General features: G+C 71.7%; 47 protein-coding genes and 1 pseudogene (1 of these 48 running past the window's edge). 4 read left to right on the top strand and 44 right to left on the bottom strand.

Features of this window, described 5'->3' with window-relative positions:
- From H7A69_RS07800 to H7A69_RS07780, 5 genes are all read right to left on the bottom strand, one after another.
- A protein-coding gene (locus H7A69_RS07800) for a S26 family signal peptidase (RefSeq protein ID WP_182046539.1) crosses the window boundary here: on the bottom strand, positions 1-818 show its 5' portion. Its footprint begins 115 nt before the window's first position; 818 of the gene's 933 nt are visible here — the first part of the coding sequence; its start codon is at positions 816-818; its stop codon lies beyond the left edge, outside the window.
- Entirely contained in the window at positions 815-1438 is a 624-nt protein-coding gene (locus H7A69_RS07795) for a hypothetical protein (RefSeq protein WP_182046538.1), read from the bottom strand. The genes H7A69_RS07800 and H7A69_RS07795 overlap by 4 nt, the downstream gene beginning before the upstream one ends.
- A 10-nt stretch (positions 1439-1448) precedes the next feature.
- The gene (locus tag H7A69_RS07790) at positions 1449-2072 is read right to left on the bottom strand and encodes a hypothetical protein (RefSeq protein WP_182046537.1); all 624 of its coding nucleotides are present in this window, start codon (positions 2070-2072) and stop codon (positions 1449-1451) included.
- 277 nt (positions 2073-2349) lie between these two features.
- Complete coding sequence (gene lepA / locus H7A69_RS07785; protein ID WP_069711131.1) at positions 2350-4197, bottom strand: translation elongation factor 4; 1848 nt, start codon at positions 4195-4197, stop codon at positions 2350-2352.
- Positions 4198-4351: 154 nt separating this feature from the next.
- Complete coding sequence (locus H7A69_RS07780) at positions 4352-5518, bottom strand: pyridoxal phosphate-dependent aminotransferase (protein ID WP_182046536.1); 1167 nt, start codon at positions 5516-5518, stop codon at positions 4352-4354.
- Positions 5519-5722: 204 nt separating this feature from the next.
- Here H7A69_RS07780 and rpsT point away from each other — a divergent pair, with 204 nt between their 5' ends.
- Positions 5723-5983, top strand: coding sequence for a 30S ribosomal protein S20 (gene rpsT, locus H7A69_RS07775; RefSeq protein ID WP_069711133.1), 261 nt, complete (start codon positions 5723-5725; stop codon positions 5981-5983).
- Positions 5984-6228: 245 nt separating this feature from the next.
- Here rpsT and holA read toward each other — a convergent pair whose 3' ends face one another.
- From holA to H7A69_RS07715, 13 genes and pseudogenes are all read right to left on the bottom strand, one after another.
- Positions 6229-7248, bottom strand: coding sequence for a DNA polymerase III subunit delta (gene holA / locus H7A69_RS17440; RefSeq protein WP_259346138.1), 1020 nt, complete (start codon positions 7246-7248; stop codon positions 6229-6231).
- A 441-nt stretch (positions 7249-7689) separates the two neighbouring features.
- Positions 7690-9084: pseudogene (locus H7A69_RS17435) on the bottom strand (ComEC/Rec2 family competence protein); the annotation flags it as partial.
- 603 nt (positions 9085-9687) lie between these two features.
- Entirely contained in the window at positions 9688-10473 is a 786-nt protein-coding gene (locus H7A69_RS07765) for a helix-hairpin-helix domain-containing protein (protein WP_182046534.1), read from the bottom strand.
- A 96-nt stretch (positions 10474-10569) separates the two neighbouring features.
- Entirely contained in the window at positions 10570-13143 is a 2574-nt protein-coding gene (gene leuS / locus H7A69_RS07760; protein ID WP_182046533.1) for a leucine--tRNA ligase, read from the bottom strand.
- Positions 13144-13211: 68 nt separating this feature from the next.
- The gene (gene cydC, locus H7A69_RS07755) at positions 13212-14900 is read right to left on the bottom strand and encodes a thiol reductant ABC exporter subunit CydC (protein WP_182046532.1); all 1689 of its coding nucleotides are present in this window, start codon (positions 14898-14900) and stop codon (positions 13212-13214) included.
- Complete coding sequence (gene cydD, locus H7A69_RS07750; protein ID WP_182046531.1) at positions 14897-16555, bottom strand: thiol reductant ABC exporter subunit CydD; 1659 nt, start codon at positions 16553-16555, stop codon at positions 14897-14899. The genes cydC and cydD overlap by 4 nt, the downstream gene beginning before the upstream one ends.
- A gap of 9 nt (positions 16556-16564) precedes the next feature.
- Positions 16565-17569, bottom strand: coding sequence for a cytochrome d ubiquinol oxidase subunit II (cydB, locus tag H7A69_RS07745; RefSeq protein WP_182046530.1), 1005 nt, complete (start codon positions 17567-17569; stop codon positions 16565-16567).
- The gene (locus H7A69_RS07740; RefSeq protein WP_182046529.1) at positions 17569-18981 is read right to left on the bottom strand and encodes a cytochrome ubiquinol oxidase subunit I; all 1413 of its coding nucleotides are present in this window, start codon (positions 18979-18981) and stop codon (positions 17569-17571) included. Before H7A69_RS07740 ends, cydB begins: the two co-directional genes overlap by 1 nt.
- 298 nt (positions 18982-19279) lie before the next feature.
- A complete protein-coding gene (locus tag H7A69_RS07735; protein WP_182046528.1) occupies positions 19280-20200 on the bottom strand; it encodes an ABC transporter substrate-binding protein in 921 nt (306 codons plus the stop codon).
- A complete protein-coding gene (locus H7A69_RS07730) occupies positions 20197-20925 on the bottom strand; it encodes an ABC transporter permease (protein ID WP_069711139.1) in 729 nt (242 codons plus the stop codon). The genes H7A69_RS07735 and H7A69_RS07730 overlap by 4 nt, the downstream gene beginning before the upstream one ends.
- On the bottom strand, positions 20922-21638 hold the full coding sequence (locus H7A69_RS07725) for an ABC transporter permease (RefSeq protein ID WP_069711140.1): 717 nt from the start codon (positions 21636-21638) through the stop codon (positions 20922-20924). Before H7A69_RS07725 ends, H7A69_RS07730 begins: the two co-directional genes overlap by 4 nt.
- Positions 21635-22543, bottom strand: a complete 909-nt coding sequence (locus H7A69_RS07720) for an ABC transporter ATP-binding protein (RefSeq protein ID WP_069711141.1) — start codon at positions 22541-22543, stop codon at positions 21635-21637. The genes H7A69_RS07725 and H7A69_RS07720 overlap by 4 nt, the downstream gene beginning before the upstream one ends.
- Positions 22544-22771: 228 nt before the next feature.
- Positions 22772-23419 carry a TetR/AcrR family transcriptional regulator gene (locus H7A69_RS07715; RefSeq protein WP_182046527.1) on the bottom strand — a complete coding sequence of 216 codons (648 nt, stop codon included), beginning with the start codon at positions 23417-23419 and terminating at the stop codon, positions 22772-22774.
- A 150-nt stretch (positions 23420-23569) separates the two neighbouring features.
- Between H7A69_RS07715 and H7A69_RS07710 the strand changes: the two genes are divergently transcribed.
- The gene (locus H7A69_RS07710; protein ID WP_182046526.1) at positions 23570-24634 is read left to right on the top strand and encodes an App1 family protein; all 1065 of its coding nucleotides are present in this window, start codon (positions 23570-23572) and stop codon (positions 24632-24634) included.
- Positions 24635-24751: 117 nt separating this feature from the next.
- Positions 24752-26638: a glycoside hydrolase family 15 protein gene (locus H7A69_RS07705; RefSeq protein ID WP_182046525.1), complete on the top strand. Its 1887-nt coding sequence runs from the start codon at positions 24752-24754 to the stop codon at positions 26636-26638.
- A gap of 91 nt (positions 26639-26729) precedes the next feature.
- Here H7A69_RS07705 and H7A69_RS07700 read toward each other — a convergent pair whose 3' ends face one another.
- The 6 genes from H7A69_RS07700 to H7A69_RS07675 all read right to left on the bottom strand — a co-directional run bounded on the left by H7A69_RS07700 (position 26730) and on the right by H7A69_RS07675 (position 33681).
- Entirely contained in the window at positions 26730-28103 is a 1374-nt protein-coding gene (locus H7A69_RS07700) for a glucose-6-phosphate dehydrogenase (RefSeq protein WP_182046524.1), read from the bottom strand.
- 192 nt (positions 28104-28295) lie between these two features.
- Positions 28296-28712 carry a cytochrome c oxidase subunit 4 gene (locus H7A69_RS07695; protein WP_182046523.1) on the bottom strand — a complete coding sequence of 139 codons (417 nt, stop codon included), beginning with the start codon at positions 28710-28712 and terminating at the stop codon, positions 28296-28298.
- Between the two features lie 4 nt (positions 28713-28716).
- Positions 28717-30453, bottom strand: a complete 1737-nt coding sequence (gene ctaD, locus H7A69_RS07690; protein ID WP_069711147.1) for a cytochrome c oxidase subunit I — start codon at positions 30451-30453, stop codon at positions 28717-28719.
- A gap of 11 nt (positions 30454-30464) precedes the next feature.
- The gene (gene coxB, locus H7A69_RS07685; RefSeq protein ID WP_182046522.1) at positions 30465-31367 is read right to left on the bottom strand and encodes a cytochrome c oxidase subunit II; all 903 of its coding nucleotides are present in this window, start codon (positions 31365-31367) and stop codon (positions 30465-30467) included.
- 292 nt (positions 31368-31659) lie between these two features.
- Positions 31660-32034: a HesB/IscA family protein gene (locus H7A69_RS07680; RefSeq protein ID WP_069711149.1), complete on the bottom strand. Its 375-nt coding sequence runs from the start codon at positions 32032-32034 to the stop codon at positions 31660-31662.
- Positions 32035-32217: 183 nt separating this feature from the next.
- A complete protein-coding gene (locus H7A69_RS07675) occupies positions 32218-33681 on the bottom strand; it encodes a dipeptidase (RefSeq protein ID WP_182046521.1) in 1464 nt (487 codons plus the stop codon).
- A 51-nt stretch (positions 33682-33732) separates the two neighbouring features.
- Between H7A69_RS07675 and H7A69_RS07670 the strand changes: the two genes are divergently transcribed.
- Positions 33733-34308 (top strand): DUF3043 domain-containing protein, encoded by a 576-nt coding sequence (locus H7A69_RS07670; protein ID WP_069711151.1) that lies wholly within the window; start codon positions 33733-33735, stop codon positions 34306-34308.
- A gap of 212 nt (positions 34309-34520) precedes the next feature.
- Here the strand turns inward: H7A69_RS07670 and H7A69_RS07665 are convergent, their stop codons facing one another.
- The 20 genes from H7A69_RS07665 to H7A69_RS07570 form a co-directional block, all read right to left on the bottom strand.
- On the bottom strand, positions 34521-35606 hold the full coding sequence (locus H7A69_RS07665; RefSeq protein WP_182046520.1) for a quinone-dependent dihydroorotate dehydrogenase: 1086 nt from the start codon (positions 35604-35606) through the stop codon (positions 34521-34523).
- Positions 35603-36091, bottom strand: a complete 489-nt coding sequence (gene nrdR / locus H7A69_RS07660) for a transcriptional regulator NrdR (protein ID WP_182046519.1) — start codon at positions 36089-36091, stop codon at positions 35603-35605. The genes H7A69_RS07665 and nrdR overlap by 4 nt, the downstream gene beginning before the upstream one ends.
- A gap of 63 nt (positions 36092-36154) precedes the next feature.
- Positions 36155-37465 (bottom strand): histidinol dehydrogenase, encoded by a 1311-nt coding sequence (gene hisD / locus H7A69_RS07655; RefSeq protein ID WP_182046518.1) that lies wholly within the window; start codon positions 37463-37465, stop codon positions 36155-36157.
- Between the two features lie 121 nt (positions 37466-37586).
- On the bottom strand, positions 37587-38339 hold the full coding sequence (locus H7A69_RS07650) for an aminoglycoside phosphotransferase family protein (protein ID WP_259346135.1): 753 nt from the start codon (positions 38337-38339) through the stop codon (positions 37587-37589).
- Between the two features lie 32 nt (positions 38340-38371).
- The gene (gene dnaE / locus H7A69_RS07645; RefSeq protein WP_182046516.1) at positions 38372-41905 is read right to left on the bottom strand and encodes a DNA polymerase III subunit alpha; all 3534 of its coding nucleotides are present in this window, start codon (positions 41903-41905) and stop codon (positions 38372-38374) included.
- A 452-nt stretch (positions 41906-42357) separates the two neighbouring features.
- Positions 42358-43287, bottom strand: a complete 930-nt coding sequence (locus H7A69_RS07640; RefSeq protein WP_069711155.1) for an RluA family pseudouridine synthase — start codon at positions 43285-43287, stop codon at positions 42358-42360.
- Positions 43284-43970, bottom strand: a complete 687-nt coding sequence (gene lspA / locus H7A69_RS07635; RefSeq protein ID WP_259346134.1) for a signal peptidase II — start codon at positions 43968-43970, stop codon at positions 43284-43286. The genes H7A69_RS07640 and lspA overlap by 4 nt, the downstream gene beginning before the upstream one ends.
- Positions 43971-43972: 2 nt before the next feature.
- Complete coding sequence (locus H7A69_RS07630) at positions 43973-44692, bottom strand: DivIVA domain-containing protein (protein WP_182046515.1); 720 nt, start codon at positions 44690-44692, stop codon at positions 43973-43975.
- Between the two features lie 183 nt (positions 44693-44875).
- On the bottom strand, positions 44876-45172 hold the full coding sequence (locus H7A69_RS07625) for a YggT family protein (RefSeq protein ID WP_220456212.1): 297 nt from the start codon (positions 45170-45172) through the stop codon (positions 44876-44878).
- Positions 45173-45246: 74 nt separating this feature from the next.
- Positions 45247-45816 carry a cell division protein SepF gene (locus H7A69_RS07620; RefSeq protein ID WP_182046514.1) on the bottom strand — a complete coding sequence of 190 codons (570 nt, stop codon included), beginning with the start codon at positions 45814-45816 and terminating at the stop codon, positions 45247-45249.
- A gap of 42 nt (positions 45817-45858) precedes the next feature.
- Positions 45859-46578 carry a YggS family pyridoxal phosphate-dependent enzyme gene (locus tag H7A69_RS07615; protein WP_182046513.1) on the bottom strand — a complete coding sequence of 240 codons (720 nt, stop codon included), beginning with the start codon at positions 46576-46578 and terminating at the stop codon, positions 45859-45861.
- A gap of 7 nt (positions 46579-46585) precedes the next feature.
- Positions 46586-47752, bottom strand: a complete 1167-nt coding sequence (gene ftsZ / locus H7A69_RS07610) for a cell division protein FtsZ (RefSeq protein ID WP_069711161.1) — start codon at positions 47750-47752, stop codon at positions 46586-46588.
- 183 nt (positions 47753-47935) lie between these two features.
- Positions 47936-49258 carry an FtsQ-type POTRA domain-containing protein gene (locus tag H7A69_RS07605; protein WP_182046512.1) on the bottom strand — a complete coding sequence of 441 codons (1323 nt, stop codon included), beginning with the start codon at positions 49256-49258 and terminating at the stop codon, positions 47936-47938.
- Entirely contained in the window at positions 49255-50673 is a 1419-nt protein-coding gene (gene murC / locus H7A69_RS07600) for a UDP-N-acetylmuramate--L-alanine ligase (protein WP_182046511.1), read from the bottom strand. The genes H7A69_RS07605 and murC overlap by 4 nt, the downstream gene beginning before the upstream one ends.
- Positions 50670-51878 carry a UDP-N-acetylglucosamine--N-acetylmuramyl-(pentapeptide) pyrophosphoryl-undecaprenol N-acetylglucosamine transferase gene (locus tag H7A69_RS07595; RefSeq protein WP_182046510.1) on the bottom strand — a complete coding sequence of 403 codons (1209 nt, stop codon included), beginning with the start codon at positions 51876-51878 and terminating at the stop codon, positions 50670-50672. Before H7A69_RS07595 ends, murC begins: the two co-directional genes overlap by 4 nt.
- Positions 51875-53149: a putative lipid II flippase FtsW gene (ftsW, locus tag H7A69_RS07590; RefSeq protein ID WP_182046509.1), complete on the bottom strand. Its 1275-nt coding sequence runs from the start codon at positions 53147-53149 to the stop codon at positions 51875-51877. The genes H7A69_RS07595 and ftsW overlap by 4 nt, the downstream gene beginning before the upstream one ends.
- Positions 53118-54662 (bottom strand): UDP-N-acetylmuramoyl-L-alanine--D-glutamate ligase, encoded by a 1545-nt coding sequence (gene murD / locus H7A69_RS07585; protein ID WP_182046508.1) that lies wholly within the window; start codon positions 54660-54662, stop codon positions 53118-53120. Before murD ends, ftsW begins: the two co-directional genes overlap by 32 nt.
- Positions 54652-55755 (bottom strand): phospho-N-acetylmuramoyl-pentapeptide-transferase, encoded by a 1104-nt coding sequence (gene mraY, locus H7A69_RS07580; protein WP_182046507.1) that lies wholly within the window; start codon positions 55753-55755, stop codon positions 54652-54654. The genes murD and mraY overlap by 11 nt, the downstream gene beginning before the upstream one ends.
- Positions 55752-57263, bottom strand: a complete 1512-nt coding sequence (locus H7A69_RS07575; RefSeq protein WP_182046506.1) for a UDP-N-acetylmuramoyl-tripeptide--D-alanyl-D-alanine ligase — start codon at positions 57261-57263, stop codon at positions 55752-55754. The genes mraY and H7A69_RS07575 overlap by 4 nt, the downstream gene beginning before the upstream one ends.
- The coding region (locus H7A69_RS07570) for a glutamate ligase domain-containing protein (protein WP_310648882.1) at positions 57260-57671 on the bottom strand (412 nt) is incomplete at its 5' end. The genes H7A69_RS07570 and H7A69_RS07575, both read right to left, overlap by 4 nt.

Raw genomic sequence — 57671 nt, 5'->3', positions numbered from 1 at the left:
ACGAGGGCCACCCACCCGGCGGGGGTCAGGTCGAGCCGCGCCGCGATCGCCACCGCCCCGTCGGTCCCGGGCGGCAGGGGCACCTGCCCGACCGCCCCGCTGACGAGCCGCTCGGACGCGCCGGCCGGTCCGACGGCGCGGACCGGCAGCAGCCCCGTGGACACGACGTCCGCGACCGGTCGGGCACCCGCCTCGACCCCGGTCACCACGAGCGCGACGAAGGGGCGGAAGACCGCGACCACGACGGCGAGGACGACGCTCACGCCGACGAGCCGGGCGGCGGTGCGACCGGCGCGACCGGGGAGGAACCCGGTGAGGAGCCAGACGACGCCGACGCCTCCGACCGCCCAGGGCAGCATCCGGAGCACCCAGCCCGCACCCGGCAGCACCGCGACGACCCGGCCGACGACGTCGCCGCGGGTGATGGTCCAGGCGTCCGCCGCGCCGTTCGCGTCGCCCTTGGTCGTGATCGCGCCGTCCGCGACCGCGGTGATGCGGTGCGTGTAGGGCAGCCGCGCCGCCGTGCCCCCGCCCGCCGCGACCGGCGGCACGAAGGTGACGACGTCGCCGACGGCCAGACGGTGCTGTCCCGGCGGCACCGTCACGACGAGCGAACCCACGGGCGCCGTGCGGCCCATCGACGGCGTCCGGACGTCGAAGGTGCGGACGCCGGCGGCCATCGCGGCGCCGACGACGAGCAGCACGAGCAGGACCGCGCCGACCGTGACGACGACCCGGACCGGCACCGCCCGACCCGGGGCACGCCGGCGACGGGGCACCGCGGTGCCGCCGACACCGGCCACGAGTCCGCCGGTCATGCGGTGAACGTCCACACGAGGGACTGGTTCATGGTCTGCGCCTGCGAGTCGTTCGGCGCCGCGGGGTCGAGAGCGACCGTCACGGTCGCCGTCCCGCCCTGGCCGGCAGCCGGAGCGGGGCTGATGGCGAAGCTCTTGCCGCCGATCGCGCCCGCGTTCTGCTTGGAGATGACGGTCGTCGTCCCCGACGGCGTCGTCCACGTCACGGTGACGAGCAGCCAGTAGCAGATGCTGTTCGAGGTCGAGACGGTGCCGTTGCAGACCCCGGGAGCGAGGGAGAACGCCGACGCTGCGACCCCGCCGGTGTTCTTGATCACCGTCGAGGTGCCGCGCGTGGTGTCCCCCGGCCGGAGGTTCGTGCCGGCGTACAGGTCGGTCGAGCACGTCGTGGTGCCCGTGGCGGTGCTCCGGCACGCCACGGTCGACGCGTCCGGACCCTGCGTCATCTCGATCGAGACGGTGTTCGCCGTGTTCGTGGTGTTCGAGATCGATGCCGTGTACGCCGACATCGTGCCGGTCGTCGTCAGCGCGAGGGCGACCGAGGCGACGAGTCCCGCCGCCGCGATGAACCAGCCCGTGCGCACCGGGGTGCGGCGGACGACCGTCGAGTGCCTGCCCACGACGGCACCGTCAGGCGGAGAAGGTGAAGGTGAGGGCCTGGGAGAGGGTCACGCCGGACGTCGGCGCGGTGGCGTTCTGCGGCAGCGAGACCTGCACGGTGAGCGGGATGCGCTCGTTCGCCGCGGGCGGGTTCGGCAGCGTGATCGCGTTGGCCGCCAGGTACGCGGGCGTCGTGGAGGCGGGCAGCACGTCCGCACCACGCCACGTCATCTTCACGACGAGCTGGTTGCAGAGGTCCGAGCCGCTCGCGGGCGAGGTGGCGCAGGGGCCGCCCGTGAGTCGGAACCCGGTGGGCGTCGCCGTCCCGGTGTTCGCGAAGTAGATCGTCTGGGTGGTCGAGGAGTCCCCGGGACGCAGCGACTCCCCGCCGTAGAGGTTCGGGTCGGTGCAGCTCGCCGTGCCGTCGGAACCGGTGGTGCAGGCTCCGGGCGACCCGTCGGCAGTGGTCTCCGCGATCCGGATCGTGGAGGTGGACACCGTGTTGGTGCCGTGCAGGAAGGCCTGCGTGAAGACGGACAGCGTGCCGCTGAAGGTCAGCGCGAGCACCACCGCGGCGGCGAGGCCGGCGGCGATGACGGCGAGGTTGAGACGCTGCCGCTGTGCGCGGCTGACAGGTGTTGCATGACGGGACATCGGGTTCGCACCTCCGTGTGCACCCGGGTCGGGAACGATCGCCGCGCAGGGTCGCGCGCGATCGCAGCGGCCGGGTCCGCTGAACTGAGTGGTGTTCACCACCACACGGTCACATGCGACTGTATAGACCTGCAGCCGTTCTGGGTCCCCCAAAGTACGGGCAGACAGAACGGTCCGCCCTGTTCGGGAGCGTGTCAGCGCGTCGGACGGCGCCTCGACCGGTGCGCCGTCCTGCGGGAAGCGGATGACCGGGGCGGACCTGGGGAGGGTCCCGCCCCTACTTCTTCTTCTCTTCGACGTCCCCGGAGAGCGCCGCGATGAAGGCTTCCTGCGGCACCTCGACGCGACCCACCATCTTCATGCGCTTCTTGCCCTCCTTCTGCTTCTCGAGGAGCTTGCGCTTGCGGGTGATGTCACCGCCGTAGCACTTCGCGAGGACGTCCTTGCGCATCGCCCGGATGCTCTCGCGGGCGATGATCCGGGCGCCGATCGCAGCCTGGATCGGGACCTCGAACTGCTGGCGCGGGATGAGCTTGCGGAGCCGCTCGGTCATGAGTGTGCCGTAGGCGTAGGCCTTGTCGCGGTGCACGATCGCGCTGAAGGCGTCGACCTGTTCGCCCTGCAGCAGGATGTCGACCTTGACGAGGTCGGCTGCCTGATCGCCGGTCGGCTCGTAGTCGAGCGAGGCGTAGCCCTGCGTCTTGCTCTTCAGCTGGTCGAAGAAGTCGAAGACGATCTCGCCGAGGGGCATCTCGTACCGGATCTCGACGCGGTCCTCGCCGAGGTACTCCATGCCGAGCAGGGAGCCGCGGCGCGACTGGCACAGTTCCATGATCGCGCCGACGTAGTCCTTCGGCGCGAGGATCGCGGCGCGGACCATGGGCTCGCGGACCTCGACGATGCGACCGCCCGGGAACTCGGACGGGTTCGTGACCTCGGTCACGGTCGTGTCCTCGTTCGTGACCTCGTAGATCACGCTCGGGGCCGTCGTGATGAGGTCGAGGCCGAACTCACGCGAGAGGCGCTCGGTGATGATCTCGAGGTGCAACAGGCCGAGGAAGCCGCAGCGGAAGCCGAAGCCGAGCGCCACGGAGGTCTCCGGCTCGTACACGAGCGCCGCGTCCGAGAGCTTGAGCTTGTCGAGGGCCTCGCGCAGGTCGGGGTAGTCGGAGCCGTCGATCGGGTACAGCCCCGAGAACACCATCGGCTTCGGGTCCGTGTAGCCCGGCAGGGCCTCGGTCGCGGGCTTCTGCGCCGTCGTGACCGTGTCGCCGACCTTCGACTGCCGGACGTCCTTCACTCCGGTGATCAGGTAACCGACCTCACCGACCGAGAGCCCCTTCGTGGGCTTCGGCTCGGGCGACGACACACCGATCTCGAGGATCTCGTGCGTCGACCTGGTCGACATCATCTGGACCTTCTCGCGCGGGTGGATCGTGCCATCGATCATCCGGACGTAGGTCACCACACCGCGGTAGCTGTCGTAGACCGAGTCGAAGATCATCGCGCGGGGTGCCGCCTCGACGTCGCCGACGGGGGCCGGCACGGTGCGGACCACGCGGTCGAGGAGCTCGGCGACACCGACACCGGTCTTGCCCGAGACGCGGAGGACGTCCTCCGGCTTGCCGCCGATGAGCTGCGCGAGCTCGGCGGCGTACTTGTCCGGGTCGGCGGCGGGCAGGTCGATCTTGTTGAGCACCGGGATGATCTCGAGGTCGTTCTCGAGCGCCAGGTAGAGGTTGGCCAGCGTCTGTGCCTCGATGCCCTGCGCGGCGTCGACGAGCAGGATCGCGCCCTCGCACGCGGCGAGCGAGCGGGAGACCTCGTACGAGAAGTCGACGTGCCCCGGCGTGTCGATCATGTTCAGCGCGAAGGTCTCGCCGTCGAGCTCCCACGGCATGCGCACGGCCTGCGACTTGATCGTGATGCCGCGTTCGCGCTCGATGTCCATCCGGTCGAGGTACTGCGCACGCATCGCGCGGTCCTCGACGATGCCGGTGATCTGCAGCATGCGGTCGGCCAGCGTGGACTTGCCGTGGTCGATGTGCGCGATGATGCAGAAGTTGCGGATCGCCTCGGCCGGGGTCGCGGCGGGCTCGAGCGGCGCGGATGCTTGTGGGCTCACGGTTCCTCAGGGGTCGGTGCGGTCGGACGATTGTCCCACGGTTGTGCGCGCGCAGCGCGCATCCGGTGCTGCCCTGTGGGAACCGGGCGCGACGCCACGACTGTGCAGGACGGACGGGAGGCGCGCGGCGGGGCCGGCGCGGGCCTCCCGTCCGTCAGGCGGTCACCGTGGCGGGCGTCGGCAGTGCGCCCAGGCCGCGGCGCAGGTCCTCCGGGGTGGCCGCGAGGCACACGCGGACCCAGCCCTCGCCGGACCGGCCGAAGGCGCTGCCGGGCGCGACCGCGACGTGCTCGCGGTGCAGGAGCGCCAGCGCCCACTCGGCGACGTCGCCTCCGGAGGCGTGCGAGACGTCGATCCACAGGTAGAAGGCCCCGCGGGGGTCGAGGTAGCGGATGCCGCCGGCGTCGAGGACCTCCTTCGCCACCGCCAGGTTGGCGCGGTAGTGCTCGCGGGCGTCCTGCACGGCCTGGTGGTCGCCGACGATCGCCGCGAGCGCGGCCCACTGGTCGGGCTCGGCGACGCAGCTGATCATCGCCTCCTGCGTCGTGCGCATGGTCGGCCCGAGTCCCTTCGGCGTCACGAGGTACCCGACGCGGACGCCGGTCATGGCGTAGGTCTTGCTCAGCGAGAACGCCGTGAAGACCCGGTCGTCCGCGTCGAGCGCGGCGATGCTCACGTGGCGCGTGCCGTGGGTGAAGTACTCGTAGACCTCGTCGCTGATCACCCACAGGTCGTGCCGCTTCGCCAGGGCGAGCAGCGCGCGGAGGGTCTCCTCGCCGAACACCGAGCCGAGGGGGTTCGACGGGGAGTTCACCACGATCGCCCGGGTGTGCTCGGTGATGCTCGCCTCGAGCGCCTCGAGGTCGGGCTCGAAGTCGTGCTGCGGTTCGAGCCGGTACGGCACCGGGGTCGCGCCGATGATGTGCGCGTTCATCGTGAAGGTCGTGTAGCCCGGGTCCGGCACGAGGACCTCGTCACCCGGGCTCAGCACGAGCGTCATCGCCTGGAACAGCGCCTGCGTCGCGCCGATCGTCAACCAGACCTGCTCCGGGTCGACGTCGATGCGGTTCTCGCGGCGGAGCTTGTCGCGGATCGCCGCCCGGAGGGGTGCGATGCCGCCGTTCGGCGTGTAGTCGGTGCGGTCCTCGGACCACGCGCGACGGGCGGCCTCGCCGATGTGCGGGGCGACGGCGACGTCCGGCTCGCCGATGACGAGCATCGCGACGTCGGTGCCGTCGGCCTGCAGCAGGGCGGCCTGCTCGTAGACGCGGCGGATGCCGGATGCGGGCACGGTCTCGATCCTGGGGGCGAGGGAGGGCACGTCGACACGGTAGCCGCTCGCGTGTTGCGGCCGCGTTTCGTCGGCGACGCGCGCGCGTCCGGTCCTTTGGCGCCAGCCCGTCCTGCTGGTAGTGTTGGTGGCTGGCTTCCGCGTTCCCCGCCCACGGGTGGAACGCGATGCGACCAAGGGCCCCTCTACCCAGCGGTCGCGACCACCCGTAGAGACGATCAAGGAGCAACACGCATGGCGAACATCAAGTCGCAGATGAAGCGCATCAAGACCAACCTGAAGGCCCAGGAGCGCAACAAGGCCTACCGCTCGGAGCTCAAGACGGTCATCCGTCACACGAACGAGGCCGTCGCCTCGGGCGACAAGGACAAGGCCGCTGCGGCGCTGGTCCTCGCCTCGAAGAAGCTCGACAAGGCCGTGAGCAAGGGCGTCATCCACAAGAACCAGGCGGCGAACCGCAAGTCGGCCATCGCCAAGAAGGTCTCGGCGCTCTGAGTCGCTGATCCTCGGGACGGTCCCTGACCGTCCTGCCGAGAGCCCCGCACCGGTGGTGCGGGGCTCTCGTCGTTCGCGGGTGGTGCGGGAGTGGCGGCGCGGCGACGTCTCTCATGGTGTCGAACCACGGTTGCGACGTCGAACCAGCGCGCACGGCTGGTTCGACGTCGCTTCCGTGGTTCGGAGCGGCGGCCGGCACAACCGGGAGCACGACGTGCGCAGCCGGCCGGGAGGCCCGGGTCGCCTCAGCGGTCCTCGCCGCGTCGGGCGATGGTGCGGACCATCACCTCGAGTGCGTAGTGCGCGTCGCGCGAACCACCCTTCACCGCGGTGTCCGCCGCAGCGATGCTCGTGATCGCGTTCGCCAGCCCGGCCTCGCTCCACCCCGCCACGTCACGCTGTGCGCGCTGGACCTGCCACGGCGCCATGCCGAGCGCGGACGCCGCCTGGCTGCTCGGGCCGCGGAAGGCGCTGACCTTCGCCATCGTGCGGATCTTGCTCGCGAACGCCGCGACGATCGGCACCGGGGCCTCCCCCGTCGCCAGCGCGTGCCGGAGCTCGACGATCGCCGGAGCCGACCGGCCCGCGAGCGCGATGTCGGCGACCTTGAACGCGTTCGTCTCGACGCGGCCACCGTAGTACTTGTCGACGACGCGGTCGGTGATCTCCTCGGCCTCGTCGGCGAGCAGCTGCCGGCACGCGGCGGCGAGCTCGGCCAGGTCGTCGGCGAAGGCCGCGACGAGCGTCCGCACCGCCGAGGGCGCGATCCGGCGTCGGGCCGCCCGGAACTCCGCGTTCACGAAGTCCGCCTTGTCGGTGTCGCGCTTGAGCTCGTCGCACTGCACCTCGACGCCGCCGCCGACACCGCTGCGGATGGTGTCGAGGAGCTTCTTCCCGCGCACACCGCCGCCGTGCCGCAGCACCAGGGTGACGTCGTCGGCCGGTGCCTGCAGGTAGCTGATCGTCTCGGTGATGAAGGCGTCGGTGCACTTCTCGACGTTGGTGACGCGCACGAGCCGGGGTTCGCCGAAGAGCGACGGGCTCGCCAGCGTCGCGAGGAGGCCGGGGGCGTACTGGTCCGCTTCGAGGTCGTGCACCTCGAGCGCCGGGTCCTCGCCCAGGAGCAGGTCACGGAGGACGCTGCTCGCACGCTCCGCCAGGAACTGCTCGGGTCCGGTGACGAGCACGACCGGTGCCGGGCGGACGCCCGACCACGGTACCTGGTCGATCTTCGCCGCGGCGCGCGCGGGCTTCTTGGCGGGCATGCGTTCCTTCCGTCGGCGCCGGGTCGAGCGGGTCCGGGCCTGCGTCGATCCTACGGGCCACCGGGGACGCTCCGCCGCCTGCCCCACGGCGTGCGGCGCTGCCGTGGGGTCCGCCGGTGGGCCGTCGTCCGCGGCACGCTCCGTCCAGACACGGAGCGCGCCTCCGCCGTCCCGTGACACGACGATCGTGCCCTGGCGGTCGGTCCGGAACGCGGTGGTCCCGGCCGCCCGGAGCGCGTCGAGTGCGGTCCGGGTCGGGTGTCCGTACGTGTTGTCCGCCCCGACGCCGATGAGCCCGACGGGTGCCGCGAGCTGCCGGTAGAGCGCGGGGTCCTGGTCGGACGACCCGTGGTGCGCGACCTTCACGACGTCCGGCCGGGTCTCGACGAGGGGCCGGAGCCGGCGCTGGGCGCGCTCCCCGAGGTCCCCGAGGAACACGCCGGAGACGCAGTGGTCGCACCCCGGTCCGGCGGCGGTCTCGAGGACCAGACTCGCGTCGTTGCCCGACGCCGCCGCCCCCGCCGGTGGCCACACCAGCCGCCAGCGGAGCCGTCCGAGGGTGCCCGCCGTGCCGTCGTCGCCGGTGCGGAGGTCGACCCCGGCGTCCTCGAGCACGTGGAGCACCCGGTCGTCCTCGGGCCTGCCCACCGGACCGACCAGCGCTCGGTCGGTCCGGTCCGCGACGGCCCCGACCGCGCCGACGTGGTCGCGGTCGAAGTGCGTGAGCACGAGCAGGTCGACCCGCCCGACCCCGAGCAGGTCGAGGCACCGGCGGAGCGCCGGCTCGTCGTCGCCGGTGTCGACGAGCGCCACCGGACCCCTGCCGTCGCGCACCAGCACGGCGTCGCCCTGCCCGACGTCGCAGGCGACGACCGACCAGTCCCCCGGCACGGTCCCCTGGACGACGAGCCGCGGCACGGCGACGACCCCGACACCGAGGACGACGACCGCTGCGGCGGCGACGAGCAGCCGTGCCCGCGTCCGCCCCCGTGCGAGCACGGCCGCGGCGACCGCCAGGCTGACCAGGCCCGCGGTGGCGGTCCCCGTGACGCCGACGGGCCAGTCGAGCTCGGCCGCCGGCAGCCCGGCGGTCGTCGTGGCGACGACCCCGATGCAGGCCGCGGGCACCCACGCGACGTGTGCCGTCACCGCCGCTCCCCACGGCCAGACCGGCGCGAGCAGGCACGCGAGGAGCCCCGTCACCGTGACCACCGGCGCGAGCGGTTCGGTCAGCAGGTTCGCCGGGACCGCGAAGGTCGGCAGCGTCGGGGACAGGACGACGGTGACCGGCCAGCACGCGACCTGCGCGGCGACGGGCACCGACAGGGCCGCCGCGAACGGGGTCCAGAGCCGTCGGGACAGCAGCGCGGTGAGCGGCGGGGCGAGGACGACGATCCCCGCGGTCGCCAGGACGGAGAGGGCGAAGGCGACCGAGCGGGCGTACCAGGGGTCCACGACGAGCATGCCGAGCACCGCGAGGGCGAGGAGCGGGACACCGCGCACCGGTCGCCCGGACAGTCGGACACCGAGGACCACCACCGCCATCACCGCGGCCCGGACGATCGAGGGGTCGGGGCGGACGAGCACCACGAACGCGACGAGGAACCCGCCCGCGAGGGCGGCGCGGCACGGCCGCGGGAGTCCGACGCCACGCCCCACGGCGACGACGAGCGCGACGACGACCGCGCAGTTCGACCCGGAGACGGCGGTGAGGTGGGTGAGCGCCGCGGTCTCCATGGCGGACTCGGTGCCGGGGTCGAGCCCGCTCCGGTCGCCGATCGCCAGACCGCGGAGCAGCGCGCCGCCCGGTTCCGGCAGGCCGTCGGTGACCCGCACGAACGCCTGCCGCACCCGGTCGGTCGCGGCGAGCACACCCGTCGGCGGGTCGACCGCCGGCGCCCCGCGGAGGAACACCACCGCCGCCTCGGGCCCGCCGCCGTCGTCCGACTCCACCGAGGCGCGCCCCGTGAGCACCGCTCCGGCGGGCGCTCGGGTCGGCACGGCCGGCACGATCCGGACCGGCACGTCCAGGCCCCCGGTCCCGCCGAGGCGCCGGAGCGTGCCGGTCGTCGACCGATCGGCGTCGCCGAGGTCGCGCGTGAGCACGACCTCGACCTCCGTCGTCCGTCCTGCGGCCTCGGCGAGCACCGCGGGCGACCGTTCCGGGTGCCCGACGCCGACCGCGACGCCGACGAGCGTGCAGCACGCCGCCGTGGTCGCGAGGAGGGCGAGCACCGGCGGCAGTGCCCGGACGCCGCTCCCGGTCCGCAGCACGAGCAGCGTGAGGACGACCACGCCGACCGCCCCCGTCGCGCCCACCGTCCACCACGCCGCTCCAGGCCGGCCGACGAGCAGTGCCGCGGTCACCCACGCCAGGGCGACCGGACCGCCGAGTCGCAGGTCGGCGGGGTACGGTGCCGGGTCCACTCGCCCGACCCCTCAGACCCGGACCCGGTCGCGCAGGTCGTCGAGGCGCGCCTGCCCGATGCCGCTGACGTCGAGCAGGTCGTCGACCGACGAGAACCCGCCGTGCTCCTCGCGCCACGCGATGATCCGCCCGGCGAGTGCCGGTCCGATGCCCGGGAGGGTCTCGAGCGTCGCCTGGTCCGCCGTGTTCAGGTCGACGACCGCGTCCGGCCCGCCGGCGGCGCTGCCCACCCCGCCGCCCCCCCCGCTGCCCGCCCCGCCGCCCACCCCGCCGCTGCCGCCCGTGACGTCCGGACCGAGCGCCTCGGGGACCGACGTCTCGCCCACCCGCGGCACGTAGAGCCGTTCGCCGTCGACGACCGCCCGGGCGAGGTTCAGCCGCGCGAGGTCCGCATCCGCCGCCGCTCCCCCGGCACGCTCCAGCACGGCGTCCACGCGGGTCCCGACGGGGACCTCGACGACCCCCGCGTGCCGGACGGCACCGAGCACGTACACCGCGGCGACTGCCGCGGACGCGGACGGCGCGACGCTCCCGACCGCGGCGGGACCGCTCGGGACCGGACCCCCGCCGGACGGCGACGGGACCGTCGGAGCCGGCTGCGAGCCTCCCGTCACGGTCACCTCGCCCGACGACCGCCCGCGCAGCGTCCCGACCGCCACGACCACGAGGGCGACGACGACCACCACCGCGGCGAGCACCAGTGCCGCCCGCGGGCTCAGCGTGCACCGCTCCCACCACCGCGCCCCGGTCGACGCGGAGCCGGACGAGGGCGACGTGACGGGCGGGTCGTGGGACATGACCGGCACGCTAGGGCGCACCCGCACACGAGGACGGCCCGGCGACTCCGCACTGTGGAGGAGGCCGCCGGGCCGGTCGACTGGGGAGGAGTGGTGTCAGCCCTTGATGGCGATGTTCACGAGCTTCGGTGCCCGGACGATCACCTTCACGATCTCCCGGTCGCCGATGTACCGCTGGACGTTCGCCGACGACCGTGCGAGCTGCTCGAGCTCGTCGGCCTCGATCGACTTCGACACCTCGAACGAGTCGCGCACCTTGCCGTTGACCTGCACGACCGCGGTCAGCGTGTCCTGCACGAGCAGCGTCGGGTCGGCCTTCCGCCAGCCGTGGGTGGCGACGGTGGCCTCGTGTCCCAGCTTCTCCCACATCTCCTCGCCGGTGTACGGCGCGAAGACGCTCAGGGCGAGCGCGACGGTCTCGACGGCCTCGCGGACGGCGGGGTCGCCCGCGCCGGGGCCGCTGTCGATCGCCTTGCGGGTGACGTTGACCAGGTCCATGAGCCGCGCGATGACGACGTTGAACTTGAACGCCTCCATGAGCCCGGGGGCGTCGGCGAGGAACCGGTGCGTGACCTGCCGGAGCGCCCGGTCGCCGTCCGCCCAGACCGCGTCACGGGACGATGTGACGTCGAGCGCCAGGCGGTACGCGCGGGCCAGGAAGCGCGCGGACGCCGACGGCGACACGTCCTCCCAGTTGATGTCGTCCTCCGGCGGTCCGGCGAAGCCCATCACGAGACGGATCGCGTCGACGCCGTTCGCGTCGAGCTCGTCGCCGAGCGAGACGCCGCCCTTCGACTTCGACATCTTCGAGCCGCCCGACAGCACCATGCCCTGGTTGAGCAGCGCCGAGAACGGCTCGGTGAAGTCGAGGTACCCGAGGTCGAACAGGACCTTCGTCACGAAGCGCGCGTACAGCAGGTGCAGGATCGCGTGCTCGATGCCGCCGATGTACTGGTCGACCGGCGCCCACTTCCGCGCGGCCGACGGGTCGAACGCCTGCGTGTCGTCCTGCGCGGACAGGAAGCGCAGGAAGTACCACGACGAGTCGACGAAGGTGTCCATCGTGTCGGTGTCCCGCAGCGCGGGCGTCCCGTCGACGGGGTTCGGCACGTTCACCCAGTCGGTCGCCCCGCCGAGCGGCGAGGTGCCCTTCGGCTTGAGGTCGAGGCCCTCGGTCGACGGCAGGCGCACCGGCAGCTGGTCCATCGGGACCGGGTGCTCGGTGCCGTCGGCGCCGTGGATGATCGGGATCGGGGTCCCCCAGAAGCGCTGGCGCGAGATGAGCCAGTCGCGCAGGCGGTACGTCTTGGCGGCACGGCCGGTACCGCGCTCCTCGAGCAGCGAGATCGCGGCGGTGATCGCGTGCTGCTTCGACATCCCGTCGAGCGGGCCGGAGTTGATCATCCGCCCCTGGCCGGTGAGGGCCTCGCCGGTCGACGCCGGGTCGAGCGCGGGCAGGTCCTCGAGCGTCGCGCCCTCGGGGATGACCGGGATCGCACCGGTGACGGGCTGGTTCGTGTCGACGACGACCTTGACGGGCAGGTCGAAGGCCCGTGCGAAGTCGAGGTCGCGCTGGTCGTGCGCGGGCACGGCCATGACCGCGCCGTGGCCGTAGTCGGCGAGCACGTAGTCCGCGGCCCAGATCGGCAGGCGCTCCCCCGTGAGCGGGTGGATCGCCGAGCGGCCGAGCGGCACACCGGTCTTCGGGCGGTCGGCGTTCTGCCGGTCGATCTCCGAGGTCTTCTGCGTCGCGGTCAGGTACGCGTCGAAGCCGGCACGCACGTCGCCAGGAGCAGCGGAGACCAGCTCCGCCGCCAGGTCGGAGTCCGGCGCCACCACGAGGAACGTCACCCCGTGGATGGTGTCCGGTCGCGTGGTGAACACGGTGACGGGCTCGTCGCGCCCCTCGATGACGAAGTCGACGTCCGCACCGACCGAGCGACCGATCCAGTTGCGCTGCTGCGCGATGACCTTCGCCGGCCACCGTCCCTCGAGCTGGTTGAGGTCGTCGAGCAGTCGGTCGGCGTACTTCGTGATCGCGAAGTACCACTGCGTCAGCTTCTTCTTGACGACGACGGCACCCGACCGGTCGGACGTGCCGTCCGGCAGGACCTGCTCGTTCGCGAGCACGGTCTGGTCCACCGGGTCCCAGTTGACCCAGCTGTCCTTCCGGTACGCCAGGCCCTTCTCGTACATCTTGAGGAACAGCCACTGGTTCCACTTGTAGTACTCGGGGTCCGAGGTGTGGATCTCGGTCGTCCAGTCGAACGAGGGCGCGTACCGCTTGAACGAGGCCTTCTGCTGCTCGATGTTCGCGTAGGTCCACTCCTTCGGGTCGACCCCCCGCTTGATCGCCGCGTTCTCGGCCGGCAGACCGAAGGAGTCCCAGCCGATGGGGTGCAGCACGTTGAACCCCTGCTGCCGCCAGTACCGCGCCACGAAGTCACCGAGCGCCCAGTTCTCGGCGTGCCCCATGTGCAGGTCGCCGGACGGGTACGGGAACATCTCGAGGATGTACTTCCGGGGGCGGGTGTCGTCGAGGTCCGTCGTGAAGAGCCCGAGTTCCTCCCAGCGGGGCTGCCACTTCTCCTGGATGCGGCGGAAGTCGTACGCGTCGGGGTCGACGGCTGCGTGCTCGGTGGAGTGTGCAGTGGGGTGCTCGGTGGTCACGATCACCTAGGGTACAAGGCCTGGAGGCCCGGCCGTCGCCCGTCCCGGACGGCCCGTCCCACGGGTGGTCACCCCGCGACGAGCCGCCCGTCCCGCATCCGCAGGGTGCGGTCCACCAGGTCCGTCGGCACGGGCACGTGCGACACCACGACGACCGTGCGACCGGCCAGCCGAGCGGCACCGACCAGGTCGCGGAGCACGGCGTCGCCGAGGTCGGGGTCGACGTCCGCGGTCGGCTCGTCGAGCACGAGCACGGGGAACGCGTGCAGCAGCGCCCGGGCGAGCGCGAGCCGGTGCGCCTGCCCGCCCGACACGAGCACCCCGCGCTCCCCCACGCGGGCGTCCAGACCGCCGCGTCGCGCCACCCACTCGCCGAGTCCGACCCGGTCGAGCACGTCGGTCAGGTCGGCGTCGGTGGCGGTGTCCCGGGCGAACAGCAGGTTCTGCCGCACGGTCTGGTCGAACACGAACGGGTCCTGTTCGACGAGCCCGACGCGCGCCCGGACGGCGTCCGGGTGCACGGTCCGCGCCTCGACGCCGTCGAGCGTGTAGGACCCCTCGTGGTCGACGAACCGCACCAGGGCGTCGACCAGGGTGGACTTGCCCGCGCCGCTCGGACCCTCGAGCACGACGACCTCGCCCGGCAGCAGGTCGAGCGACACCCGGTCGACGGCCGGGTCCGCGGCTCCGGGCCACCGCACGGTCAGGTCGCGGAGCGCCACCGTCACCGGACCGTCGACGGCGAGGTCCCGCGGGTCGGCGGGGTCGTCCGGTTCGGGCACGATGCCGGACGGCACGACGGCCGGGACGACCCGCTCCACCCGCTCCGCCGCGGCCCGGACCCGGCGCAGGGTGAGCACGGCCAGCGGCACACCGCCGACGACCTCGAAGAGCGCGAGCGGCACGAAGACGGCGAGCGCCCAGAGCGGCCCGTCGAGCGCACCCGACACCACCGCCGGCGCCCCGACCGCGAGGGTCCCGACCACGGCCCCGCCACCGACCAGCGCGACGAGCGCACCGACGAGGGACTCGACCCGCGCGCGGCGGCGCACGGCCCGGGTCACCCGGGCGTCGAGCGCGGCGATCCGGGCGAGGCGGTCGGGCAGGGTGCCGTAGGCCGCGAAGACGTCGAGCGTCCGGACCGTGTCGAGCACGAGGTCGGCGACGCGGCCCCGGTCGGCCGCGGTCTCCCGGTCCGAGCGCCGTGCGACGGACAGCGTCGTGACGGTGCCGAGCAGCGCGGCGACGGCGAGGGCGGCGACCAGCACGAGGGCGGCCGGCCACCACACCAGGGCGACCGCGACGACGGACAGCACGGCCACGACGCCCGCCGAGACCAGCGGTCCGACGACGCGGATCGGCAGGTCCTGCAGCCGGTCGGTGTCGGTGACGAGCCGGGTGAGCAGGTCGCCGCGACCCGTGGAGCCCAGCCCGGCCGGCGCCACCGACGCCAGTCGCCGGTACATCTCGGTCCGGACGACCGCGAGCTGCCGGAAGGACGCGTCGTGCCCGGCGAGGCGGTCGACGTACCGCAGCGCCGCGCGGCCGAGCGCGAACGCGCGGACCCCGACCATCACGAGCGTCAGGTAGAGGATCGGCGGCTGCTCGGCGGCGCGCGTGATGAGGTAGCCGCTCGCCGCGAGCAGCGCCACGGCGCACACCGCACTCAGCGTGCCGGCGGCGACCGCCTTCGCCCAGCCGGCCCCGTGCGGCAGGGCGAGCCGGAGGACGCTCGTGCCGCGCGCCTCCCGGCTCATGCCCGGACCCCCTGCCGGGTGGTGACCGTCACCGCGCCGCCCGGGAGCACGTCCACGCGGACGTCGGCCGCGGCGAGCACCGCGGGCCGGTGGCTCGCCACCACGACGACGGACCCGTCGTCGGCGAGGGCCCGCACGGCGCGGACGACGGTCCGCTCGGCCTCGGCGTCGAGCGCCGACGTCGGCTCGTCGAGCAGGACGAGCGGCGTCCGGACGACGCGCGCTCGGTACAGCGCACGGGCGACGGCGACCCGCTGGGCCTGACCACCCGACAGACCGGCTCCGTCCGACCCGACCGGGAGGCCCGGCTCGACCCCCAGCCCCGCCTCGCGCAGCGCGCGGCGCACGTCTGCGTCGTCGGGTCCCGCGTGCATCGCGACGTTCTCGGCGACCGTGCCGCGGACGAGCCGCGGTCGCTGGTCGGCCCACGTGGTGCGCTCGGCGCGGGACGCGTCCGCCGGACCGGGCACCACGACGGTGCCGTCGTGCTCGAGGACACCGCGGATCGCGGCGATGAGGCTCGACTTGCCCGACCCGCTCGGGCCGGCGAGCGCGACGACGGTGCCCGGGGCCGCCCGGAGGTCGAGCGGCCCGATGACGAGGTCGGGGCGACGGACCGTCAGTCCGTCGAGCACCAGCTCCGCGGCGGCGGGGGCCGGTACCGCGTCGGGGCGGGCCGTCGCGACGGCGGTGCGGTCCTCGAGGACGTCGAGGACCGCGCCCGAGGCCTCGACCCCGTCCTGCGCGGCGTGGAAGTCGGCGCCGACCTGCCGGATCGGTGCGAAGGCCTCCGGTGCGAGGACGAGGACGAACATCGCCGCGCCGAGCCCCATGGAGCCGTCGACGAGCCGTACACCGATCGAGACGGCGACGAGGGCGACGGACAGGCTCGCCGCGAGCTCGAGGGCGAAGCCGCTGACGAACGACAGGCGGAGGACCCCGATCGTCCCCCGGCGGTACTCGTCGGTGACGCTGCCGATGCGGCCGACCTGCCGACGCGCGCGACCGAAGGTCTTCAGCGTCGCCAGGCCCTCGACCGCCTCGGTGAAGGCGCCGCCGAGCCGGGCGAGGGCGTCCGCCTGCTTCCGCTGGAGTGCCTGCGTGGCGAGTCCGATCAGCACCATGAACACCGGGATGACGGGCATGGCGAGCACGATGACCAGCGCGCTCGTCAGGTCGGCGGAACCGATCGCGACGAGGAGGACCGGCGTCGCCACGGCCGTGAGGGCCAGCTGCGGGACGTAGCGGCCGAAGTAGGCGTCGAGCGCGTCCAGCCCGGGACCGAGCGTCGTGGCGAAGCCGGCGCTGGAGCGGGCGGCGAGCCAGGACGGGCCGCGTTCCGCCGCGCGCGCCAGCACCGTCGCCCGGAGCTCGCTCTTCACCGTAGCCCCGGCGCGGGCCGCCAGGTCGTCCGTGGCCCAGGCGGCGACCGCGCGGACGACGAACGCGGCGGCGAGGAGCGCGAGCGTCGGGGACATCGCCGCGGGGAGGCGGCCGTCGCGCACCGCGTCGACCCCGAGGGTGACGGCGGTGGCGATCCCCCACGCGATGCCGATCGTCGCGAGCGTCCGCACCAGGCCGGTCGCCGCCGAGGCGACGACCGACCCGCGGGCGGTGCGCGAGAGCCGGAGCAGGCGCGGATCGAGGGGCTTCATCGCCGGGCCCTAGTGCGCGGCCCGGGCGATCTGCGCCCGCGACACACGCTTGCGGAACACCCAGTAGGTCCACGCCTGGTAGGCGAACACGAGCGGGAGGAACACCAGGGCCACCCAGCTCATCACCGTCAGCGTGTAGTCGCTGCTCGAGGCGTTGGCGACGGTCAGGCTGTTCGCCGGGTCGTTCGACGCGGGCATGACGTCCGGGAAGATCGCCGTGAACATCGCCACGACCACCGCGGCGATCGTGACGGCCATCAGGGTGAAGGCGCGGCCCTCCCGGCCCCAGGCGTTGCAGAGCACGGCGAGGACGAGCGCGAGCGCGGCGACGACCGAGAGCACGAGGCTGGCCGGGGTCGCGCGGACGAACGCCATCGACACGAGGAAGGCGGCAGCGACGACGATCGTCAGCACGCCCGCCCGGGTCGCGAGCCGCTTGGCACGCTCGCGGATCTCGCCCTCGGTCTTGAGCGCCACGAAGACCACGCCGTGCGTGAAGAACACGAGCAGGGTCGTGAGCCCGGTCAGCAGGGCGAAGGGGTTGAGCAGGTCGAACACCGTCCCGGTGAAGTCGTGCCCGGCGTCCATCGGGATGCCCCGGACGACGTTGCCGAACGCGACGCCCCAGAGGAAGGACGGCACCGCGCTGCCGACGACGATCATCAGGTCGAAGCGGCGCTTCCACTCCGGGTGCTTCCGCTGGTGGCGGTACTCGAACGACACCCCGCGGGCGATGAGCGCCGCGAGGATGAGCAGCAGGGCCAGGTAGAAGCCGGAGAACATCGTGGCGTACCACTCCGGGAACGCCGCGAAGAGGAGCGCGCCGGCGACGATGACCCAGGTCTCGTTGAGGTCCCAGACCGGGCCGATGGTGTTGATGAGGACCCGGCGGTCGGTGTCGTCCCTGCCGAGGAACGGCAGGGACATGCCGACGCCGAAGTCGAACCCGTCGAGGACGAAGTACCCGACGAAGAAGAGTCCGACGATCGCGAACCAGACAACGGGGAGATCCACTAGTACACCGTCACTTCGTGCTCGACCTCGCCGGTGACCTCGTCGACCTCCGCAGGAGCGGCGGGGCCCTCCTGCGCGACCTTCTTGATGAGCCCGAACTCCACGACCGCCAGCGCGCCGTAGATGAGCGTGAACACGACCAGCGAGATGAGGACCTCGACCCCGGTGACGTTCGGCGAGACGCCGTCCGCGGTGCGGAGCAGGCCGAAGACCAGCCACGGCTGGCGACCCATCTCGGTGAAGACCCAGCCCATGATCATCGCGGCCATCGGCAGCGGGACGGACCAGGTGGCCACACGCCACACCCAGCGCTGCGTCGGGAAGCGGCCCTTCCGGGTGAGCCAGAGCCCGGCCAGCGAGACGAGGACCGCACCGACGCCCAGGGCGATCATCCAGCGGAACGACCAGTAGGTCACCCAGATGATCGGCTTGTAGTCACCCGGGCCGTACACCTGCGTGTACTGCGCCTGCAGGTCGTTGATGCCCTCGACCGTGCCGGTGAAGGTGTGCGTCGACAGGAACGAGAGCAGGTACGGGATGCGGATCGAGAACAGCTCGTGCACGCCGTCCGGGGTCCCGAGCGTGAAGACCGAGAACGAGGCGTCCTTGCCCGTCGACGTGTTGTAGAGCGCCTCGGCCGCAGCCATCTTCATCGGCTGGGTGTCGACCATCGTCAGGCCGAGCTGGTCGCCGGAGAGCACGGTCAGTGCCCCGGAGGCGGGCATCGTCCACATGCCGAACTTCAGCGCCGGCATCATCGTCTCGAGGTTCTGGTTGCGGGCCAGGTGCCACGCGGCGACCGCGACGATGACCGAGGCGGCCACCATGAACGCGCCGAACAGGGTGTGCGGGAACGCGGCGAGGGCGACCTTGTTCGTCAGGACGGCCCAGATGTCGGTGAGCTCGGCGCGGCCCTTGGCCTCGTTGATCGCGAAGCCGACGGGGTGCTGCATGAAGGCGTTGGCCGCCAGGATGAAGTACGCCGACATCATGGTGCCGACACTCACGCACCAGATGCTCGCGAGGTGCAGGGCCCGCGGCAGCCGGTCCCACCCGAAGATCCAGATGCCGATGAACGCGGCCTCGAAGAAGAACGCGAGGATGCCCTCGAGCGCGAGCGGAGCACCGAAGACGTCACCGACGAAGCGCGAGTAGTTCGACCAGTTCATGCCGAACTGGAACTCCTGCACGATCCCGGTGACGACGCCCATCGCGAAGTTGATGAGGAAGATCCGGCCGAAGAAGCGCGTCAGCTGCAGGTAGTGCGCCCGACCGGTCCGCACCCACGCCGACTGGAAGACCGCCACGACGAGGGCCATGCCGATCGTGAGCGGGACGAAGAGGAAGTGGTAGATCGTCGTGAGCCCGAACTGCCACCGCGACAGGACGAGCGGATCGAGGAGGTCGTTCATGCGGCGTGTCCGAGCCGGGTCGCCGCGCGCTGTTCGTGCACGTTGGTTGCTTCCTACGGGAGGTGGGACTTCAGGTTCGTCACGCCGTCGGGACACCTCCACGCTACCGGCCGGACACCTGGCTCGACAAGTTGTAGAGGCCGTCTCTGCACGAACGTGCAGCGGCTGTGATCGGCACAACCGTGCGGAACATCGGTGCTGCGGACCCACCCCGCAGAACGACGACAGGTGCCGGGCCGAAGCCCGACACCTATCGTCTGTTGTCTGTCGTCTGGCGTTCAGCGCGCGGGGCGCCGGGTCAGAGCAGACCCTCCTCGGTGAGGAAGTCCTTCGCGATCTCCGACGCCTTCTCCTTGTCGGTGACGCTCTTCTGGTTGAGCTCGATGAGCTTCTCCGTGGTCAGCTTCTCGTTCACCCCGTCGATGGCGTCGGCGGCCTTCTCGTCGACCTTGTCGGACACGACCGGGATGACGTTCTGCGGGAGGATGAGGTTCTCCGGGTCCTTCAGCGAGACGAAGTCGTTCGCCTTGATGCTCGGGTCCGCGCTGTAGATGTCGGCGAGCTGGACGGTGCCGTCCTTGAGCGCCTTGACGGTCAGCGCGCCGCCGGAGTCCTCGACCGCCTTGAAGTCGACGTCGACGCCGTAGACCGACTTCAGACCGTCCGGGCCGTACGGGCGGGTCTGGAACTCGGAGTTCGCACCGACGGTGAGCTTCTCCTTGACGTTCTTCAGGTCGGCCAGGCTCGTGACGTCGTTCTCCTCGGAGAACTGCTTCGTCACGGTGTAGCTGTCCTGGTCCGTGGCGTCGGCCTCGTCGAGGACGCGCAGGCCCTTCGGCAGCGCCTTCTCGAGGCCCTCGTCGATCTGGTCGGCGGTCTTGGCCGTCGACGACTTGTCGAAGTACTGCAGCAGGTTGCCGCTGTACTCCGGCATGACGTCGATCGCGCCCTTCTCGAGCTGCGGGATGTAGACCTCGCGCTGCCCGATGTTGAAGTTGCGCTCGACGGTGAAGCCGTCCTTCTCGAGGACCTGCGCGTAGAGCTCGGCGATGATCTCGTTCGAGTAGTACTGCTGCGAGCCGATGACGATGGTCTTCGAGTCCGAGGAGGCGCTCGAGCCGCTGCTGAGCGGGTCGCTCGAGGCGCAGCCGGTGAGGGCTGCTGCGACGCCGAGTGCCGTTGCGGCGGCGAGGGCGACGCGGATCCGTGCTGTGATCACGATGGGTTTCCTTCCGGGATGGGATTGCGGGCTCGCTCGCGCGATCCCTGGCGCTGCCGCGCGGACGGGTCGGCGGTGCCCTTCGGCACCGCCGCCCGCTGCAGCGCGGCGAACACGATCTCGAACGCGATCGCGAGTGCGATCACGAGGATGGAGGCGCCGAGCATCTCGGCGTAGTCCTGGGTCTTGAGGCCGAGGAAGAAGTAGCCGCCGAGGCCACCGGCGCCGACGTACGCGGCGAGCGTGGCGGTCGCGACGACCTGCAGGACGGCGGCGCGCACGCCACCGATGAGCAGCGGGAGCCCGAGCGGGATCTCCACCTTCCAGAGCACCTGCCAGCCGGTCATCCCCTGCGCCTTCGCGGCGTCGACCGTGACGGGGTCGACCGACTCGATGCCCGCGTAGGCACCGGCGAGCACGGACGGGACGGCGAGGATCACGAGGGCGAGCAACGGCGCCTGGAGGCCGATGCCGAGCATGAGCCCGAAGAGCGACAGCACGCCGAGGGTCGGCAGGGCGCGGATGCCGCCGGACAGCGCGATCGCGAGGCCGCGGGCCCGACCGGTGTGCCCGATCGCGTACCCGATCGGGATCGCGATGACCGAGGCGATGACCACCGCGAGGAGCGTGATCCACACGTGCTCCCAGAGCCGGGCCGGGATCGCGTTGAAGCCGGTGTAGTTCGCCGGGTCGAACACCCAGCCGAAGGCCTGACCGATGATCACGAGACCACCTCCGCACGCTGGAGCACGCGACGTGCGGCCCGTCGGCTCCGTGGCGCGCGTCGCGTCCACGGCATGACGACCCGACCGAGCAGGACGAGCAGACCGTCGAGGGCGAAGGCGAGCACGAGCACCATGACGATGCCGGAGATGATCTCCTCGAAGATGCCGCGGGCGAGACCGTCCGTGAACAGCGACCCGAGGCTCTGGATCCCGAGCACCGCGCCGACGGTCGTCAGCGAGATGGTGGAGACCGCGACCACGCGGAGCCCCGCGAGGAGGACCGGCCCGGCCAGCGGGAGCTCGACGCGGAAGAACCGCTGCACGCCCGAGTAGCCCATCGCCGTCGACGCGGCCTTGGTGCCGGCGTCCACCGAGGTCAGCCCGTCCACCGTCGACCGGACCATGAGCGCCAGGCCGTAGATCGTCAGGCTGATGATGACGTTGACCGGGCTCTGCAGGCTCGTGCCGATGATGCTCGGCAGCGCGACGAACAGGGCGAGCGACGGGATCGCGTAGAGCAGTCCCGCGAACGTCACGATGCCGCTGCCGAGGCCGGCCGCGAAGCGGGAGCCGCCGGGCCGCTGCAGCCGGACGACGAGCCACCCGATCGGGATCGACAGCAGGAAGGCGATGATGATCGGCGGGATCGCGATCGCGAGGTGCGAGGCCGTGTCCTCCCCGATCGTGTCGAGGTTGGACAGCACCCACTTCACCGCGGACTCCCACCCTGCGCCGCAGCACCCGGGGCGCCGGTGGGCGCCTCGGCCTCGGAGCGGACAGCGGCAGCGGCGTCGACGACACCGACGGGGCCGGTGAGCACACCGGCGGCTCGGCCGTCCCCGTCGACGACGATCGGCCCGGTCGGGGTCTGCTCGACCCGCAGGGCACGACGGCCGCGACCGGCGCCGATGAAGTTCGCGACGAAGTCGTCCGCCGGCGCGGCCAGGATCTCGGCGGGCGTGCCGAGCTGGGCGATCTCGCCGCCCTTCTTGAGGATGACGACCTGGTCGCCGAGCTTGAACGCCTCGTCGATGTCGTGCGTGACGAACACCACGGTCTTGCCGAGTTCGCGCTGCAGCCGGATGAGCTCGTCCTGCAGGTCGGTGCGCACGAGCGGGTCGACCGCACCGAAGGGCTCGTCCATGAGGAGCACGTTCGGGTCGACCGCGAGGCCGCGGGCCACGCCGACACGCTGCTGCTGGCCGCCGGAGAGCTGCGACGGGTACCGGTCCGCGAAGGCCCGGTCCAGCCCGACGGTGTCCATGAGCTCGAGGGCCCGCGCGCGGGCCTCGCCCTTCGACACCCCCGTCAGCAGCGGCACCGTGGCGATGTTGTCCACGACCCTCCGGTGCGGGAGCAGACCGGCGTTCTGCATCACGTAGCCGATCCGGCGACGGAGCTGGACGGGGTCGACACCGGCGACGTCCTCTCCGTCGATCGACACCGTACCGGCCGACGGGTCGACCATCCGGTTGATCATGCGGAGCAGGGTGGTCTTGCCGCAGCCGCTCGACCCGACGAAGACCGTGGTGGTCCGCGAGGGGATGACGAGGCTGAAGTCGTCGACCGCGTTGGTGCCGTCCGGGTACGTCTTGCGCACCGAGCGGAACTCGATCATGTGGGTGCCCTTCTGTTCGGAGGTAGCCCGACTCCGGATGAGCGTACCCGTGTGGTCCGCCGACGGTTCCGTTGCGACCCACCATGACGGAACGCGGACAACGGACAAGCCGTGGACGCGCCCAGCGAGCGCTCCGAGGGACGCCGCACAGCGCACGACGCCCGCGCTCCGGGAGCGGAGCGCGGGCGTCGTGGTGTCCCGGCGACGGTTCGGTCCGTCCCCGCGGCGTCAGGAGGCGGCGACCACCGCTTCGAGGTGTGCGCGGCTCATCGTGCGGTACTCCTCGATGAGCGCGGTGTCGGGTGCGGACCGGTCGCGCATCGCACGGGCGATGACGGCGTGCGCGGACTCGGCGAGCACGACCCAGGTGCGCGCCACCCGTTCCCCGCCCGGGAACCCGAACCGGTCGTGCAGGACCTGCGACACGGCCGCCCCCAGCGCGGCCATGCGGTCCTCGGCGTCACGGGAACCGGTGTCGGCAGCGTCCCCGAAGCGGATGGCCCGGAAGCCGGGCTCGGTCCGGTACATCTCGACGGTCGCGTCGATGAGCGCGTCGCAGGCCTCCTGCCAGGAGCCCGCCTCGCTCTCGTCGAGTGCCGACAGGAAGCGCTCGGCGAGCCGCTGGGTGCTCCTGATGGCGAGCGCCTCGACGACGGCGATGCGGTCCGGGAAGTACCGGTAGACCGTGCCGATCGACGCCCCCGCGCGCTCGGCCACCATGGCCGTGGTCAGTCGCTCGAACCCGATCTCGTCGATCACCGCGGCGGCGGCGTCCAGGAGTCCCGCGAGGCGCGCCGAACTGCGGGCTTGGACCGGCTCGTTCCTGAGCAGTGATGATCCCCCCGGCAGTGCGTTCGATACCTCGGTGACGAGCACGTGTTCTCCTCTTGCACTCCGTCCGGAGCGCGGTCATGTGGGAAGTGACGGAGGCAACTCTCGCAGAGACCGGCTGGGTCGTGGCTGCGACTCACAGGCCGAGCGCACCGGGATCCGCCCTCCCGAGCCGCCTCGTGGAAGGATGGGGCCATGCCCGCCCCGACGCCCCACGAGCCGTCGCTGGCCGCACCGATCCTCCACCGAGCCGCCCGCATCGAGGACGCCGTGCAGGAGTTCCGGGAGCACCGCGCACGTCGGCACGGGCTCGTCCCGACGGTCGTGCCGTACACCGGGTACGGCGCTCCGGGCTGGATCCGCGTGCTCTGCCGCGTCCTGCTCACCCGCCGCGGCCTGGCGTCGGACGTCTCCTTCGCCGGCGTCCGCGGCTGGCGGAGCTTCACGAGCGTCGCGGTCGACGACGCCGAGGTGACCGTGACCGCCGGCGGCACGACCCACGTGGTGCAGTCCGACCGCGGCGGCGTGGTCGACGTGAAGATCCCGATCGACCTCGAACCGGGGTGGCAGACCGTGCGCCTTTCGGCCGGTGGGATGCGGGACGTGGAGGCCGACGTGTTCATCGTGGACCCGTCGACGCGCTTCGGACTGCTCTCCGACATCGACGACACCGTCATGGTGACCTCGCTCCCCCGTCCGATGCTGGCCGCCTGGAACTCCTTCGTGCTCACCGAGCACGCACGGCGTCCGGTGCCGGGGATGTCGGTGCTCTACGAGCGCGTCCTCGCGCAGCACCCCGGTGCGCCGACCGTGTACCTGTCGACCGGCGCCTGGAACGTGGCGCCGACCCTGCAGCGGTTCCTGACCCGCAACATGTACCCGTCCGGCACCCTGCTGCTCACCGACTGGGGTCCCACCCACGACCGCTTCTTCCGGAGCGGGCAGCTCCACAAGCAGGAGAACCTGCGGCGCCTCGCCGAGGACTTCCCCGACGTCCAGTGGCTGCTCGTCGGCGACGACGGACAGCACGACGAGGCCCTCTACGGTGTGTTCGCGCAGGAGCACCCCGAGAACGTCGCCGGCGTCGCGATCCGCCAGCTGTCCACGAGCGAGGCGGTCCTGGCCGGTGGTCGCTCGCGCGCACAGGAACGGACCCGCGACACGTCGGCCCCCTGGGTCTACGCCCCGGACGGTGCAGGCCTGTGGTCGGAGCTCGCCCGGGTCGGTCTCGCCGACGCCGACCCCGCGACCCCGCTCTGACCGGGGCCGACTCCTCCTCCGCCGTGCCGGGCGACCGCTCGGGGGCGACCCCCGACGACCGCTGAGCAGACCTTCAGCGCCGACCGTCGCCCGGCGACCCGGTGGTTGGATCGGCGCATGAGCACCGGAACCCCGCCGAACCGCATCGAGGACCACGCCCTCATCGGCGACACCGACACCGCCGCCCTGGTCGGACGGGACGGCACGATCGACTGGGCGTGCCTGCCCCGGTTCGACAGCCCGTCCACGTTCGCCTCGCTGCTCGGCACCGAGGACCACGGACACTGGTCGCTCCGTCCCACCGACCCGGCCGCCACGAGCACCCGACGCCACCACCCGGACACCCTCGTGCTCGCCACCGTGTGGACGACGCCGACCGGCACCGTCGAGGTCACCGACCTCATGCCCGTCGGTGCACACCGCGCCGCGATCATCCGGCGCGTCCGGGGTCTGCAGGGCACGGTCGAGATCGAGCAGACGCTGCGCATCCGCTTCGACTACGCCCGCGCGCTCCCCTGGGTCCGCCAGATCGGCGGCGACGACGACCCGGCCCTGCTGGCGACCGCAGGACCGGGCTCCGTGATCGTGCGCGGGGTCCGCTTCCACGCCGACGACCACCGCCACACGAGCACCGTGACCGTGCACGACGGCGACGTCGTCGACACGGTGCTCACCTGGTACCCGTCGCACCGGGAGCCGCCGGAGCCGCTCGACGTCGACGCGGCGCTCGAGCACACCGAGCGGTGGTGGCGCGACTGGATGGCGACCGCGCACACCGAGGGCCCGTACGCGGAGGCGAGCCGACGCTCCCTGCTGATCCTGCGTGCGATGACCCACGGCGAGACCGGCGGCGTCGTGGCGGCCGCGACCACGAGCCTCCCGGAGGACCCCGGCGGGGAGCGCAACTGGGACTACCGCTACGTCTGGCTCCGCGACGCCTCCCTCGCCCTGGCCTCCCTGATCGCGCACGGCTACCGCGACGAGGCGACCCACTGGCGCGGCTGGCTGCTCCGCGCGATCGCCGGCGATCCCGCCGACGTGCAGATCATGTACGGCATCGCCGGCGAACGGGAGCTCCCGGAACGCTCGATCGACGAGCTGCCCGGGTACCTCGGGTCGCGGCCCGTGCGCGTCGGCAACGGTGCGTCTACCCAGTACCAGGGGGACGTGTTCGGCGAGGTCCTGGCCGCGCTGCACGACGCCCGCGAGCTCGGCGTCGAGGAGAACGCGGACTCGTGGGCGCTGCAGCGTGCGCTGCTCGGCTACGTCGAGGAGCACTGGCAGCAGCCCGACAACGGGATCTGGGAGATGCGCGGCCCGCGACGGCACTTCACGCACTCACGGGCGATGATCTGGGCGGCGCTGGACCGCGGCGTCGCAGCCGTCGAGGAGTTCGGCCTCGAGGGGCCGGTGGACCGCTGGCGGACCCTCCGCGACCAGGTGCGTGCCGAGATCGAGGAGCACGGCTGGAACGCCGAACGGGGCAGCTACCGCCAGCACTACGACACCGACGAGGTGGACGCGAGCCTGCTCGTGCTGCCGCAGATCGGCTTCGTGCGCGCCGACGACCCGCGCATGACCGGCACCGTCGCCGCCATCGAGCAGGACCTGCGCGTCGGGGAGCACGGCCTCGTGCTGCGCTACCGGACGACGTCGGGCTTCGACGGGCTGTCCGGCAGCGAGCACCCGTTCCTGGCGTGCTCGTTCTGGTTGGTCGAGCAGTACGCGGCGTCGGGACGCGTCGACGACGCCGAGCGGCTGATGGACGTGCTCGTCGGCTACGCCAACGACGTCGGCATGCTGTCCGAGGAGATCGACGTCGCCACCGGGCACCACATCGGCAACACGCCGCAGGTGCTGTCGCACCTGACCCTCGTGTCCGCGGCGGACGCCATCGCCCGGGCTCGCGGTACGGCGTCCGGGCACCGGACGCGACTGGCCGTGCACGACGGCGGGACCCGGTCCTCGACCGGCAGGGGGACGCGCGCCGGCTCCGCGTCCTGACGGGGCCCGCAGACGGACGGGAGGCGCGGTGCCAGCCGGCACCGCGCCTCCCGTCCGCCATGTGGGGGCGTCCGTCAGCTGGGGACGTCCGTCAGGACGACGACTCCCAGTCCGCCGGGCCGCGCGAGCCCGCGCGGTACTCCTCGAGCGGGACCTCGCCCGACTTCCAGGCGTTCACGACCGGCTCGACGATCTCCCAGCAGCGCTCAGCGACGTCGCCGCGGATCGACAGCAGCGGGTCGTCGTGGAAGATGCCGTTCAGGACCTCGCCGTACGGGGTGAGTTCACCGTCGTCGAAGGTCGACGACAGGGTGACCTGGCCCATCTCGAAGGGGTTGCCGCCGCCGTTCGCGGAGACCGACAGCTCGATCTCGTCCGGGTTGAGGACGATCCGGAGGGTGTCCGCCTTCGGGCGACCGGACAGGCCGGAGGGCAGGCGCGTCACGGGCTTGAAGGTGATGAGCACCTCCTTGCGGCTGGCGCCGAGCGCCTTGCCGGAGCGGAGCGTGAAGGGGACGCCCTTCCAGCGCGCGGTGTCGACCTCGACGGAGATCTCGGCGAGCGTCTCGGTCTCGCGCGACTTGTCGACGCCGTCCTCGTCCTGGTACGACGGCAGCTCCTTGCCGTCGATGGTGCCGGCCGTGTAGACCGCACGGCGCGAGGCGACCTTCGGGTCGCCGCCCTTGAGCTCGGTGGACCGGAGCACCCGGGCGAGCGAGGAGCGGAACTCGACCGCGTCGATGTCCGCCGGGGCGTCCATCGTGACGATGCCGAGGATCTGCAGCAGGTGCGACTGGATCATGTCGACCATCGCGCCGGCCTCGTCGTAGTACTGGGCGCGGTTCTCGAGACCGAGGGTCTCGTCGTAGAAGATGTCGACCTTCTCGATGTTGTCGGCGTTCCAGATCGGCTCGAACAGGCGGTTCGCGAACCGCAGGCCGATGATGTTCAGGACCGTGGTGCGACCGAGGAAGTGGTCGGTGCGGTGGACGCGCTCCTCGGGGACGAGCTCGAGGACGGTCTTGTTGAGGGCCTGGGCGCTCGCGACGTCGGTGCCGAACGGCTTCTCGAACGCCAGGGTCGTGCCCTCGGGCAGCTCGACGTCCTGCAGTGCCTCGCAGATGTCGGAGGCGATCTGCGGCGGGAGCGCGAAGTAGAGGATCGGCTCGGCCTCGGCGGCGTCGAGCAGCGCCTTCAGGTGCGCGGGGTCGGTCGGGTCGCCCTGGATGAACTGCGTCGACTCGATGGTCGCGTCGACCTCCGGGCCCTTGACGTCCTGCGACGCGAAGGACTTCGTCACGACGTCCTTCCACTGCTCCTCGCTGCGGGCGCTGCGGCCCGTACCGATCAGCTGGACGGGGACCGCTCGACCGCTCTGCAGGAACGTGCCGAGGCCCGGGAGCAGGAGGCGGGAGGCGAGGTCGCCCGTCGCGCCGAAGATGATGAGGGTGCGCTTGTCGGTCACCGGAGGTGAGTCCTTTCGCTGTCGTTACGAGGTCCGCACGGGTCAAGCCGCGGGCGGGCCGGTTGATTCCCTGCGAGGTCCGGCGTACCCGCTCGGCGCCGAGAGCTCGGTCCGTGGTGGGGTACGGGTCCCGGACACACATCGGGCGGCACCGGATGTGGTGCCGCCCGAGGTGTCAGGTGGGGATCGGGATCAGTGCCCGAAGTTGCCGCGGTAGTACTCGTAGACCCATCCCACGAGCGTCACGGTCACGAGCGCCAGCCCGATCGGGACGATCCAGAGACCGGCCGCGAGACCGAGGAAGCACACTGCCGTCGAGCCCGCGAGCAGGATCGGCCACCACGACCACGGGCTGAAGTGCCCGAGCTCGGCGTCGCCGTCCTCGATGTTGGCGTCCGGACGGTCCTCGGGCAGCACGCCGCCCTGCGAGGACATGACCTTGCCGAGGTAGAAGGCGATGAACGCCGACATGATCCCGGTGAGGCCGATCGCCACGGTGCCGACCCACTCGGGCCGCCCGTAGTAGATGAGCGCCCAGATGGTGTACGCCGCATCCGCGAGGACGAAGAAGACGAACAGGATCCAGAACAGGTTGGTGTTGGCGCGCATGGCGTTACTTCACCTCGCCCTTCGCGGCGTCGTAGGTCGGGGCGTCCGGGGCGTCCTTCGCCGGACCCACACCGATCGGCACACCGGCCTCGGGGTGGTTCAGGTCGAACGCCGGGGACTCGGAACGGATCCGCGGGATCGACGTGAAGTTGTGGCGCGGCGGCGGGCAGCTGGTCGCCCACTCGAGCGAGCGGCCGTAGCCCCACGGGTCGTTCACGGCGACCTTCGGCGCGTTCCGTGCGGTCACGTAGACGTTGAAGATGAACGGCAGGAACGAGATCGCGAGGATCATCGAGCCGATCGTCGACAGCTGGTTCATCCACGTGAAGCCGTCGTTCGGCAGGTACGTCGCGTAGCGACGCGGCATGCCGATGACGCCCAGCCAGTGCTGGATGAGGAACGTCGTGTGGAAGCCGATGAACAGGAGCCAGAAGTGGATCTTGCCGAGGCGCTCGTTGAGCATGCGGCCCGTCCACTTCGGCCACCAGAAGTAGAAGCCGGAGAACATCGCGAACACGACGGTGCCGAAGACCACGTAGTGGAAGTGCGCGACGACGAAGTACGAGTCGGACACGTGGAAGTCGAGCGGCGGCGACGCCAGGATCACGCCGGTGAGACCACCGAAGGTGAACGTGATGAGGAAGCCGACGGCCCAGAGCAGCGGGGTCTCGAACGTGACCGAGCCACGCCACATCGTGCCGACCCAGTTGAAGATCTTCACGCCGGTCGGGACCGCGATGAGCATCGTCATGAGCGAGAACCACGGGAGCAGGACGCCACCGGTGACGTACATGTGGTGCGCCCACACCGTGACCGACAGGGCCGCGATGGAGATGGTCGCGTAGACGAGCGTCTTGTAGCCGAAGATCGGCTTGCGGCTGAACACCGGGAAGACCTCGGACACGATGCCGAAGAACGGCAGCGCGATGATGTACACCTCGGGGTGACCGAAGAACCAGAACAGGTGCTGCCAGAGCAGGGCACCGCCGTTGGCCGGGTTGTAGATCTGGGCGTCGAACACGCGGTCGAGGCCGAGGCCGAACAGCGCGGCGGCGAGGACCGGGAAGGCCATCAGGACGAGCAGCGACGTCACGAGCGTGTTCCACGTGAAGATCGACATGCGGAACATGGTCATGCCCGGGGCACGCATCGTGATGATCGTCGTGATGAAGTTCACCGCGCCGAGGATCGTCGAGAAGCCGGTCATGCCGAGGCCGAACACCCAGAGCGTCCCACCGAGACCCGGCGTGAACGTCGTGTCACTCAGTGGCGCGTAGGCGAACCAGCCGAACGACGCCGCACCCTGCGGGGTGAGGAAGCCGCCGACGGCGATGAGCGAGCCGAAGAGGTAGAGCCAGAAGGCGAACCCGTTCAGACGCGGGAAGGCGACGTCCGGCGCACCGATCTGGAGCGGCATGATCGCGTTCGCGAAGCCCGAGAAGAGCGGCGTCGCGAACATCAGCAGCATGATCGTGCCGTGCATCGTGAAGAGCTGGTTGTACTGCTCCTTCGTCGCGACCACCTGCAGGCCGGGCTCGAAGAGCTGGGCACGGATGACCAGCGCCATGATGCCGGCGAGCAGGAAGAAGACGAACGAGGCGATCAGGTACATGTACCCGATGGTCTTGTGGTCGGTGGAGGTGATCCACCGGACGATGATGTTGCCCTTCCGCCCGACCTTCGACGCCTGGAAGTCCGGCGTCGAGGGCCTGGTCGGCTGGCCGACGAGTGACGTTGTCATCTGACGAGCCCCTACTTGTTCTCGCTCGACGCCTCGACCGGCGCCTGGTTGTTCGGTTCGTTCGTGTTGGTGTCGTACTCGTTGCCGAGCAGACCGACCTTGCCCTGCTCGCGCAGGGTGTCGAGGTACTGCTGGTACTCGGAGTCGGACACGACCTTGACCTGGAAGAGCATCAGGGAGTGGTACTCACCGCAGAGCTCGGCACACTTGCCCTGGTACGTGCCCTCCTTCTGCGGGATGAAGTACTCGTAGTTGGTCTTGCCCGGGAGCATGTCCTTCTTGTAGAGGAAGTCGATGACCCAGAAGGAGTGGTCGACGTCGCGCGAGGAGAGCTCGATCTCGACCTTCTTGCCGACCGGCAGGTAGAGCGTCGGCAGCTGCGACTCGTCGATCGCGCCGGACCCGTTCTCCTCTTCCTGGGCCTGGATGCCCTGGTAGTAGACGCTGTCCTGCGGGTTGTCCTTGTCGATGTAGTTGAAGTCCCACGCCCAGCGCTTGCCGTACACGTGGATCGTCGCGTCGGGGTCGTCGAACGGCTTCTCGATCGCCGACTGGTCCTTCGCGGTGAAGGCGAAGAAGCCGAGCACCAGGATGAGCGGCACGATCGTGTAGAAGATCTCGAGCGGCATGTTGTAGCGCATCTGCACCGGCAGGCCGGTCTGGCCCTTGCGACGGCGGTAGACGATCGCGGCCCAGATGATCAGGCCCCACACGATGAGGCCGACGGCGAGGAGCACGATCCAGCTCGTCGTCCACAGGCCGACGACGCGACTCGTGTGGTTCGTGACGTCCTTGGTCTCCTCGGTGCCCGGGAGCCACCCGTTCATCTGCTGCTGCGTGCAGCCGGCCAGTGCGATGACCAGACCGACGGCCACCGGGACGGCCGCCCAACGTATACGGCGATTCGAACGCACTGTTACCTCTCGGAGTACATGGCACGGGAGCCGGTGGTGGAGGTGCTGTCAGCACGGAGGCCACGCATTGCTCGCTCCCAGCTTGGTTGGAACACTCCTAGCTTACTCGCAGCCGGCGACAGCTCGCGCACGCCCGACACGCTCCGAGCCCCGGAACGACAGCTACCCGGGCGGTTTTCCCCCGGTCCTGCCGCACGTGCACGCCTCCGCGGACGACGAGCGGGGAGCGACCAGATCGGTCGCTCCCCGCTCGCGTGTCGGTTCGGTCGGCGGACAGTGGTCCGCCGGAGCCTCAGTGGAAGCTGTCGCCGCAGGCGCAGCTGCCCTGCGCGTTGGGGTTGTCGATGGTGAAGCCCTGCTTCTGGATCGTGTCCTCGAAGTCGACCGTCGCACCGTCGAGGTACGGGACGCTCATCTTGTCGACGACGACCTCAACCCCGCTGCCGAACTCGACCGTGGCGTCACCGTCGAGCAGGCGCTCGTCGAAGTAGAGCTGGTAGATCAGGCCCGAGCAGCCACCGGGCTGGACGGCCAGGCGCAGACGGAGGTCGTCGCGGCCCTCCTGCTCGAGCAGGCTCGCCACCTTCGCCGCCGCCGCGTCGCTGAGCCCGACGCCGTGTGCGCGTGCGTCCGTCGCCGGTGCGTTGTCGATGATGGTGTCGCTCATCCGCGCGTCTCCCTCCGGGCGGTGTCGGTCACCGCGCCTGGGGTCGATTGTAAGCACGGGAGCCGACAGGGCGGCGCATCCGTCCACAGGTCGTCCCGGGAGACGGACTGGAGGCCCGTGGCGGCGTCGCCACGGGCCTCCAGTCCGTCTCGTCTCCCCCGGATGGGACCCGGAGGTCGCGCCTCAGGCGCGCGTCGCGAGCCGCGCCAGCAGGATCGTCTCGGACGTGATGGCCCGGTGCAGCACGCCGAGGTGCTGCGACTCGTTCGGGCTGTGCGCGCGGGTGTCGGGGTCCTCGACGCCGGTCACCAGGATCTGCGCCTCCGGGAACTCCGCCGCCAGGTCGGACACGAACGGGATCGACCCGCCGATGCCCTGCTCGACCGCGGCGTTGCCCCAGCCCTCGTGCATGGCGGTGCGGGCCTCCTGCACGGCCCAGCCCGCGGTGTCGACGAGGAAGCCGTCACCGGTGTCGACCTCGGTGATCTCGAGCCGCGCGCCGAAGGGGACGTGGGCGCGCAGGTGCCGCTCGACCGCGGCGTACGCGTCCGTCGCCGCCTGGCCGGGCGCGATCCGGACGGACACGCGGGCGGAGACCGTCGGCAGCAGCGTGTTCGAGGCGTTCGCCACGCTCGGGACGTCCATGCCGGTGACGGTGATGGACGGCTGGAACCACATGCGCGACAGGACCGGGCCGGTGCCGACGGGGCGGACCCCCTCGACGAGGGCGGCGTCGGCGGCGAGCTCGGCGTCGCTGCGCTCCGGGACGTCCGCCTCGTACGCCGTGAGGCCCTCGACCGCGACAGAGCCGGCGTCGTCGTGGAGCGAGGCGAGCAGGCGCGCCATCGGGATCATCGCGTCCGGGGCCGCCCCGCCGAACATGCCGCTGTGGCTCGCGTGCTCGAGCGTGGTGAGGGTCAGCCGGAAGGTGACGTTGCCGCGGAGCGACACCGTGATCGAGGGCACGTCGACCGACCAGTTGTCGCTGTCCGCCACGACGATGACGTCGGCGGACAGGTGCTCCTTCTGCTCGCGGAGGAAGGTGCGGAACGAGCGCGACCCGAACTCCTCCTCGCCCTCCACGAAGAGCACCACACCGAGGTCGAGGTCGTCGCCGAACTGCGCGTGCAGCGCGCGGAGCGACGCGACGTGCGTCATGACGCCCGCCTTGTCGTCCGAGGCACCCCGGCCGTACAGGCGGTCGCCGCGCAGGGTCGGTTCGAACGGCGGCGTCTCCCAGAGGGCGTCGTCGCCCTGCGGCTGCACGTCGTGGTGCGCGTAGAGCATCACCGTGGGCCGACCGTTGCGGGCCGGTCGGACCGCGAGGACGGCGGGCTGGCCGAGCTCGACCCCGGCGTGCTCGTCGACCGACCCGTCGGCACCGGTCGGGGTCTCCCCCTCGACCGCGGAGCGGACGATCCGGACCGCGTCGTCGGCGAAGACCCCGGTGGAGCGGGCGAGGTCCGCGACGGCCTCGGCGCTCGCCCGGACGTTGGCCGGGTCGAACGCCGACCACGACACCGACGGCAGCCGGACCAGCGCGGAGAGGTCCGCGACGGTGGTCGGCAGGGCCCCGTGCACGTGTTCGCGCAGGGCGTCGAGGAGTGCGGGGTCGGTCGCGGAGCTGTGCTGGTCGGTGTCGGTCATGTCCCGTAATCTAGAGGAGATCCAGCACGCAACCGCAGTCAGGAACGCACCGTGGCGAAGGCAGCCCCCAAGACCAACACGACCGTCAACCCGCCGGAGGAAGAACTCCTCGGGTCCGGCAAGGGTCGCCCGACGCCGTCCCGTCGCGAGCGCGAGGCCGCCAACCGTCGTCCCCTCGTCGGCAACAGCCCGGAGGACAAGAAGGCGGCGCGGGCGCGACTCAACTCCGAGCGCGAGAAGGCCCGCGTCGGCATGGCGAACGGCGAGGAGCGCTACCTCCCCGCGAAGGACCGCGGCGAGCAGCGGAGGTTCGTGCGCGACTGGATCGACGCCCGCTGGAACGTCGGCGAGGTCATGATGCCCGTCCTCGTGCTGTTCCTCGTCGTCGGGTTCGCCGCCGCGCGGACCGCGCTGGCGTCGTACTCGCTCCTGCTCGTGTGGGCGTTCGTGGCGCTGTTCGTGCTCGACTGCATCGTCCTCTGGCTGTCGCTCCGCAAGAAGCTCACCGCACGCTTCGGAGAGATGCAGCGCGGGACGTTCCTCTACATCCTGACGCGGGCGTGGCAGCTGCGCTTCCTGCGCCTGCCGAAGCCGCAGGTGCGTCGCGGGCAGTACCCGACCCTCTAGCGCGGTCCCGTCGAGCGCCGTCCGGCTGAGCCGGGCGGCGCTCCGTCGTTCCCGGGCTCCCGGGCGAGATGCCGGTCGCACCCGGGGTCCCGGCAGCTGGCTCCGAGCGTGCGGGATCCCCCACGTCCGGGCTCCGACGGCGACGGGATCCAGCCACTCGTCGAACGCGAGCGGCACGTCCTGCCCGCTCGATCACGCGGCCCCGCGGGCGGTCAGCGCCCCGCGCGCTCCTCGCGCCGCAGACGCCGGCGCCGCAGCCGGTTGATGCGCGTCGCCCACGTCGGACCCTCGTAGAGGAACGCCGTGTAGCCCTGCACGAGGGTCGCCCCCGCGTCGATGCGGTCCTGTACGTCCTGCTCGCTCGTCACGCCACCGACCGCGATCACGCAGAAGTCGGACGGCACCGCGGCGCGCACCCGGCGCAGGACCTCGAGCGACCGGGCGGCGACCGGTGCCCCGGAGAGGCCACCCGCCCCCATCGCCTCGACCTCGGCGGCCGGCGTGACGAGGCCCGTCCGGGCGATCGTCGTGTTGTTCGCGATGACGCCCGCGAGACCGAGGTCGACCGCGAGTCCGGCGATGGCGTCGATCTGCTCGTCGGTCAGGTCCGGCGCGATCTTGACGAGCACCGGGGTGTTCCCGGCGGCGTCGCGGACGGCGGAGAGCAGCGGTCGGAGCTGGTCGAGCTCCTGCAGACCGCGCAGCCCCGGGGTGTTCGGCGAGCTGACGTTGACGGCGAGGTAGTCGGCGAAGGGGGCGAGCAGCCGCGTCGACTCGAGGTAGTCGTCGACGGCGTCCTCGACCGCCACCACGCGGCTCTTGCCGATGTTGACCCCGATGACCGGACGTCCGGGGTTGCGGCGCGCCCGCTCGAGCCGTCGAGCCGCGCGCGCAGCACCGTGGTTGTTGAAGCCCATCCGGTTGACGAGTGCCCGGTCGGCGATGAGCCGGAAGAGTCGCGGCTTCTCGTTGCCCGGCTGCGGCTTCGCGGTGATCGTGCCGACCTCGACGTGCCCGAACCCGAGCAGCCCGAGCCCGGCGATCCCCCGCGCGTCCTTGTCGAACCCGGCAGCCAGCCCGAAGCGCGAGGGGAAGTGGATCCCCATCGTCGTGACGCCGTCGGCGGCGGAGGGCCGCGAGTACCGCTCGACGACCCCGGCCAGGAACGGCACCGCCGGCAGCGCCCGGATCACCGCGAACGCGATGTGGTGCGCCCGCTCCGGGTCCATGTTCGCGAACACCGACCGGAAGACCACGGCGTAGCCGTTGCGCACGGCCTGCTCGGCGAGACCGCTCATGCGCTGTTGCCCGCTCCGCTGCCGGTCTGCGTCGCCGCGTGGTGGTCGAGCCGGAGCTGCCCGATCGCCTCCTCGAAGTCCTCGAGCGTGTCGAACGCCTGGTACACGCTCGCGAAGCGGAGGAACGCGACCTCGTCGAGTTCGCGGAGCGGTGCGAGGATCGCGAGACCGATGTCGTTCGCGTCGATCTGGCTCGACCCCGACGCCCGGACGGTCTCCTCGACGCGCTGCGCGAGCACGGCCAGGTCCCCGTCGGTCACCGGGCGGCCCTGGCACGCCTTGCGGACTCCGGAGACGATCTTGTCGCGGCTGAACGGCTCGGTCACGCCGTTCCGCTTCACGACGTTGAGCGAGGCGGTCTCGGTGGTCGAGAACCGGCGTCCGCAGTTCGGGCACTGGCGGCGTCGACGGATCGAGGTGCCGTCGTCGCTCGTGCGGGAGTCGACGACGCGGGAGTCCGGGTGGCGGCAGAAGGGGCAGAACATGTCGCTGCCCAGGCTATCGGCTCGGCGGCCGCACCAGGGGCGCGACGACGGACCGGTGGACGATCAGGCCCTGCCGGTCCGCTCCGTGACGGCCGCACCGTGGCCGGGCAGCTGCTCCTCGGACGACAGCGCGACGATGTGCGGAGCGACCTCGGCCAGCGCCGCTGCCGTGTAGCGGATGACCTGCTGCGGCCGCAGGAACGTCGACGCGGACAGGCCCGAGCCGAACCGCGCCTGGCCGCCGGTCGGCAGCACGTGGTTCGACCCGGCGAGGTAGTCCCCCAGGCTCACGGGCGTACTCGGCCCGACGAACACGGCACCCGCCGCGTCGATGTCGGCCAGCACGGCGTCGTCGTCCGCGGTCTGGATCTCCAGGTGCTCCGGTCCGTAGGCGTTGCTCACCGTCGCAGCGTCGGCGAGCGAGTCCACCAGCACCACGGCCGACTGCGGACCGTCGAGTGCGGTCTGGAGGCGCGCTGCCGTCCCGAGCGCCGCCACCCGTTCCGGGATCGCCGCCTCCACCGCGTCGGCGAACGTCGCCGACGTCGTTACCAGCACGCTGCCGGCCTGCTCGTCGTGCTCCGCCTGGCTGACGAGGTCGGCGGCGACGTAGCCGGGGTCCGCGGAGTCGTCGGCGATCACGAGGATCTCCGTCGCCCCGGCCTCGGAGTCGATGCCGACCACGCCGCGCACCAGGCGCTTCGCGGCGGCGACGAAGTTGTTGCCCGGCCCGGTCACGAGGTCGACTGGTTCGAGGCCGATCTCGGCGACGCCGTACGCCAGGGCTCCGACCGCGCCGGCACCGCCCATCGCGTACACCTCGTCGATGCCGAGGAGCCCCGCCGCGGCGAGGATCGTCGGGTGCACCCGCCCGCCGTGCGCACGCTGCGGCGGCGACACGAGGGCGATCGAGCCGACCCCGGCGACCTGCGCGGGCACGACGTTCATGACGACGCTCGACGGGTAGACGGCCTTGCCGCCGGGCACGTACAGGCCGACGCGGCGCATGGGCTGCCAGCGCTGGTGCACCTCGGCGCCGTCCGCGAGCGTGGTGACGGAGCCGGCGGGCACCTGCGCGGCACTCGCCGCACGGACGCGGCGGATGGCCTCGTCGAGGGCCTCGCGGAGTGCCGGGGCGAGCCCGGCCACGGCGGCGGCGATCTCGGCGGCGGGCACGCGGACGTGCTCGGGCGCTCCCCCGTCGAACCGCTCGGCCTGCTCGCGCAGCGCCGACGCCCCGTGGTGTCGGACCGCGTCCACGAGCTCGCGCGCCGCGTCGACGGCGTGGGAGACGTCGCCGACGGCGCGCGGCATGAGGCGGAGGAGGTCGGCACGGGCGGGCAGTCCGCCGCGGAGGTCGATTCGCTGCATCATCAGACCGCCAAGCCTACCGACGCGGGACGGGAGACCACGGTGCCCGACCCTCGGGGTGCCGCGGCCGGCCCGCAGACGGACGAGGCGCCGACAGGAGGACCGGACCCGTGCCTCCCGGCCGTCAGGTGAGTGCGTCGACGACGGGTCGGTGTCGCCGGATCGCAGCGTCGTCCCACGCACCGAGCAGGTGGAGCGTCGCGATGCGGAACGCGAGGGCGCGCACGAGCAGTTGCCGCCAGTCGGCGGTCCCGACACCGAGTGCGTCGACCCTGTCGACCGGCAGGCCGTGCCAGCAGACGGCGTCCGTCACCGCGATGGCGGCGGCGTAGCCGGGGGCTCGCCAGTAGGGCGCCCAGTCGATGACGACGGGGGCAGCGCCCGGACCGCTGAACAGGACGTTGCCGAGCAGGTCGCCGTGCACCAGCTGCTCCGGTGCGCTCACCGGGCGGAACGCGGCGGCGAGTCGGGCGAGCGTGCGCCCCGGTGGCAACGCCGCCTCGCCCCAGGCCGCTCGGTCGGCGCGGCTCCAAGCGTCGTCCTTGCGGTCGAGGAAACCGGGCCGATCGAGGTGGGCAACCGCCCGGTGGAACGCCGCTCCCGCGCGGAGGACGTCCTCGACACGGCGCTCGTCCGCGTGGCCGGGTACCCACTCCCAGGCTTCCCAGTCGCCGGACCGCCACCCTCCGTCCGCGGTCGCGACCGGACGCGGGGTGCGGAAGTCGTCGTGGTGGTGCAGCGCTGCGAGGACGTCGGCGCGCCAGTCCGTCTCGGCGGCGCCGTCGTGCGGACGGAGCACCACGTGGCCCGCCCGGTACGTGCGGCCGCGACCACCGGCGAGCCGTCCCACCGGTTCCACGGCTCCGAACGCCCGCACGACCGCGGGGTCCGGAGCACGCGTGTCCGGCGTCACACCAGGCAGCGCGGACCGAGCAGGCTCTTCAGCTCGCCGAACAGGTCCGGCGTCAGGTTCACCGGGAACGGCAGCTCGAAGGTGCGCGCGACGGAGTCCTTGAGCAGCCGGAGCCGCACCTCGGTCTCCCCCGTGTGCCGGCCGAGCACCGCCGCGAGCTCGGTGACGATCTCGGTCGTCGCCTGCCGCTCGGGCACGGACAGCGTGAGCGGGCCGGAGCCCATCGCGTCGCCGACGTTCGGCTGGAACATGCTCACGGCGTGCAGGGCCTTGCCGTCGTCGCGCACGTTGACGCGACCGCGGAGCACCACGATCGAGTCGGCGACGAGCGACGGACCGAACTCCTGGTACGTCTTGCCGAGGAACATGACACCGATCTCGCCGCCGAAGTCCTCGATCTGGACGATCCCGTACGGGTTGCCGCTCGACTTCGCGACGCGGTGCTGCACGCTCGTCAGCAGCCCGGCGACGGTGACCGTCTCGCCCTCGATGCCGTCGTCGGCCGCGATGACGTCCGCGATGGTGATCGACTGGTGCTTCGCGAGCTCGATCTCGAGCCCCGCCAGGGGATGGTCGGACACGTAGAGGCCGAGCATGTCGCGCTCGAACGCGAGCTTGTCGCGCTTGGCCCACTCGGGACGCTCCGGCACCTGCGACACGGGGGCCGCCGCGGGCTGTTCCTCGGCGACCTCGGCGAACAGCGAGTCGAAGTCGAAGCCGACGTTGCCGTGGGCTTCGTCACGCTTCACCTTGACCGCGCTCTCGACCGCCCCCTCGTGGATCTCCACGAGTGCGCGACGCGAGTCGCCGAACTCGTCGAAGGCGCCCGCCTTGATGAGCGACTCGACGGTCCGCTTGTTCGCGGACGAGATCGGGATCTTCCGGAGGAAGTCGTGGAAGGACTCGAACGCGCCCTTCTCCGTCCGCGCCTGCACGATGTCGTCGACGACGTTGAAGCCGACGTTGCGGATCGCACCCATGCCGAAGCGGATGTCGTCGCCGACGGCGGCGAAGAAGCCGATCGACTCGTTGACGTCCGGCGGCATGACCCGGATCCCCATGCGGCGGCACTCGTTGAGGTACAGCGCGAGCTTGTCGCGCGCGTCGCCGACGCTCGTGAGCAGTGCCGCCATGTACTCGGCCGGGTAGTGCGCCTTGAGGTACGCCGTCCAGAACGACACCACGCCGTACGCCGCCGAGTGCGCCTTGTTGAACGCGTAGTCGGAGAACGGCAGCAGGATGTCCCACAGCGTCTTGATGGCAGCGGCCGAGTAGCCGTTGTCCTGCATGCCCTTCTCGAAGCCGGCGTACTGCTTGTCCAGCTCGGACTTCTTCTTCTTGCCCATCGCGCGACGGAGGATGTCCGCCTGGCCGAGGGAGAACCCGGCGACCTTCTGCGCGATGGCCATGACCTGCTCCTGGTAGATGATCAGGCCGTAGGTCGTGCCGATGATGTCCTGGAGCGGTTCCTCGAGCTCCGGGTGGATCGGGGTGATCGGCTGCTCGCCGTTCTTGCGGAGCGCGTAGTTCGTGTGCGAGTTCGCACCCATCGGCCCCGGGCGGTACAGGGCGATGAGCGCGGAGATGTCCTCGAAGTTGTCCGGCTTCATGAGCCGGAGCAGCCCGCGCATCGGACCGCCGTCGAGCTGGAACACCCCGAGGGTGTCACCGCGCTGCAGCAGCTGGTAGGCCGCCTCGTCCTCGAGCCCCATGGTCTCGAGGTCGAGGTCGATCCCCCGGTTCGTCTTGATGTTGTCGAGGGCGTCACTGATGATCGTGAGGTTCCGGAGCCCCAGGAAGTCCATCTTGATCAGGCCGAGCGACTCCGCAGCCGGGTAGTCGAACTGCGTGACGATCTGACCGTCCTGCTCACGCTTCATCACCGGGATGATGTCGATGAGCGGCTCGCTCGACATGATGACGCCAGCGGCGTGGACGCCCCACTGACGCTTCAGGCCCTCGAGTCCGAGGGCGGTGTCGAAGACGGTCTTCGCCTCCGGGTCGGTCTCGACGACCGTCCGGACGTCGACCGCCTCCTTGTACCGGGGGTGGTCCTTGTCGAAGATCCCGGTCAGCGGGATGTCCTTGCCCATCACGGGCGGCGGCATCGCCTTCGTGAGCTTCTCGCCCATGCCGAACGGGAAGCCGAGCACGCGGGACGAGTCCTTCAGCGCCTGCTTGGCCTTGATGGTGCCGTACGTGACGATCTGCGCGACGCGCTCCGACCCGTACTTCTCGGTGACGTACTTGATCGCCTCACCGCGGCGCCGGTCGTCGAAGTCGACGTCGAAGTCGGGCATCGAGACGCGGTCCGGGTTGAGGAACCGCTCGAAGATGAGGCCGTGCCGGATCGGGTCGAGGTCGGTGATGCGCATCGCGTACGCCACCATCGAGCCGGCGCCGGAACCACGGCCCGGACCGACCCGGATGCCGTTGTTCTTCGACCAGTTGATGAAGTCCGCGACCACCAGGAAGTAGCCCGGGAAGCCCATCTGGTTGATGATCCCGACCTCGTAGTCGGCGCGGTCCTGGACCTCCTTCGAGATGCCGCCCGGGTACCGGTACTCGAGCCCCTTCGCCACCTCCTTCTCGAACCAGGAGTGCTCGGTCTCGCCCGCGGGGACGGGGAACTTCGGCATGTAGTTGGCGGCGGTGTCGAACTCGACGTCGCACCGCTCGGCGATGAGCAGCGTGTTGTCGCACGCCTCGGGGTGGTCACGGAAGACGTGCCGCATCTGCTGCGGGGTCTTGAGGTAGAACTCGTCGGCGTCGAACTTGAACCGGTTCGGGTCGTTCAGCGTCGAGCCGGACTGCACGCAGAGCAGTGCCGCGTGCGACTTCGCGTCGTGCGAGTGCGTGTAGTGCAGGTCGTTCGTGCCGACGAGCGGGATGCCGAGGTCCTTCGAGATGCGCACGACGTCCTCGATGACACGGCGTTCGATCTCGAGGCCGTGGTCCATGATCTCGGCGAAGTAGTTGTCCTTGCCGAAGATGTCGCGGTAGTCGGCGGCCGCCTTGAGCGCCTCGTCGTACTGCCCGAGGCGCAGGCGCGTCTGGATCTCGCCGGACGGGCAGCCCGTCGTCGCGATGATGCCCTCGTGGTACTGGTCGAGGAGCTCGATGTCCATGCGGGGCTTGAAGTAGTACCCCTCGATCGACGCGCGGCTCGACAGCCGGAACAGGTTGTGCATGCCCGTCGTGTTCTCGGCGAACATCGTCATGTGCGTGTACGCGCCGGACCCCGAGACGTCGTCGCCGCCGCCGTCCCCCCAGCGCACGCGCGTCTTGTCCGAGCGGTGCGTGCGGGGCGTGATGTACGCCTCCGTGCCGATGATCGGCTTCACGCCGCCGGCCTTCGCGGCCTTCCAGAACTCGAACGCCCCGAACATGTTGCCGTGGTCGGTGACCGCGACGGCGGGCATGCCCTGCGCGGCGGTCTCGGCGACGAGGTCACTCAACCGCGCCGCACCGTCGAGCATCGAGTACTCGCTGTGCACGTGCAGGTGGACGAAGGAGTCGGATTCCGACACGGGACCTCCGGTTTCGACGGGGACTGCTGCGGGGCGGGACAACTCTAACCGCCGGCACCGACCTCCCCGGCGTGTCCGCCGGGTCGGCCGGCCGCCCGCGCCCGCGAGCGGGCAGGACACGCCGCAGGCGTCCCGTCCAAGCGGGCAGGACACGTCGGCTGGTGCCGCCGAGCGCCACAGATGCTGCCCGCTCGGCGGACGGCGACGGACGCGACCCGGTGACGGACGGGAGGCGCGTGGCGGCGCCGCGACGCGCCTCCCGTCCGTCCCCGGTGCACCCGCGGTAGGCCACCTGGGCAGGACACGCGACGCTCCGGCCGCGGCGGTCCCACGACTCGCCGCGTGCGGGCTGTCCAGGTTCGGCAGGTTGCTCAGATGCGCGCCGACATGCCGCAATTGCGGAACCTCGGCGACCGGCACGCGGCGCGGCGCGACGCGACGCGACGAGCCGCCTACGCCGACGCGGCGCGGATGCGCTCGAGCGCCTGCTGCAGGTCGTCCGGGTAGTCCGCCTGGAACTCCACCCACTCGCCCGAGCGCGGGTGCTCGAACCCGAGCCGCACCGCGTCGAGCCACTGCCGCGTGAGCCCGAGCTCGGCCGCGAGCACCGGGTCCGCCCCGTAGGTGGTGTCACCGACGAGGGGGTGCCGCGTCGCCGCCATGTGCACGCGGATCTGGTGCGTGCGTCCCGTCTCCAGGTGCACCTCGAGCAGGGTGGCCGCCCGGAAGGCCTCGAGCGTCGCGTAGTGCGTCACGCTCGGCTTGCCGTCGGCCGTCACCGCGAACTTCCAGTCGCTCGACGGGTGCCTGCCGATCGGCGCGTCGATCGTGCCCGAGGTCGGGTCCGGGTGCCCCTGCGCGAGCGCGTGGTACACCTTCTCGACGGTGCGCTCCTTGAACGCCCGCTTCAGGTGCGTGTACGCGAGCTCGGTCTTCGCGACGACCATCAGGCCGGAGGTCCCGACGTCGAGCCGGTGCACGATGCCCGCGCGTTCGGCGGCGCCGGAGGTGGCGATGGTGAAGCCCGCGGCGGCCAGGCCTCCCGGCACCGTCGGCCCGTCCCACCCGGGCGACGGGTGCGCGGCGACGCCGACGGGCTTGTCGACCACGACGATGTCGTCGTCGTCGTGCACGATCGTCATGCCCGGCACCGCAGCCGGCACGATGCGGGGCGGTTCCTTCGGAGCCCACTCGACCTCGAGCCACGAGTCGGCGTGCAGGCGGTCGGACTTGCCGACCTCGACGCCGTCGACCCGGACCCCGCCGGCCGCGACGACGTCGGCCGCGAAGGACCGCGAGAACCCGAGGAGCTTGGCGATGGCGGCGTCGACGCGCTCGCCCGCGAGCCCGTCCGGCACCGGGAGGGAACGGTGCTCGCTCACGTCGCGTCGTGCCCGAGGACGTCGTGGCCGTCGCGCGGCGCACGCGGGTCCGGTTCCGGACGGGCGGCACGGCTCGCGCCGGCGACATCGGCGCGCGTCGACGGGGTGGTCGTGTCCTCGTCGGCGCGTGCCGCCGCGGCGTCGGCCGCGCGCTGCTGCTTCGCCGAGAGCGCCCGGGTGCCGTCGAGGTTGACCCCGAGGACCACGAGGAGCACGAAGACCACCATGCTGACGCAGATGAACGAGTCCGCGATGTTGTAGATCGCCGGCATCATCCACGGTGTCGAGATGAAGTCGACCACGTGGCCCCGGCCGAACCCGGGCTCGCGGAAGAGCCGGTCGAGCAGGTTGCCGAGCGCGCCGCCGAGCAGCATGCCGAGCACGATCGCCCACCACATCGAGCGGATGCGCCGGGCGTAGACGACGATGGCGACGACGACCGCCGTCGAGACGATCGAGAAGACCCAGGTCATGTTCACCGCGAACGAGAACGCGGCCCCCGGGTTGCGGACGTACAGGAGCTGGAGTGCGTCACCGAGGACGGGCACCACCTGGCCGTAGGGCAGGTTCGCGACCACGAGCGCCTTGACGCCCTGGTCGAGTGCCACCACGACGACAGCGGCGAAGGCCAGTGCCGCGATCGCGCGGACACTGACCTTCGCTCGTGGTGCTGGTCGGGACAACGTCAGTTGCCGAAGCCCTGCGCCGACGCCGGCGCGGGGGTGAGACCGGACTGCTCGGAGCCCGAACCGCCCAGCTCGTCGAGCTGCCCCTGGATGTAGCTCTTGAGCTGCGCACGGTAGTCGCGCTCGAACGTGCGGAGCTCGTCGATCTTGCCCTCGAGCTGGCGCTGCTCCTGCTCGAGCACCGCGACACGCTGACGGTTCGTGTTCTCGGTGTCGGCGATGATCTGGCGCTGCTTGGCCTCGGCCTCGCTCACGAGGCGGGCGGCCTGCGCGGTGCCCTCGGCGATGAGCGCGTCGCGCTTCTCGATGCCCTCGCGGACGTGCTCCTCGTGGAGACGACGGGCGAGCGTGAGGAGGTTCGTGGTGCCCTCGGTGTCCTCGTCGGCGGGGACCGTCGACGGGGCGGGAGCGGCGGCGGCGACCGGCGCGGGCTCCGGAGCGGCGGCGACGGGGGCCGGCTCGGGCTCGGGCGTCGGAGCGGGCTGCTCGTCGTGCTCCGCGGTGGTCTGCGCGTCGGCGGGCTGCTCGACCGCGGCCGGCTTCGGCGCCGACTCGGCGGCCTGCAGGCGCTGCCGGAGCTCGTCGTTCTCGGCCGTCAGGCGACGGAGCTCGACGACGACCTCGTCCAGGAAGTCGTCGACCTCGTCCTGGTCGTAGCCTTCCCGGAACTTCGTCGGCTGGAACCGCTTGTTGACTACGTCTTCCGGCGTCAAAGCCATTGCCGTCACCTCGATAGAACTGCTGAACGTGTGGAACCACTTGCGTCGCGACCGAACCTACCAGTCACGTCGAGCGGTGCGGACGTCCGCCGGGGCGGACATCGATCCCGATCACCGTACACCGGAGCCGGATCGGAACCGTGACCTTCGCCTGGGCGTGGCGCGTGTCGCGGCGGAACGCGGTCAGAAACCGCGGGCGAGGCCCCCGACGATCACCCGGAGGATGATCACCACGAGCATGACGATGGTCCACCCGAAGTCGAGCGCCACCGGCCCGAGCCGCAGCGGCGGGAGGAGCCGCCGGACGAACCGGATCGGCGGGTCGGTCAGGGTGTAGACCACGTCGGCGACGACCAGCAGGGCGCCACGGGGACGCCACGACCGGCTGTAGGCCTGCACGATGTCGAACGCGAACCGACCCCACATCACGAAGAAGTAGAGGAGGAGGGCGAAGGAGAGGATCCCGAAGACCAGTGACACGATGGGGCTCGCTCGGCTCGGGTGCGTCCGTCGTCAGGACGGCCGCACGGGGCGGGCTGAACCGCGGGGACGGCTCAGGACTGGGCGAAGAAGGACGCCTCGATGTCGGACTCTACCTCAGCCGGCTCACCGCTCACCGCGACGTGGGCGGGCGAGAGCAGGAAGACCTTGTTCGTGACGCGCTCGATCTTCCCGAACAGCCCGAGCGACAGGCCCGATGCGAAGTCGATCATGCGACGCGCGTCCGACTCGGTCATCTGCGAGAGGTTGATGATGACGGGGATGCCGTCGCGGAAGCTCTCGGCGATGGACTGGGCGTCCTTGTACTCGCGCGGGTGGACGGTGAGGATCTCGTTCATTTCCTGGACCGGGGTCGCCTTCTGTGCGGTCGTGTGCGAGCGGCGGAGCGGGGTGACCTGGGCGCCGCGCTGGTGGGTGTGCGTCTTGGGCTCGGCGGGTGCCGCAGCGGGTGCGGCGGCGGCCGGTGCCTCCGGTGCCGGGGTCGCGGCCGCAGTGGCGACGGGAGCCGGGGCGGCGGCGGGCTGGCGCGTCTGCGCCGGAGCCGCCTGCTGCTGCTCGTCCTCGTACAGTTCCTCGTCGGCGAGGCCGAGGTAGACCATCGTCTTCTTGAGCGGGTTGGCCATGGTTCCTCCGGAGTTCGTGCTCGTGGATGCCCTGGGACGAGGCTAGGGCGCGACGGGCCGGTTTCCCGTGATTGCCGTGCCGATGCGGAGGTGTGTCGCGCCCTCGGCGATCGCCTCCGCGAAGTCGCCGCTCATGCCGGCCGAGACGTCGGTGGCGCCGGGCGCGAGGGACACGACACGCTCGGAGATCGCGCGGAGCCGAACGAAGGCGCGACGGGGCTCCTCGTCGAGCGGTGCGACGGCCATCACCCCGCGCAGGCGGACCGTGCCGGTCGCCAGGACCCGTTCGGCCATCGCCTCGACGTCCTCCGGCTGGACACCGCCGCGGCCGGGGTCGTCGGTGAGGTTGACCTGGACGAAGCCGTCGATCACGCGCGGGTCCGGCTCGGCGTCCGTCGGCGCGAAGGCGTCGACGACCGAGTCGCGGTCGAGCGACTGGACGACGTCGGCGTACCGCCGCGCCTGGCGTGCCTTCTTCGACTGCAGCTGTCCGACGAAGTGCCAGGTGAGGTCGAGGTCGGCCAGCTCCGCGGCCTTCGCCTGGGCCTCCTGGTGCCGGTTCTCCCCCACGTCGGTGACGCCGAGCGCGGCGAGCTCGCGGACGAGGGAGGCCGGGTGGTACTTGGTGACGACGACGAGCGTCAGCTCGTCGGCCGAGCGCCCCGCTGCGCGGGCCGCGTCTGTGATCGCGGACCGGACGGACGCGAGACGCGCCTCCAGTCCGTCACGGTCGACGGTCTGGAGGCGCGTCTCGGCAGCCACGGGAGGCTTACTTCAGGAAGTCGGGGACGTCGAGCTCGTCGTCGTCGTCGAACGCCGGGTCGGCGGCACGACGCACGGGCGCCTCGTGCTCCTGCGACGACCAGGACGGTGCGCTCGTCGCGGTGTCCTCGATCGCGCCGGTGCCGGCCGCGCCGGACGACGCACCCGCGCCGCCCTCGGGATCGACCCAGCTCGAGCGGTGCTGCTTCTGCTGCTGCGAGCTCGGCTCGCCGCCGTCGAAGCCCGCGGCGATGACGGTCACGCGGACCTCGTCGCCGAGGGTGTCGTCGATCACGGCACCGAAGATGATGTTGGCCTCGGGGTGGACGGCCTCCTGCACCAGGCGCGCGGCATCGTTGATCTCGAAGATGCCGAGGTTCGAGCCGCCCTGGATCGACAGGAGCACGCCGTGGGCACCGTCGATCGAGGCCTCGAGCAGCGGGGACGCCACGGCGAGCTCGGCGGCCTTGATGGCACGGTCGGCGCCCCGCGAGGAGCCGATTCCCATGAGCGCCGAACCGGCGCCCTGCATGACCGACTTGACGTCGGCGAAGTCGAGGTTGATGAGACCGGGCGTGGTGATGAGGTCGGTGATGCCCTGGACACCGGCGAGCAGGACCTGGTCGGCGGTCGCGAAGGCCTCGACCATGGAGATGCCGCGGTCGCTGATCTCGAGCAGGCGGTCGTTCGGCACGACGATGAGCGTGTCGACCTCGTCCTTGAGCGACGCGACGCCGTTCTCGGCCTGCGACTGACGACGCTTGCCCTCGAAGCTGAAGGGCTTCGTGACGACACCGATCGTGAGCGCGCCGATCGACTTCGCGATGCGCGCGACCACGGGCGCACCACCCGTCCCGGTGCCGCCGCCCTCGCCGGCCGTGACGAAGACCATGTCGGCACCCGCGAGGGCCTCCTCGATCTCCTCGGCGTGGTCCTCGGCGGCACGACGGCCGACCTCGGGGTCCGCGCCGGCGCCGAGACCGCGGGTGATCTCGCGGCCGACGTCGAGCTTGACGTCGGCGTCGCTGAGCAGCAGTGCCTGTGCGTCGGTGTTGATCGCGATGAACTCGACGCCGCGGAGGCCGAGCTCGATCATGCGGTTCACGGCGTTCACGCCGCCGCCGCCGACACCGACGACCTTGATGACGGCGAGGTAGTTGTGGTTCGTGGTCACGTCAGTCGGGCCTCCGGTTGAACCCTCAACCTCTACTTGAAGTTCAGGGGCAATGCTGGTAGATGTGGTGCTCCCCCGACGCTACGGGTGTGCTCCGCAGGCTGTCGCCCCGCCACGCCGCGTGTCGCCGATCGCGGTCGTCGATTCCTGCTCACGCGGCGTCCGCCCGGCAGCGACGGCGCGTCAGTCCTTCGCGCGGACGATGCCGTTGTCCGGCGCCGACACGTCGAACTCGACCTTCGTGTCGGGGTTCCGCGCGGTGTGGTCCTTGACGAGTGCCGCGAGCAGTGCCGCCTTCGCGTCCGACGAGTCCGGGCTCCCCCACACGACGGTCGACCCGTCGCCGAGCGTCAGCGTGACGTCGTCCGCCGTGCTCGCGCGGACGTCCGTCACCTGGTTGCGGACGGTCGACGGCAGCGACAGGACGACCTCGGTCATCGTGCGGAAGACCGGGGACCCGAGCTCGGCGCGGGCGACGTCGGCGACCGGCACGCCCTCCGGGCGCTTGGGCGACGACTGCACGACGATGCCGGCCGGGTCGACGAGGTCGAAGGACTTCCCCGACGGCACGGCGACGACCGGCGTGCGCTCGGTGACGGTCACCACCAGGGTGTGCGGCGGGACCTCCTCGGTCACGTAGCTCTCGATGAGGGGGAAGCCGGCGATGTCCCGCTTGACCTCGTCGAAGTCCAGCCGGGCGAGCGGCGTGCCGACCTGGTCGGAGAGCGCCTGCCGCAGGGCGGTCGCGTCGACGCGGTCGGTACCGCGGACCTCGATCGTCCGCAGGGCCATGAGCGGCGAGGTGACGGCGACGAGGATCGAGGCACCGAACACCACGACGACCGCCGCGACCGTGATCCACGCGGCACGACGGTGCCGGGCCCTGCGGGTGAACCGCCGGACCTCGGCGCGTTCGAGCAGCCGACGGCGGCGCTTCGCCACGCGGGCCTCGCGGGCGGTCTCGGCGGCGCGGACGCCCGCACCGATCGGGGTCGCGTGCGCGCCCGTGGCCGCAGCACCGGAGTCGTCGGCAGCGTGGTCGGCGACCGACGGCACGGCCGCGTCGATGACGTCGGTGACGGTGGCGAGGCGTCCGGGCCCGCCGCCGTCGGTGCCGTCGTGGGTGCCGTGCTCGGCAGCCGGGTGCGCCCCCGGGCGGGCGGTGTCGTGGTCGTCGTCGGCCTGGTACTCCCGCAGCCGTTCGGCGACCGAGGAGAAGCCGGCGCCGAGCCGACGGCCGGCAGCGCTGGCGATCGCGCCGGCGCGGTCCCGGTGACCGGGCGCGCCGGACGCAGCCGTGGCGGTGGGGTCGACCCGCTCGTCGACCCGCTCGTCGACGGGGGCCGACGTACCGGGGTCCCGGTGGGCCTCCCGGCCGTCGGTCGCGGGCGGACGTGACGGGCGCCGCGGGATCAGCGGGCCACGACGCTGCCGTGGCGTCGACGCGCGCTCGGCTGGGCCGGCCGGTTCCTCCGGACGCCCGTCGAAGCCCTCGGGACGCTTCACTGCGTGCGCGTCCCGTCGTGCAGGGCACCGAGGACCTGCGGGATGATGCGGTACACGTCGCCGCAGCTGAGCGTCATGACGATGTCGCCCTCGCGCGCGACGTCGGCCGCGCGTGCGGACGCCTCGTCCCAGTCGGGCAGGAAGTCCACGCGGGACTGGTCCACGAACCGCTCCTGCACGAGGGCACCGGTCACGCCGGGCTCCGGGTCCTCCCGGGCGCCGTAGACGTCGAGGACCACGGTGTGGTCGGCGAGCTCCTCGTAGACCTTCGCGAAGTCCCCCGCCATCAGGCGGGTCCGCGAGTACAGGTGCGGCTGGTGGATCGCGATGATGCGGCCGTCGCCGACGACGTTCCGGGCGGCGCGGAGTGCGGCCGCGACCTCGGTCGGGTGGTGCGCGTAGTCGTCGTACACGGAGACACCGCGCTCGACGCCGTGCAGCTCGAAGCGCCGCTCGGTGCCGCCGAACGCCTCGATGCCGCGGATCGCGTCGGCCGGGGCGACCCCGAGACCGGTGAGCACCGCGAAGGCGCCGACGGCGTTCACGGCGTTGTGCCGTCCGGGCACGCGCAGGGTCATGTGGTGCGACTCGCCCCCGGCGCGCAGGTCGACCTCGACGCTCGCCGACTCGACGATGCGCTCGATGCGGACGTCGGCGTCGGCGGCCTCGCCGAACGTGACGATCTCGGGTGCGCCCTCGCGCGCCCGGACGCCCGCCGTCACGCGCTTCGCGCCGGCGTCGTCGCTCGAGACGACGATGCGTTCGCGTGCCCGGCCGGCGAACTCGACGAACGCGTCGATGAAGGCGTCCTCGCTGCCGTAGTGGTCGAGGTGGTCCGCGTCGACGTTCGTGACGAGGGCCACGGCGACGTCGTAGAGCAGGAAGGAGCCGTCGGACTCGTCGGCCTCGACGACGAACAGGTCGCTCGTGCCCGGGGCCGAGCTCGTGCCGAGCGACTGGATGACGCCGCCGTTGACGAAGCTCGGGTCGAGTCCGAGCTCGACCATGGCGGTGACGATCATGCCGGTGGACGTGGTCTTGCCGTGGGCGCCGGCGACCGCGACGAGGCGGTGGTCGGCGATGAGGGCGGCGAGGGCCTGGGACCGGTGCAGGACCGGCAGGCCGCGGCGCTGCGCCTCGAGGAGCTCGGGGTTGTCCGGCCAGAGGGCGCTGGTGACGACCACGGTGTCCGCGTCACCGAGGTTCGCCGCGTCGTGCCCGACGTGCACCTCGGCGCCGAGGTCGCGCATGGTGCCGGTCGTCGCGGTCTCGCGGGAGTCGCTGCCGGTGACGCGGTGCCCGGCGGCGAGGAACATCCGGGCGATGCCGCTCATGCCGGAGCCGCCGATGCCGATGAAGTGGACCGTGCCGAGGTCGTCGGGGATCGGCTGGGTCAGGTCCGGCTTGATGGTCATCGTTCCTCCGTGGTGCTGGTGCCGGCGCTCGGGCTGGGGCTCGGGCTCGTGCTCGGGCTCGGGCTCGGGCTCGGGCTCGTCGCGTCCGTGGCGGTGCGCGTCTCCCCGCTGCCGCGTCGGGCCCGTGGGGTGGCCCCGACCGCCGCGTCCTGGACGAGCGCCGTCATCCGGTCGGCCCCGTCGCGGTGGCCCACGCTCCCCGCACGCACCGCCATGTCCGCGATGCGGGCCCGGTCGCGCAGGATGCCGAGCAGCTGGAACGAGACCCAGTCCTCGGTGAACGCGGCGTCGTCCACCAGCACCGCTCCCCCGGCGCCGACGACGTCCGCCGCGTTGTGCCGCTGCTCGCCGTTGCCGACCGGGTAGGGCACGAGCACGCTCGGCAGACCGACGGCGGTCAGCTCGCAGACCATGCCGGCACCGGAGCGCGAGACCACGAAGTCCGACGCGGCGTAGGCCAGGTCCATCCGGTCGCAGTACGGCAGCACGTGGTACCCGTCGAGGTCGCTGGGGCCGATGTCCGACTTGCCGCCGACGACGTGCAGCACCTGCCACCCGGCGTCGACGATCGCCGTCGCGGACCGGTTCACGGTCGCGTTGATGCTCCGCGCACCGGAGGAGCCGCCGGTGACGAGCAGGACGGGTCGGTCCGGGTCGAGGCCGAACTCGGCCAGCCCCTCGGCGCGCGCGGCACGGCGGTCGAGCGTCTCGATCTCCCGGCGCAGTGGCATGCCGACCACGCGGCCGTGGCGCAGGCGAGTGTTCGAGAACGTCAGCCCGACGTGCCGGGTGAGGAACGCGGCGAGCCGGTTCGCCAGCCCGGGCTTGGCGTTCTGCTCGTGCACGACGATCGGCGTGCCCGTGCGCTTCGCCGCGATGTAGGCCGGCGCGGCCGCGTAGCCGCCGACCCCGAGGACCACCTCGACGTCGTGCTCGCGGATGAACCGCTCGGTGCGCCGGACCGCCGCCGCGAACCGTCCGGGGAAGCGCAGCGCGCGGGCGTCGAGCCGACGCGGGAACGGCAGGCGCGGGATCGTCAGCAGCTCGTAGCCGCGCATGGGCACGAGCCGCGACTCGAGCCCCTCGGCCGTACCGAGCACGAGCACCCGGGCCTCCGGGTCGCGCTCGGTCAGCCGGTCGGCGACGGCGAGCAGCGGGTTGACGTGTCCGGCGGTGCCGCCGCCGGCGAAGAGGTACGTGCTCACCGGAACCTTCCGTTCTGGGGTGCGAGGTCGTGCCGCGGCCCGCCGACCGCGTTCCGTCCGGGCAGGTCGCGGGCGAAGGACAGCACGACACCGATGGCCACGAGGGTCATGATGAGCGCCGAACCTCCGGCGGAGATGAGCGGGAGCGGGACGCCGAGGACGGGCAGGAGCCCGAGCACCACCGCGATGTTGACGAGCGCCTGCCCGATGATCCAGGCGAGGATCGCGCCGGTCACGGTGCGGACGAAGGGGTCGTTCGACTGGCGGATCACCTTGATCATGCTGACCGCCAGGACCACGAAGAGCGCGAGGACGACGACGGCCCCGATGAGCCCGAGCTCCTCGCCGATGATGGCGAAGATGTAGTCGTTGTCGGCCTCGGGCAGCCACGACCACTTGGCCTTGGAGTTGCCGAGCCCGACGCCGAAGACCCCGCCGGACGCCAGCGCCCACATGCCGTGGACCGGCTGCCAGCAGAGGTCCTGGTACTGGTTGGAGTCGGTGCACCCGGACAGCCACGCGCTGATGCGGACCTGCCGGGAGGACGAGGCCATCGTCACGAAGGGCAGGACCACCCCGACCGCGACGACGATCGCGAGCAGGTGGCGTGCGCGGGCGCCGCCGATGTAGAGCGCGCCGAGCACCAGGATGAGCATGATCATCGCGGTGCCCTGGTCGCCACCGAGGAGCACCATGCCGAGCGGCAGCACCGTGGCGATGCCGACCGGGACGAAGATCTCCTTCCAGTCCCGGAGCTTGTCGCGCTTGGCGTACATGATCGCGCCGATGCCGAGCGCGAGCGCGAGCTTGATCGCCTCGGACGGCTGCGCGGTGAACGACCCGAAGCCGACCCAGTTCCGGTTGCCCTGCACCTCGATGCCGAGCGGTGTGTAGACGAGCAGCTGCAGGAAGAGCGCGGCGCCGAGGATCCGCATCGCCCACTTCCGCCACACCCGCGCGGGCACGCGACTGGCGACGAGCATGAGCGGGACGCCGAGCACGGCGTACAGCCCCTGTCGCGACGCCGCCCCGAAGAAGTCGTGCGTCGCCGCGTACTGCTCGACGCTCGACGAGGACAGCACCATCACGACGCCGAAGACGACGAGGAACAGCGTCACGCCGAGGATCGTGTAGAACGTGCTCGACTCGGCGACGAAGACGTTCTTGACCGCGACGACGGCGCCGTGCGTCCGGCGTGGTCCGTCGGCACGGGGGGAACCGGCCGCCGTGCGGGTGCCGCTACGGCCGCTCGGGAGATCCGTGGTCGCCATCGGCTGTGCCTCCCAGGTGCTCGTGGACCGCCGCCGCGAATCGACGCCCCCGGTCGGCGTAGGAACCGAACTGGTCGAACGACGCAGCAGCCGGGGCGAGGAGGACCGTGTCGCCAGGTCGCGCGACCGAAGCGGCATGCCGGACCGCCTCGGGCATGACGTGTTCAGTGTCCGTCGCCTCGACCTGCAGGACCGGCACCCCGGGCGCGTGTCGCGCGAATGCCTCGAGCACGGGCGCGCGGTCGGTCCCGATCACGATCGCCGCCCGGGCGTCCGGACCGAAGCGCTCGACGAGCCCGTCGATGTCGACGCCCTTGAACTGGCCACCGACGATCCAGACGACGGTCTCGAACGACGCCAGCGACGCCGTCGCCGCGTGCGGGTTCGTGGCCTTCGAGTCGTCGACCCAGGTGATGCCGTCCGCCGTCGCGACGTGCTCGGTGCGGTGGTGGTCGGCGCGGAACCCCTGCACGGCGCTGCGGATGTGCGCCGGTGCGACGGACGCGGCACGCGCGAGGGCGGCGGCGGCCAGGACGTTCATGGTCATGTGCGGGCTCGCGAGGCCGGCCTGCTCGAGGTCGGCCAGGGTGGCCAGCTCGAGCGCGCTGTTGCGGCGGTCCTCGGTGAAGGCGCGGTCGCAGAGCACGTCGTCGACGATGCCCACGTCGCCCGGTGCGGGGACCCCGGGGGTGAAGCCGACGGCACGGCAGCCCTCGACGACGTCGGCCTGCTCGACCATGCGGCGGGTGGCGTCGTCGGCGGTGTTGTAGACGCACGCCATGACGGAGCGCTCGTAGACCTTCGCCTTCGCGGCCCGGTAGGCCTCGGCGGAACCGTGCCACTCGAGGTGGTCGTCGGCGATGTTCAGGCAGCCGCTCGCGAGCGGCACGACGGCGCCGTCGCCCGTGGTGGGCATGTAGTGCAGCTGGTGGCTGGAGAGCTCGACGACCAGGACGTCGAAGCCCTCCGGGTCGCGGACGACGTCGAGCACCGGCACGCCGATGTTCCCGCACGCGACCGCACGGAGTCCGGACGCGGCGAACATCGCGGTGGTCAGCTGCGTGGTCGTGGTCTTGCCGTTCGTGCCGGTGATCGTCACCCAGGGCGCCGCGATCGGGCCGCGCACGACCTTGTCGCGGACGCGCCACGCGAGCTCGATGTCGCCCCAGACCACGCTGTTCGCCGTGGCCCACTGCACGCTCGCGTTGTGCGGCGGCAAGCCGGGCGAGACGACCACGAGGTCCGGCGCCTGCGCGACGAGCGACTCGGGCACGGTGTCGAGCGACGTGCGCTCGAACCGGGCACCGATGACGTCGAGCAGCTCGACGGTGTCGTCGGGTCCGTCCGGGGCGTGGACGGTGACCTCGCTGCCGAGCTCGACCAGGGTGTCCGCCACCGAGAAGCCGGTGGCGCCCAGCCCGAGCACAGCGACCCGGAGCCCCTTCCACCCCTCGGCGTACCAGCTGTCGAGGCCGTCGAGCCGAGCGGTGGGCGTGCGGGCGTCAGCCGACACGGGCGATCCATTCCAGGTAGAAGAGTCCGACACCGGCGGCGACGCAGAGTCCCGCGATGATCCAGAACCGGACGACGACGGTCACCTCGGCCCACCCCTTCAGCTCGAAGTGGTGGTGCAGCGGGCTCATCCGGAAGATGCGCTTGCCGTGGGTGATCTTGAAGTAGGCCCGCTGCAGGATGACCGAGCCGGTGACGATGAAGAACAGTCCACCGATGAGGATCAGCAGCAGCTCGGTGCGGCTCAGGATCGCGAGACCGGCCAGGGCGCCGCCGAGGCCGAGCGACCCCGTGTCGCCGAGGAAGATCTGCGCGGGCGAGGTGTTGTACCAGAGGAAGCCGATGAGGCCACCGCAGACCGCGGCCGCGACGACGGCCAGGTCGAGCGGGTCGGTCGTGCTGTAGCAGGCGTGCGCGGTGCTCTCGTCGAGCCGCACGCCGCCGCAGATCTGGTTGGACTGCCAGAACCCGATGATCACGTACGAGCCGATCGCGAGGATGCTCGACCCGGTCGCGAGACCGTCGAGGCCGTCCGCCACGTTCACGCCGTTCGACGTCGAAACCGTGAGCAGCACGATCCACGCCAGGTACAGGACCGTGCCGATGACGGTCCCGAGCACCATGAAGTCGAGCCACGGGACGTCGCGGATCGCGGAGATCATCGTGGACGCCGGGGGCTTGCCGTTCCCGGTCGGCACGACGAGCGCGATCGTGGCGAAGATGACGCCGACGATGACCTGGCCGAGGACCTTGGCCCACCCGCCGAGCCCGAGGCTCCGCTGGCGTCGCACCTTCAGGAAGTCGTCGATGAAGCCGACGAACCCGAGTCCGACCATGAGGAACAGCACGAGCAGCCCGGACAGGGTGACGGAGTCACGCCCGACCAGGTGTCCGACGAAGTAGCCCAGCACCGCGCCGATGATGAGGACGATGCCGCCCATCGTGGCCGTGCCGCGCTTCGTGTGGTGCGACTGCGGGCCGTCGTCACGGATGAACTGTCCCCACCCGAGACGGTGGAACAGCTTGATGAACAGCGGCGTGAGCAGCAGTGTGAACACCAGCGACACGGCGCCGGCGACGAGGAGCGCGATCATTCGGTGACACCTCCGAGGCGGTCGCCGAGGAATCGCAGTTCGGCTGACTTCGAGGACTTGACCAGGACGACGTCGCCGGGGCGGACCATCTCCTGCAGGGCACGGACGGCGTCGTCGACGTCCTCGACGTACACGGACTCCCCGTCCCACGACCCCTCGAGCGTGGCGGCCTGGTGGATGGCGGCGGCGCCGGGTCCGACGACCACGAGCTGTCCGATGCCGAGCCGGACGACGAGCCGACCGATGGTGTCGTGCTCCTCGGTCGCGTACTCGCCGAGCTCGGCCATCTCGCCGAGCACGGCGACGGAGCGCTCGCCCGGGCGCACGACCTGCGCCAGGGTGCGGAGCGCGGCCGCCATCGAGTCCGGCGAGGCGTTGTAGGCGTCGTTGATGACGGTGACGCCCTCGGGTCCGCCCTGGAGGAGCTCCATGCGCCAGCGCTCGGCCCGCGTCATCGACGCGAGCGCCTCGGCGCCGGCGGCGAGCGGGACCCCCCACAGGTGCGCGACGGTGAGCGCGGCGGACGCGTTCATCGCGTGGTGCTCACCGAGGATGGCGAGCCGGACGTCGACGGTCTCGGGGAAACGCGTGGTGCCTCCCGGCTGGTCCGTCGCGTCGGCGAGACCGTCGCCTCCGGGGCGGACGGGAGGCGCGGTGAGCGTGAAGCGGGTGCCGCTGCGGTCCGTCTCGATGCCGCCGATGCGGTAGTCGGCACCCGCGGACGTGCCGAACCCGACGACGGTCGCGTCGGTCAGCGCCCGCATGGACGCGACACGGTCGTCGTCGACGTTGAGCAGCGCGGTCGCGGTCGCCGGCAGGTCGGTGACCATCTCCGACTTCGCGCGCTGCGTGGCCTCGATGCCGCCGAACTCCCCCGCGTGCGCGAGTCCGACCTTGAGGACGACGCCGACGTCCGGCTCGGCGATCGAGACGAGCTTCGCGATGTGACCGATGCCGCTGGCACCCATCTCGACCACGAGGAACCGCGTGTCGTGGGTGATGCGGAGCATCGAGACCGGGGCGCCGACGTGGTTGTTGAAGGACCCCTGCGGCGCGACGGTGTCGCCGTGCTGCTCGAGGATGGTCCGGAGCATGTTCTTCGTGCTCGTCTTGCCGTTCGAGCCGGTGATGCCCACCACGCGCAGGGGGGCGGGGCGGCCCTGCTCGTCGACGCGGTCGGCGCTCGAGGCGCGGACGCGCGCGACGACCTCGTGCGCGAGCGCGGCGAGGGCGGCGTACCCGTCGGGCACGACGACCTGCGCGGTGTCGCTGCCCTCGGGCAGCTCGACCGCGCGTTCGGTGACGACGAGCGCGGCACCGGCCTCGGCCGCGGCCGGCACGAAGCGGTGGCCGTCGGTCTCCTCACCGAGCAGGGCGAAGAACACGCTGCCGGCGCCGACCAGGCGCGAGTCGGTCTCGACGCTGCCGTCGACGACCCGTCCGCGGGCACCGCTGACGAGCTCGCCGCCGATCGCGGTGGCGATCTCGGCGAGGGTCAGCGCGATCATCGGATCTCCTCCGCCGGACCGGAGTTCGGCTCCCAGCCGGCCTCGCGGAGGGCCTGGCGGGCCTCGTCGCGGGCCGAGTACGGCGTGCGGACGCCCGCGATGTCGCGGTAGTCCTGGTGCCCGGGACCGGCCCAGAGGATCGAGTCCCCCTCCCCGAGCAGGCTGACCGCCTTGCGGATCGCGGCCTCGGGCGGGCTCACCTCGTACGTCTCGTGGTCCGGGTAGGCCTCGCGCGCGGCGTCGACCAGGGTCTTCCGGATCGACGCGGCGTCCTCGAAGCGGGGGTGGTGGTCGGTGACGACGAGCACGTCGCTGCCGGCCGCCGCCACGCGCGCCATGTCGCCGCGCTTGGTCGTGTCGCGGTCGCCGTCGGCGCCGAAGAGCATGAGGACCCGGCCGGTCGTGAAC

Origin of the sequence: Curtobacterium sp. ME26 (assembly GCF_903970945.1) — a bacterium.
Taxonomy (GTDB): domain Bacteria; phylum Actinomycetota; class Actinomycetes; order Actinomycetales; family Microbacteriaceae; genus Curtobacterium; species Curtobacterium citri.
The sequence above is the reverse complement of the archived record's forward strand: the minus strand, read 5'-3'. Positions and strand labels throughout refer to the sequence as shown.

Bases quoted from the DNA above. Each gene is read 5' to 3' on its own strand.
- H7A69_RS07790 (WP_182046537.1), bottom strand. From the start codon at position 2,072: ATGTCCCGTCATGCAACACCTGTCAGCCGCGCACAGCGGCAGCGTCTC.
- rpsT (WP_069711133.1), top strand. From the start codon at position 5,723: ATGGCGAACATCAAGTCGCAGATGAAGCGCATCAAGACCAACCTGAAG.
- holA (WP_259346138.1), bottom strand. From the start codon at position 7,248: ATGCCCGCCAAGAAGCCCGCGCGCGCCGCGGCGAAGATCGACCAGGTA.
- H7A69_RS07765 (WP_182046534.1), bottom strand. From the start codon at position 10,473: ATGTCCCACGACCCGCCCGTCACGTCGCCCTCGTCCGGCTCCGCGTCG.
- cydC (WP_182046532.1), bottom strand. From the start codon at position 14,900: ATGAGCCGGGAGGCGCGCGGCACGAGCGTCCTCCGGCTCGCCCTGCCG.
- cydD (WP_182046531.1), bottom strand. From the start codon at position 16,555: ATGAAGCCCCTCGATCCGCGCCTGCTCCGGCTCTCGCGCACCGCCCGC.
- H7A69_RS07740 (WP_182046529.1), bottom strand. From the start codon at position 18,981: ATGAACGACCTCCTCGATCCGCTCGTCCTGTCGCGGTGGCAGTTCGGG.
- H7A69_RS07720 (WP_069711141.1), bottom strand. From the start codon at position 22,543: ATGATCGAGTTCCGCTCGGTGCGCAAGACGTACCCGGACGGCACCAAC.
- H7A69_RS07710 (WP_182046526.1), top strand. From the start codon at position 23,570: ATGCCCGCCCCGACGCCCCACGAGCCGTCGCTGGCCGCACCGATCCTC.
- H7A69_RS07705 (WP_182046525.1), top strand. From the start codon at position 24,752: ATGAGCACCGGAACCCCGCCGAACCGCATCGAGGACCACGCCCTCATC.
- H7A69_RS07695 (WP_182046523.1), bottom strand. From the start codon at position 28,712: ATGCGCGCCAACACCAACCTGTTCTGGATCCTGTTCGTCTTCTTCGTC.
- ctaD (WP_069711147.1), bottom strand. From the start codon at position 30,453: ATGACAACGTCACTCGTCGGCCAGCCGACCAGGCCCTCGACGCCGGAC.
- H7A69_RS07680 (WP_069711149.1), bottom strand. From the start codon at position 32,034: ATGAGCGACACCATCATCGACAACGCACCGGCGACGGACGCACGCGCA.
- H7A69_RS07675 (WP_182046521.1), bottom strand. From the start codon at position 33,681: ATGACCGACACCGACCAGCACAGCTCCGCGACCGACCCCGCACTCCTC.
- H7A69_RS07665 (WP_182046520.1), bottom strand. From the start codon at position 35,606: ATGAGCGGTCTCGCCGAGCAGGCCGTGCGCAACGGCTACGCCGTGGTC.
- nrdR (WP_182046519.1), bottom strand. From the start codon at position 36,091: ATGTTCTGCCCCTTCTGCCGCCACCCGGACTCCCGCGTCGTCGACTCC.
- hisD (WP_182046518.1), bottom strand. From the start codon at position 37,465: ATGATGCAGCGAATCGACCTCCGCGGCGGACTGCCCGCCCGTGCCGAC.
- H7A69_RS07630 (WP_182046515.1), bottom strand. From the start codon at position 44,692: ATGGCTTTGACGCCGGAAGACGTAGTCAACAAGCGGTTCCAGCCGACG.
- H7A69_RS07620 (WP_182046514.1), bottom strand. From the start codon at position 45,816: ATGGCCAACCCGCTCAAGAAGACGATGGTCTACCTCGGCCTCGCCGAC.
- murC (WP_182046511.1), bottom strand. From the start codon at position 50,673: ATGACCATCAAGCCGGACCTGACCCAGCCGATCCCCGACGACCTCGGC.
- ftsW (WP_182046509.1), bottom strand. From the start codon at position 53,149: ATGGCGACCACGGATCTCCCGAGCGGCCGTAGCGGCACCCGCACGGCG.
- mraY (WP_182046507.1), bottom strand. From the start codon at position 55,755: ATGATCGCGCTCCTCGTCGCCGGCGCCGTGTCGCTGGTGTTCACACTG.
- H7A69_RS07575 (WP_182046506.1), bottom strand. From the start codon at position 57,263: ATGATCGCGCTGACCCTCGCCGAGATCGCCACCGCGATCGGCGGCGAG.